40 protein-coding genes are annotated in these 41,305 nt (G+C 54.9%); 14 read left to right on the top strand and 26 right to left on the bottom strand.

Annotated elements, in window-relative coordinates; genetic code table 11:
• From K5E19_RS22045 to K5E19_RS22025, 5 genes are all read left to right on the top strand, one after another.
• Nucleotides 1–621 (top strand): GTPase (locus K5E19_RS22045; protein WP_221553093.1); only part of this gene is annotated, 621 nt, incomplete at its 5' end.
• Nucleotides 622–732: 111 nt separating this feature from the next.
• Nucleotides 733–1,908: an MFS transporter gene (locus K5E19_RS22040; RefSeq protein ID WP_221553092.1), complete on the top strand. Its 1,176-nt coding sequence runs from the start codon at nt 733–735 to the stop codon at nt 1,906–1,908.
• Nucleotides 1,877–2,848: an HTH-type transcriptional regulator YidZ gene (yidZ, locus tag K5E19_RS22035; protein WP_221553090.1), complete on the top strand. Its 972-nt coding sequence runs from the start codon at nt 1,877–1,879 to the stop codon at nt 2,846–2,848. The genes K5E19_RS22040 and yidZ overlap by 32 nt, the downstream gene beginning before the upstream one ends.
• 122 nt (nt 2,849–2,970) lie before the next feature.
• Nucleotides 2,971–3,717 carry a 4'-phosphopantetheinyl transferase superfamily protein gene (locus tag K5E19_RS22030; protein ID WP_221553088.1) on the top strand — a complete coding sequence of 249 codons (747 nt, stop codon included), beginning with the start codon at nt 2,971–2,973 and terminating at the stop codon, nt 3,715–3,717.
• A gap of 36 nt (nt 3,718–3,753) precedes the next feature.
• On the top strand, nt 3,754–4,320 hold the full coding sequence (locus K5E19_RS22025; RefSeq protein ID WP_221553086.1) for an NADPH-dependent FMN reductase: 567 nt from the start codon (nt 3,754–3,756) through the stop codon (nt 4,318–4,320).
• 91 nt (nt 4,321–4,411) lie between these two features.
• On the opposite strand, the gene adeP is transcribed toward K5E19_RS22025, so the two are convergent.
• Nucleotides 4,412–5,749, bottom strand: coding sequence for an adenine permease AdeP (gene adeP, locus K5E19_RS22020; protein ID WP_155019713.1), 1,338 nt, complete (start codon nt 5,747–5,749; stop codon nt 4,412–4,414).
• Between the two features lie 165 nt (nt 5,750–5,914).
• Here adeP and yieH point away from each other — a divergent pair, with 165 nt between their 5' ends.
• Nucleotides 5,915–6,580, top strand: coding sequence for a 6-phosphogluconate phosphatase (gene yieH / locus K5E19_RS22015; RefSeq protein ID WP_221553084.1), 666 nt, complete (start codon nt 5,915–5,917; stop codon nt 6,578–6,580).
• Between the two features lie 44 nt (nt 6,581–6,624).
• Here the strand turns inward: yieH and phoU are convergent, their stop codons facing one another.
• The 20 genes from phoU to asnC form a co-directional block, all read right to left on the bottom strand.
• The gene (phoU, locus tag K5E19_RS22010; protein ID WP_008500182.1) at nt 6,625–7,350 is read right to left on the bottom strand and encodes a phosphate signaling complex protein PhoU; all 726 of its coding nucleotides are present in this window, start codon (nt 7,348–7,350) and stop codon (nt 6,625–6,627) included.
• Nucleotides 7,351–7,376: 26 nt separating this feature from the next.
• Nucleotides 7,377–8,150: a phosphate ABC transporter ATP-binding protein PstB gene (gene pstB / locus K5E19_RS22005; RefSeq protein WP_010426574.1), complete on the bottom strand. Its 774-nt coding sequence runs from the start codon at nt 8,148–8,150 to the stop codon at nt 7,377–7,379.
• 47 nt (nt 8,151–8,197) lie between these two features.
• The gene (gene pstA / locus K5E19_RS22000) at nt 8,198–9,088 is read right to left on the bottom strand and encodes a phosphate ABC transporter permease PstA (RefSeq protein ID WP_221553082.1); all 891 of its coding nucleotides are present in this window, start codon (nt 9,086–9,088) and stop codon (nt 8,198–8,200) included.
• The gene (gene pstC, locus K5E19_RS21995) at nt 9,088–10,047 is read right to left on the bottom strand and encodes a phosphate ABC transporter permease PstC (protein ID WP_221553080.1); all 960 of its coding nucleotides are present in this window, start codon (nt 10,045–10,047) and stop codon (nt 9,088–9,090) included. The genes pstA and pstC overlap by 1 nt, the downstream gene beginning before the upstream one ends.
• Nucleotides 10,048–10,174: 127 nt before the next feature.
• Nucleotides 10,175–11,215 (bottom strand): phosphate ABC transporter substrate-binding protein PstS, encoded by a 1,041-nt coding sequence (gene pstS / locus K5E19_RS21990; protein ID WP_221553078.1) that lies wholly within the window; start codon nt 11,213–11,215, stop codon nt 10,175–10,177.
• 276 nt (nt 11,216–11,491) lie between these two features.
• Nucleotides 11,492–13,321, bottom strand: a complete 1,830-nt coding sequence (glmS, locus tag K5E19_RS21985) for a glutamine--fructose-6-phosphate transaminase (isomerizing) (protein WP_010426581.1) — start codon at nt 13,319–13,321, stop codon at nt 11,492–11,494.
• 225 nt (nt 13,322–13,546) lie between these two features.
• The gene (gene glmU / locus K5E19_RS21980) at nt 13,547–14,917 is read right to left on the bottom strand and encodes a bifunctional UDP-N-acetylglucosamine diphosphorylase/glucosamine-1-phosphate N-acetyltransferase GlmU (RefSeq protein WP_221553076.1); all 1,371 of its coding nucleotides are present in this window, start codon (nt 14,915–14,917) and stop codon (nt 13,547–13,549) included.
• A gap of 136 nt (nt 14,918–15,053) precedes the next feature.
• The gene (locus K5E19_RS21975) at nt 15,054–15,473 is read right to left on the bottom strand and encodes a F0F1 ATP synthase subunit epsilon (RefSeq protein WP_006177560.1); all 420 of its coding nucleotides are present in this window, start codon (nt 15,471–15,473) and stop codon (nt 15,054–15,056) included.
• Nucleotides 15,474–15,493: 20 nt separating this feature from the next.
• Entirely contained in the window at nt 15,494–16,876 is a 1,383-nt protein-coding gene (gene atpD / locus K5E19_RS21970; RefSeq protein WP_003862362.1) for a F0F1 ATP synthase subunit beta, read from the bottom strand.
• 26 nt (nt 16,877–16,902) lie between these two features.
• A complete protein-coding gene (atpG, locus tag K5E19_RS21965) occupies nt 16,903–17,766 on the bottom strand; it encodes a F0F1 ATP synthase subunit gamma (protein WP_221553074.1) in 864 nt (287 codons plus the stop codon).
• 51 nt (nt 17,767–17,817) lie between these two features.
• On the bottom strand, nt 17,818–19,359 hold the full coding sequence (gene atpA, locus K5E19_RS21960; RefSeq protein WP_221553072.1) for a F0F1 ATP synthase subunit alpha: 1,542 nt from the start codon (nt 19,357–19,359) through the stop codon (nt 17,818–17,820).
• A 12-nt stretch (nt 19,360–19,371) separates the two neighbouring features.
• Complete coding sequence (gene atpH, locus K5E19_RS21955) at nt 19,372–19,905, bottom strand: F0F1 ATP synthase subunit delta (protein ID WP_014172281.1); 534 nt, start codon at nt 19,903–19,905, stop codon at nt 19,372–19,374.
• A 14-nt stretch (nt 19,906–19,919) separates the two neighbouring features.
• A complete protein-coding gene (gene atpF, locus K5E19_RS21950; RefSeq protein WP_003862370.1) occupies nt 19,920–20,390 on the bottom strand; it encodes a F0F1 ATP synthase subunit B in 471 nt (156 codons plus the stop codon).
• Nucleotides 20,391–20,438: 48 nt separating this feature from the next.
• The gene (atpE, locus tag K5E19_RS21945; RefSeq protein WP_000429386.1) at nt 20,439–20,678 is read right to left on the bottom strand and encodes a F0F1 ATP synthase subunit C; all 240 of its coding nucleotides are present in this window, start codon (nt 20,676–20,678) and stop codon (nt 20,439–20,441) included.
• A gap of 49 nt (nt 20,679–20,727) precedes the next feature.
• Entirely contained in the window at nt 20,728–21,543 is an 816-nt protein-coding gene (gene atpB / locus K5E19_RS21940) for a F0F1 ATP synthase subunit A (protein WP_023309789.1), read from the bottom strand.
• 8 nt (nt 21,544–21,551) lie between these two features.
• The gene (gene atpI / locus K5E19_RS21935) at nt 21,552–21,932 is read right to left on the bottom strand and encodes a F0F1 ATP synthase subunit I (RefSeq protein ID WP_221553071.1); all 381 of its coding nucleotides are present in this window, start codon (nt 21,930–21,932) and stop codon (nt 21,552–21,554) included.
• Nucleotides 21,933–22,548: 616 nt separating this feature from the next.
• Nucleotides 22,549–23,172: a 16S rRNA (guanine(527)-N(7))-methyltransferase RsmG gene (rsmG, locus tag K5E19_RS21930; protein ID WP_221553096.1), complete on the bottom strand. Its 624-nt coding sequence runs from the start codon at nt 23,170–23,172 to the stop codon at nt 22,549–22,551.
• 107 nt (nt 23,173–23,279) lie between these two features.
• A complete protein-coding gene (gene mnmG, locus K5E19_RS21925) occupies nt 23,280–25,169 on the bottom strand; it encodes a tRNA uridine-5-carboxymethylaminomethyl(34) synthesis enzyme MnmG (protein WP_014072433.1) in 1,890 nt (629 codons plus the stop codon).
• Nucleotides 25,170–25,543: 374 nt separating this feature from the next.
• Nucleotides 25,544–25,993 (bottom strand): FMN-binding protein MioC, encoded by a 450-nt coding sequence (mioC, locus tag K5E19_RS21920; RefSeq protein ID WP_221553070.1) that lies wholly within the window; start codon nt 25,991–25,993, stop codon nt 25,544–25,546.
• Between the two features lie 90 nt (nt 25,994–26,083).
• A complete protein-coding gene (gene asnC, locus K5E19_RS21915; RefSeq protein WP_008500198.1) occupies nt 26,084–26,542 on the bottom strand; it encodes a transcriptional regulator AsnC in 459 nt (152 codons plus the stop codon).
• 151 nt (nt 26,543–26,693) lie between these two features.
• Between asnC and asnA the strand changes: the two genes are divergently transcribed.
• Complete coding sequence (gene asnA, locus K5E19_RS21910; RefSeq protein ID WP_221553069.1) at nt 26,694–27,686, top strand: aspartate--ammonia ligase; 993 nt, start codon at nt 26,694–26,696, stop codon at nt 27,684–27,686.
• On the opposite strand, the gene viaA is transcribed toward asnA, so the two are convergent.
• Both viaA and ravA read right to left on the bottom strand, forming a co-directional pair.
• The gene (gene viaA / locus K5E19_RS21905; RefSeq protein WP_221553068.1) at nt 27,687–29,138 is read right to left on the bottom strand and encodes an ATPase RavA stimulator ViaA; all 1,452 of its coding nucleotides are present in this window, start codon (nt 29,136–29,138) and stop codon (nt 27,687–27,689) included.
• Nucleotides 29,132–30,628, bottom strand: coding sequence for an ATPase RavA (gene ravA, locus K5E19_RS21900; RefSeq protein ID WP_221553067.1), 1,497 nt, complete (start codon nt 30,626–30,628; stop codon nt 29,132–29,134). Before ravA ends, viaA begins: the two co-directional genes overlap by 7 nt.
• Nucleotides 30,629–30,850: 222 nt before the next feature.
• Here ravA and kup point away from each other — a divergent pair, with 222 nt between their 5' ends.
• The 7 genes from kup to rbsR all read left to right on the top strand — a co-directional run bounded on the left by kup (nt 30,851) and on the right by rbsR (nt 38,769).
• Nucleotides 30,851–32,719 (top strand): low affinity potassium transporter Kup, encoded by a 1,869-nt coding sequence (gene kup / locus K5E19_RS21895; RefSeq protein ID WP_108417223.1) that lies wholly within the window; start codon nt 30,851–30,853, stop codon nt 32,717–32,719.
• Between the two features lie 197 nt (nt 32,720–32,916).
• Nucleotides 32,917–33,336, top strand: coding sequence for a D-ribose pyranase (rbsD, locus tag K5E19_RS21890; RefSeq protein ID WP_003862392.1), 420 nt, complete (start codon nt 32,917–32,919; stop codon nt 33,334–33,336).
• A gap of 7 nt (nt 33,337–33,343) precedes the next feature.
• Nucleotides 33,344–34,849 (top strand): ribose ABC transporter ATP-binding protein RbsA, encoded by a 1,506-nt coding sequence (gene rbsA, locus K5E19_RS21885; protein ID WP_221553095.1) that lies wholly within the window; start codon nt 33,344–33,346, stop codon nt 34,847–34,849.
• Nucleotides 34,850–34,853: 4 nt separating this feature from the next.
• A complete protein-coding gene (gene rbsC / locus K5E19_RS21880) occupies nt 34,854–35,819 on the top strand; it encodes a ribose ABC transporter permease (protein ID WP_006808742.1) in 966 nt (321 codons plus the stop codon).
• A 27-nt stretch (nt 35,820–35,846) separates the two neighbouring features.
• Nucleotides 35,847–36,737: a ribose ABC transporter substrate-binding protein RbsB gene (gene rbsB, locus K5E19_RS21875; protein ID WP_010426610.1), complete on the top strand. Its 891-nt coding sequence runs from the start codon at nt 35,847–35,849 to the stop codon at nt 36,735–36,737.
• Nucleotides 36,738–36,843: 106 nt separating this feature from the next.
• Complete coding sequence (gene rbsK, locus K5E19_RS21870) at nt 36,844–37,773, top strand: ribokinase (RefSeq protein WP_221553094.1); 930 nt, start codon at nt 36,844–36,846, stop codon at nt 37,771–37,773.
• A gap of 3 nt (nt 37,774–37,776) precedes the next feature.
• Nucleotides 37,777–38,769, top strand: coding sequence for a ribose operon transcriptional repressor RbsR (gene rbsR, locus K5E19_RS21865; protein ID WP_221553066.1), 993 nt, complete (start codon nt 37,777–37,779; stop codon nt 38,767–38,769).
• On the opposite strand, the gene mdtD is transcribed toward rbsR, so the two are convergent.
• The 3 genes from mdtD to K5E19_RS21850 all read right to left on the bottom strand — a co-directional run.
• Nucleotides 38,735–40,168, bottom strand: coding sequence for a multidrug transporter subunit MdtD (mdtD, locus tag K5E19_RS21860; protein ID WP_221553065.1), 1,434 nt, complete (start codon nt 40,166–40,168; stop codon nt 38,735–38,737). The genes rbsR and mdtD overlap by 35 nt on opposite strands.
• The gene (locus K5E19_RS21855) at nt 40,165–40,872 is read right to left on the bottom strand and encodes a FadR/GntR family transcriptional regulator (RefSeq protein WP_221553064.1); all 708 of its coding nucleotides are present in this window, start codon (nt 40,870–40,872) and stop codon (nt 40,165–40,167) included. The genes mdtD and K5E19_RS21855 overlap by 4 nt, the downstream gene beginning before the upstream one ends.
• 170 nt (nt 40,873–41,042) lie before the next feature.
• Nucleotides 41,043–41,305: hypothetical protein (locus tag K5E19_RS21850; RefSeq protein ID WP_133240909.1), on the bottom strand; the 263-nt coding region annotated here is incomplete at its 5' end.

Below are 41,305 nucleotides of genomic sequence, written 5' to 3'. Positions count from 1 at the left end.
GGAACCACCCGCGACGTGCTGCGCGAGCATATCCACATCGACGGGATGCCGCTGCATATTATCGACACCGCGGGCCTGCGAGATGCCAGCGACGAAGTTGAACGCATCGGTATCGAACGCGCCTGGCAGGAGATTGAGCAGGCCGACCGCGTGCTGTTTATGGTGGACGGCACCACGACCGACGCCGTGGACCCGGCTGAGATCTGGCCAGACTTTATTGCCCGTCTGCCGGCGAAACTGCCAATCACCGTGGTGCGTAACAAAGCGGACGTCACCGGCGAAACGCTGGGCATCAGCGATGTGAACGGTCACTCACTGATTCGCCTGTCGGCGCGAACCGGTGAGGGCGTTGACGACCTGCGTAACCATCTCAAGCAGAGCATGGGCTTTGACACCAGTATGGAAGGCGGCTTCCTGGCGCGTCGCCGTCACCTGCAGGCGCTGGAAGAGGCGGCGAACCACCTTGTTCAGGGTAAAGCGCAGCTGATCGGCGCGTGGGCGGGCGAGCTGCTGGCGGAAGAGCTGCGTCTGGCGCAGCAGAATCTGAGCGAGATCACCGGGGAGTTTACGTCGGACGATCTGCTGGGAAGAATTTTCTCGAGCTTCTGTATCGGTAAGTAATGCCCGCTCATTGATGGTGATTTCCTCATAGGCAATCACCATTGTCCAAATGGCAACTCGCCTAATCCCCTTAATCCCCCTATTCTGCATGCCTGCATCCATGGGGGGTTTATGGCTCGTTTTCTGTTTTGTAGTTTCGCGTTGGTTCTGCTTTATCCGTCCGGCATAGATATGTATCTGGTGGGACTCCCCCACATCGCCCGCGATCTGGGTGCCAGCGAGGCACAGCTTCACATCGCGTTTTCGGCCTACCTCGCGGGGATGGCGTCGTCGATGGTGTTTGCCGGGAAGATCGCGGATAAGGCAGGCCGTCAGCCTGTCGCGATAACGGGTGCCATCATCTTTGCCCTGGCGTCCATTCTCTGCTCACAGGCGCAGAACAGCGCCTTGTTCCTTTCAGGCCGCTTCATTCAGGGCATTGGTGCGGGTGGCTGTTACGTCGTGGCCTTTGCGATTTTGCGCGACACCTTAAGCGCCCAGCGCCGCGCCAAAGTGCTGTCGATGCTGAACGGCATCACCTGCATCATCCCGGTGCTGGCACCCGTTGTGGGCTACCTGATTATGCTGAAATTCCCGTGGCAGAGCCTGTTCTGGACTATGGCGGCGATGGGCGCACTGGTCTTTATTTTGTCTATCACCGTACTGAAAGAGACCCATCCCGGCTCGCAGAATACGGGCCACACCGCGACCCTTCAGCCAGCTGAAAAGCTGCTTAACCGCTTTTTCCTCAGCCGACTGGCCGTGACTACATTAAGCGTGGCGGTGATCCTGACCTATGTAAACGTTTCCCCTGTCCTGCTGATGGAAACCATGGGCTTCGATCGCGGTCAGTATTCAACGGTGATGGCACTGACCGCGATGGTGAGTATGGCGGTCTCATTTTCGACCCCGTTTGCGCTGAATATCTTTCGCCAGCGCACACTGATGCTGGCCTCACAGGCACTGTTCCTCACCGCAGGCGTGATTCTGGCAACCGCGAGTTCGCACGCGGTGATGCTGGTGGGCATCACGCTCATCTGCGCCGGTTTTTCCGTCGGCTTTGGCGTGGCGATGAGCCAGGCGCTTGGGCCATTCTCGCTGCGCGCGGGCGTAGCAAGTTCGGTATTGGGCATAGCGCAGGTCTGCGGTTCATCGCTGTGGATCTGGCTGGCAGCCGTTCTTGGTCTTAACGCGCTGAATATGCTGATCGGGATTCTGATTGGCTGTAGCATGGTCTGCATTACCTTACTTATGGTCATCCAGCCCGCGGCGCATTATGAAGAAGCCCATCAGCAGTCTCGATCTTAATCTCTTGCTTTGCCTGCAGCTTTTGCTGCAGGAGCGCAGCGTCACCAAAGCGGCGAAGCGGATGAACGTGACGCCGTCGGCGGTGAGTAAATCACTGGCCAAGCTGCGCGACTGGTTCGAAGACCCGCTGTTTGTGAAAACGCCGTTAGGGCTGCTGCCCACGCCGCTGACGGTAAGCCTGGAGCAGGATCTGGCCGACTGGATGCAGATTGGTAATCAGATCCTCGATAAATTTCACCATGATTCGCCGGGCGGGCTGACGTTCGAACTGGCTGCCGAAACGCCGTTGATGCTGATCCGCTTTAACGCCCTGCTGGAGCAGGTGAACCAGCGCTATCCGCAGGCAACGGTGAAGATGCGTCACTGGGATTACGACTCGCTGGACGCCATTACGCGTGGAGAGGTGGATCTGGGATTCACCGGGCGCGAGACGCACCCGCGCTCGCGTGAATTGCTGAAGCTAATGCCGTGGTTTATCGACTACGAGATCCTGTTTAGTGACCGTCCGTGCGTGTATCTGCGTGAGGATCATCCGGCGCTACAGGAGGAGTGGAACCTGGAGACCTTTCTGCGCTATCCGCATATCAGCATTTTCTGGGAACGCAGCGACACCTGGGCGCTCGACGAGGTGCTAAGAGAGATGGGCCGCGAGCGTAATATCGCCATGAGCCTGCCGGGGTTTGAGCAGTCGATGTTTATGGCGGCGCAGCCCGGGCATAACTATATCGCCACGGCTCCGCACTACTGCCATCACTACAATCAACTCCACCAGCGGAAGCTGATCGCGCTGCCTATTCCCATTGACGAAGCGCAGGCTGAAAAGCTTACCGTGCCCTTCACGCTGATCTGGCATAAACGGAACAGCCATAATCCGAAAATCCTCTGGCTGCGGGAGACCATCAAGGCGCTGTACGGTGCCAGCGATCCAATTTTTGCCTAAGAAAATGTAAAGTTCGGTCCTAAGGCTTCTCTTACTCCCATTTACTGATTAAAACAGGAGTCAAGTTAAGCGATAATCATGTAACCGTTTAACCGATTACGACCATTATCAAGGAGCGAAAAATGGCAACGCACTTTGCAAGAGGGATACTTACAGACGGACATCTCGTATCGGCCAGAATTTCTTCAGCCTGTCACAGCGAAGCACTCACGCTCCCGGAGCACCGCAGGACGCGGTTTTTAGCCTCCAGAGCACTTCTCGCTGAGCTTATGTTCATGCTCTACGGTACCAGTGAGCTGCCGGACATTATTATCCAGCCAGAAGGCCGTCCGGTCTTTGCTGACCCGGAACTCCCCCGGTTTTCCATCGCCTATACTGGCAACATTATTGGTGTCGCGCTCACTACCGAGGGTGACTGTGGACTGGATATGGAACTTCAGCGCGCGACGCGCAGCTTCCATGGTGCCAACGCGCATAACGACTACCCGCTCTCCAGCAATGAAAAGCTGTGGGTACGCAATCAAAACGATCCTGTTGAAGCCCGAGCCCAACTCATCACCCTGCGTCAGAGCATTCGCAAGCTCTGTGGATGCGCCTCAGACGACGCCAGCCTGCTGCAGCTGCTGCCAGGATCCGGACGTCTGCGTGCCACTCAAGCCACGCTGGTAGAGGCGCTCAGTGACGCAGAGGATGTGCTCATTTGGTCCATTGCGGTTACCCCCGCCATCGAACGCATGAAAATCTGGGAATTTGACAGTCAACAGGGATGGCGTAGCCTTCCTGATGTGCCCGAGCGCGCCAACGAGCCCGCCGCGCGTCTGATGCGTTTAACCAGTTTACCGGCAGAAAAAGCAATCACTCTTAGCTGATCCATTCAGGGTCATCATGATGAAACAGGAGTAATCATGTCTGATACGTTGAAAGTTGTTACGTTACTGGGAAGCCTGCGCAAAGGTTCATTTAACGGGATGGTCGCCCGCACCCTGCCACAGCTGGCACCTGCGGGGATGGAAATTAGCGGCCTGCCGTCCATTGGCGATATTCCGCTGTATGACGCTGACGTCCAGCAGGAAGAGGGGTTCCCGCAGAGCGTTGAGGCGCTGGCGGAGCAAATTCGCCAGGCTGACGGGGTGGTCATCGTCACGCCGGAGTATAACTACTCGGTGCCGGGCGGCCTGAAGAATGCCATTGACTGGCTGTCCCGTTTGCCTGAACAGCCGCTATCAGGCAAACCGGTGCTGATCCAGACCAGCTCAATGGGCGCGATTGGCGGCGCGCGCTGCCAGTATCACCTGCGCCAGATCCTGGTGTTCCTGGATGCGATGGTGATGAACAAGCCGGAGTTTATGGGCGGTGTGATTCAGAACAAGGTCGACCCGCAGACGGGTGAAGTGGTGGATCAGAGCACGCGTGACCATCTTTCTGGTCAGCTGACCGCGTTTGGGGATTATATTAAGCGGGTTAAAGCCTGATAAAAAAGCCCGGTGGCGCTAGCGCTTACCGGGCCTACACTCGTCAGTAGGTCAGGTAAGCGAAGCGCCACCTGACACCACAAACCGCACCTTAGTGCGCGTCGATAAACACAATCTTCAGCACAAACAGCAGCGCCACAACGATCACGCACGGGCTCAGTTCGCGGAAGCGACCCGTACCGACCTTCATTACGCAGTAAGAGATAAAGCCCAGCGCAATACCTTCAGTGATCGAGAAGCTGAACGGCATCATCACGGCGGTGATAAACGCCGGTACTGCTTCGGTTAAATCTTCCCACTTCACGCGCGCCAGGCTGGACGTCATCAGCACGCCAACGTAGATCAGCGCGCCTGCGGCCGCATACGGTGGAACCATCCCCGCCAGCGGGGAAAGGAAGATCACCAGCAGGAACAGAATACCCACGACTACCGCCGTCAAACCCGTACGGCCGCCCACGGACACGCCGGAAGAGGACTCAATGTAAGCGGTCACAGACGAGGTCCCGATGAAAGAACCCGCCACGGAAGAGACGCTATCCACAAACAGCGCCTGCTTCATGCGCGGGAATTTACCTTTCTCATCCGCCAGACCCGCTTTGTCGGTCACGCCGATCAGCGTACCGGAGGAGTCAAACAGGTTCACCAGCATGAAGGAGAAAATCACGCCCGCCAGACCGAGGTTCAGGGAGCCCGCCAGGTCAACGTGACCAATAACGGTAGAGACGCTCGGTGGCGCGGAGACGATTCCGTGATACTGGACATCGCCCAGCATCCAGCCCAGCAGCGTGGTGACCACGATGGACACCAGCACCGCCGCATGAATATTGCGGGAGGCGAGGATCGCGATGATAAAGAAGCCCAGCACGCCCAGCAGCACGCTGTGAGAGGTCAGGTTGCCGATGCTCACCAGCGTTTCCGGGTTCGCCACGATCACACCGGCGTTTTTCAGACCCATCATACCGATGAACAGGCCGATACCGCTGGTGATACCCACGCGCAGGCTCACCGGGATATTGGCAATCATCCAGTAGCGCACGCGGAAAATGGTCAGCAGCAGCAGGCCAACGGCACCCCAGAAGATAGCGCCCATGCCAACCTGCCACGGCAGGCCCATCGCCTGAACGACCACAAACGCGAAGAACGCATTCAGCCCCATTGCCGGTGCCAGCGCAACTGGCAGGTTAGCGAACACGCCCATCAGGATGCTGCCAAGGGCGGCAATCAGACAGGTGGTCACGAAGACGGCGCTGGTATCCATGCCAGCAACGCCCAGAATTTGCGGGTTAACAAAAACGATATACACCATCGTCAGGAAGGTGGTGAAACCGGCGATCACTTCGGTGCGTGCCGTAGTGCCGTGCTCGCGCAGTTTGAACACGCGCTCAAGCAGACCCTGACCAGATGTCTGGGTTGTGTGTTGTTGACTCATCATCAATTTCCGAACAAGGAGGGAAAATTCGTCGCTATCCTATACCAAAATGCGACAATAGTGGCGGTTATGAGATACTTTTTTCATTGATTTTGCTTATACGGCAACGATTGCGTCTCGTTAAACTGCCGTACGTAAACGTTAAACTTGTTAAAAGGGAAAGGCATGTCCGGAATTGAAGCGGTATTTTTCGACTGCGACGGAACGCTGGTCGACAGTGAGGTCATTTGTTCCCGCGCATATGTGGCCATGTTCCAGGAATTTGGCATAACGCTCGATCTCGAAGAGGTGTTCAAACGCTTTAAGGGCGTGAAGCTGTACGAGATCATCGACATTATTAACCAGGAGCACGGTGTGGATCTGGCGAAAGCCGATCTGGAACCGGTGTACCGCGCCGAGGTCGCACGCCTGTTCGACTCCGAGCTGGAGGTTATCGCCGGGGCTAACGCGCTGCTGGATGCGATGACGGTGCCAATCTGCGTGGTCTCTAACGGTCCGGTCAGCAAAATGCAGCACTCGCTGGGCAAGCTTGAGATGTTGCACCATTTCCCGGAAAAACTGTTCAGCGGCTACGATATCCAGCGCTGGAAGCCAGACCCGGCGTTGATGTTCCATGCGGCAAAAGCGATGAACGTTAACGTTGAGAACTGCATTCTGGTGGATGACTCGTCTGCGGGCGCGCAGTCGGGGATTGATGCGGGGATGGAGGTGTTTTACTTCTGCGCCGATCCGCACAACAAGCCGATCGATCATCCAAACGTGACAACCTTTACCGATCTGGCGCAGTTGCCTGAATTGTGGAAAGCACGCGGGTGGAATATTACGCGTTAAGCTAACGTAGGGCGGGTAAGCGCCAGCGCCACCCGCCACAAACATCACTCTTTCGGATCTTTACCCGCCAGCAGCTTGTCCAGCTCGTCGCCGCCCACGTGACGGAAGTCCTGACCTTTCACGAAGTAGAAAATGTATTCGCAAATGTTCTGGCAGCGGTCACCGATACGCTCGATGGAACGCGCGCAGAACAGGGCAGTCAGTACGCTTGGGATGGTTCGTGAATCTTCCATCATGTAGGTCATCAGCTGACGCACGATGCCTTCATACTCCTGGTCGACTTTCTTGTCTTCACGGTAGATACGCACCGCTTCGTCCAGATCCATACGCGCAAAGGCATCCAGCACGTCGTGCAGCATCTGCACGGTGTGGCGGCCCAGCGACTCCAGGCTCACCAGCAGCGGCTGGTGCTGCTGAGAGAACTTCTCCAGCGCGGTGCGGCAGATTTTATCCGCAACGTCACCAATACGCTCCAGCTCGGCGATGGTTTTGATGATCGCCATTACCAGACGCAGGTCGCTCGCCGTCGGCTGGCGTTTCGCGATAATGCGCACGCAGGCTTCGTCGATAGCGACTTCCATCATGTTGACGTTTTTGTCGCCTTCAATAACGCGCTTCGCCAGCTCGCTGTCCTGGTTGTGCATCGCCGTGATCGCATCAGAAAGTTGCTGCTCGACCATGCCGCCCATGGTCATCACCTGGGTGCGAATGCTTTCCAGCTCTGCGTTGAACTGGCCGGAAATGTGTTTATTAAGATTGAGGTTGTCCATGGTTTCTCCACATGCACTAAGGCAAATCAACCGTAGCGGCCAGTAATATAATCTTCGGTTTGTTTCTTCGCGGGCCTGGTGAACAGCGCGTCCGTATCGCTGAACTCAATCAACTCGCCCAGATACATAAACGCCGTATGATCGGAACAACGCGCAGCCTGCTGCATGTTATGGGTCACGATAACCACGGTGTAATCTTGCTTCAGCTCAGTGATCAGCTCTTCAATACGGCCGGTTGAGATCGGGTCCAGCGCTGAACACGGCTCATCCAGCAGCAACACTTCCGGGCGAATGGCGATACCGCGCGCAATGCACAGACGCTGCTGCTGACCACCGGAGAGAGAGTAACCGCTCTGGTGCAACTTATCTTTGGTTTCGTTCCATAATGCGGCCTTGGTCAATGCCCACTGCACGCGCTCATCCATATCGGCACGGGAGAGCTTTTCAAACAGGCGCACGCCAAAAGCGATGTTGTCATAAATGGACATCGGGAACGGCGTTGGTTTCTGGAACACCATGCCCACCTTGGCACGCAGCAGAGCGATATCCTGGGCCTGGGTCAGAATGTTTTCGCCGTCCAGGATGATTTCACCTTCGGCGCGCTGCTCCGGATAGAGCGAATACATTTTGTTAAAGGTACGCAGCAGCGTGGATTTTCCACAGCCGGACGGACCGATAAATGCCGTGACCTGGTTCTTCGCGATATCCAGGTTGATGTTCTTCAGGGCATGGAATTTGCCGTAGTAGAAGTTCAAATCACGAACCTGAATCTTACCCGGGGCAGTATCAACCATACTCATTGACTCATTTCCTCATTCGGCGCCGCGATGTGCCGCGCCGTAAAAATTTAACCGTGTTTCTTCTTCGCGAAAATGACGCGCGCCAGAATGTTCAGCAACAGTACGCAAAGGGTAATAATCAGCACCCCGGCCCAGGCCAGCTGCTGCCACTCCGCGAATGGGCTCATCGCAAATTTAAAGATCGTCACCGGCAGGTTGGCGATCGGCTGCATCATGTCCGTGCTCCAGAACTGGTTGGAGAGGGATGTAAACAGCAGCGGTGCCGTTTCACCTGCAATACGCGCAATCGCCAGCAGGATACCGGTCATGATCCCGGAGATAGAGGCTTTCAGCGTAATCGCGGAGATCATCTTCCATTTCGGCGTACCCAGCGCGTAAGCCGCTTCACGCAGGCTGTCCGGCACCAGTTTCAGCATGTTCTCGGTGGTACGAATAACGATAGGCACCTGCAGCAGCGCCAGCGCGATCACACCCGCCCAGCCGGAGAAGTGTTCCATCTGCGCCACCACGACGGTGTAGACGAACAGACCCACCACGATAGACGGCGCGGACAGCAGAATGTCGTTGATGAAGCGAATCACTTCCGCCAGCCAGGATTTACGACCGTATTCGGCCAGGTAGATGCCTGCCATGATGCCCAGCGGCGTGCCGAAGACCGTCGCCCAGAGAATCAGCAGGCCGCTGCCCGCCAGGGCGTTCGCCAGACCACCACCCGCCGTGTTTGGCGGAGGCGTCATCTCGGTGAACAGCGCCAGCGACATACCGTCAATTCCACGAACGACCGTCGAGAAGAGGATCCACACCAGCCAGAACAGGCCGAATGCCATCGTCGCCATCGAGAGCGTTAACGCAATGCGGTTTTTTATGCGGCGTCTGGCCTGCATTTTGCGGCGGGATTCCGCCAGTTCAGCGGTAGCTTGCATTTCGAGAGTGGCCATTAGCGTGCTCCCTCATTTTTAGCGAGACGCATAATCATCAGCTTGGAAATCGCCAGAACAATGAAGGTGATAACAAACAGAATCAGACCCAGCTCCATCAGCGCCGCAACGTGCAGCCCGGATTCCGCTTCCGCAAATTCGTTTGCCAGCGCAGAGGTAATACTGTTACCCGGCATATAGAGCGACGCGCTGTCGAGCTGGTAGGTATTACCGATGATAAAGGTGACCGCCATGGTTTCACCCAGCGCACGACCTAAGCCCAGCATCACGCCCCCGATCACCCCATTTTTGGTGAACGGAAGGACAATACGCCAGATAACTTCCCAGGTGGTGCAGCCGATGCCGTAGGCCGACTCTTTCATCATCACCGGCGTTTGTTCGAAGACATCGCGCATGACCGCCGCAATGTAAGGAATAATCATGATGGCGAGGATCACACCCGCCGCCAGAATGCCGATACCGAAAGCCGGGCCAGAGAACAGGGCCCCCACAAACGGAATGGCGGAAAGCACGTTACCGACCGGCTCCTGGAAGTACGTGGCGAACAGCGGAGCAAAGATGAACAGACCCCACATGCCGTAAACGATACTTGGAATGGCCGCCAGCAGTTCGATAGCAATACCGAGCGGGCGTCGCAGCCAGCCGGGTGCCAGCTCCGTCAGGAACAGGGCAATACCAAAGCTCACCGGAACCGCAATCAGCAGGGCAATGAACGAGGTCACCAGCGTCCCGTAAATCGGCACCAGGGCACCGTAGACATCGTTCGGCGCGTCCCAATCTTTGGTCCACAGGAAGGAGAACCCAAATTTCTGGATGCTCGGCCAGGAGGAGAAAATCAGAGACACGATAATGCCGCCCAGCAGCAATAGCACAATCAGCGCAGCCAGTTTGACCAGCGCGCTGAAAATCATGTCACCTTTTTTACCCGGAGGGTTAAATGCAGGCTTGGTTGCAGCCATAAATCACTCTTCTGTTGAGACGTTTTTACGAATATGCCCGGTGACGCTGACGCTTACCGGGCCTACAGATTAAACCGTAGGGCGGGTAAGCGCAGCGCCACCCGCCATCTTCGTTAAATATATCCTGTTAGTACAGCGCTTTACCGCTGCTGTCTTTCACGTTGGTTTTCCATGCAGCACGAATCTGCTCAACCACGCTGTCTGGCAGGCTGGCGTAATCCAGATCGTTAGCCTGTTTGCCACCATTTTTGTATGCCCAGTCAAAGAACTTCAGCACTTCGGTGCCCTGCTCTGGTTTCTTCTGATCTTTGTGAATCAGAATGAACGTCGTAGAGGTGATTGGCCACGCGCTGTCGCCTTTCTGGTTAGTCAGGTCCTGCGCGAAGGATTTGCTCCAGTCAGCGCCTTTTGCGGCGTTAGCAAAGTTCTCTTCGGTCGGGCTAACCGGTTTACCGTCAGCTGAAACCAGTTTGGTGTAAGCCAGGTTGTTCTGCTTAGCGTAAGCGTATTCTACGTAACCGATGGAGCCTGGCAGACGCTGTACGAACGCGGCGATACCGTCGTTACCTTTACCGCCCAGACCGGTTGGCCAGTTAACGGTAGAGCCGGAGCCGACTTTAGATTTCCACTCTTCGTTCACTTTCGCCAGATAGCTGGTGAACACGAAGGACGTGCCGGAACCGTCAGCGCGACGAACCACAGCGATATTCTGCGAAGGCAGCTTAATGCCCGGGTTCAGCTTGGTGATGGCTTCGTCATCCCATTTTTTGATTTTGCCCAGGTAGATGTCACCCAGGGTTTTGCCGTCCAGCACCAGCTCGCCTGATTTCAGGCCAGGGATGTTAACGGCCAGCACAACGCCGCCGATCACGGTCGGGAACTGGAACAGGCCTTCCTGATTCAGTTTTTCATCAGACAGTGGGGCATCTGACGCGCCGAAATCAACGGTATTAGCGGTAATTTGTTTTACGCCACCGGAGGAGCCGATACCCTGATAGTTAACCTTGTTACCGGTTTCTTTCTGGTAGGTATCTGCCCATTTGGCATACACCGGCGCAGGGAAGGTTGCACCAGCACCAGTCAGGCTTGCTGCTGCGAATGCAGAGAAAGCGCTCATAGATAAGGTCGCGGCGACAACAGTTGCGACAGTGGTACGCATAACTTTCATAATGTCTCCTGCAAGGATTTCGTAAATCATTGTTTAAGTGGCTACGATGAGCAAAATAGGACAAACAGGTGACAGATAAATGTACGAATTATGACAGTTTTATGACAACGAAAATTTCACTTAAAATTACGTAAAACTTTATATGTTTATCAGGGACTTAAAGAGGAATGTGACATGCTATTTTCAGTAATATTTTCTTTATGTGACACTGAAAAAATAGCTGAAAATGACAGATTGTCATAAAAAAACTCCACCCGAAGGTGGAGTCTGAAGGGATTATTCTACGGTGACGGATTTCGCCAGGTTACGCGGCTGGTCAACGTCGGTGCCTTTGATCAGCGCCACGTGATAAGCCAGAAGCTGCAGCGGAACGGTGTAGAAGATCGGTGCGATCACCTCTTCTACATGCGGCATCTCGATGATGTGCATATTGTCGCTGCTGGCGAAACCGGCATCTTTATCAGCGAAGACGTACAGTACGCCGCCGCGGGCGCGCACTTCTTCGATGTTGGATTTCAGTTTTTCCAGCAGTTCGTTGTTAGGTGCCACAACGATAACCGGCATATCTGCATCAATCAGCGCCAGCGGGCCGTGTTTCAGCTCGCCCGCCGCGTAGGCTTCAGCGTGGATGTACGAGATCTCTTTCAGCTTCAGCGCGCCTTCCAGCGCAATCGGATACTGATCGCCACGCCCCAGGAACAGGGCGTGATGTTTGTCAGAGAAATCTTCCGCCAGCGCTTCAATGCGTTTGTCCTGAGACAGCATCTGCTCAATACGGCTCGGCAGCGCCTGCAGGCCGTGAACGATGTCGTGCTCAACGGAGGCATCTTCGCCTTTCAGACGCGCCAGCTTCGCCACCAGCATCAGCAGAACGGTGAGCTGAGTGGTAAAGGCTTTGGTGGAGGCCACGCCGATTTCGGTACCCGCTTTGGTCATCAGCGCCAGATCGGACTCACGCACCAGCGATGAGCCTGGGACGTTACAGATGGCCAGCGAACCCAGGTAACCGAGCTCTTTAGACAGACGCAGCGCTGCCAGCGTATCCGCCGTTTCGCCGGACTGGGAAAGGGTGATCATCAGGCTGTTACGGCGCACCGCGGATTTGCGGTAGCGGAACTCAGACGCGATTTCCACGTCGCACGGTACGCCCGCCAGGGATTCAAACCAGTAGCGAGAGACCATACCGGAGTTGTAGGAGGTGCCGCAGGCCACGATCTGAATATGCTCAACTTTGCCGAGCAGTTCGTTCGCGTTTGCGCCCAGCTCGCTCAGATCCACTTCACCGTGGCTGATGCGCCCGGTCAGGGTGTTTTTGATGGCGTTTGGCTGCTCGTAGATCTCTTTCTGCATGTAGTGACGGTAAGCGCCTTTGTCGCCCGCGTCGTACTGCAGGTTTGATTCGATCTCCTGACGCTTCACCTGCTCGCCTTTGGTATCGAATACGGTCACGCTGCGACGGGTCACTTCTGCGATATCACCCTCTTCGAGGAAGATAAAGCGACGGGTAACCGGCAGGAGCGCCAGCTGGTCAGAAGCGATGAAGTTTTCGCCCATGCCCAGACCGATAACCATCGGGCTACCGGAACGCGCGGCCAGCAGCGTGGACGGGTCGCGGGAATCCATGATCACCGTACCGTAGGCGCCGCGCAGCTGAGGAATGGTGCGCAGTACCGCTTCGCGCAGCGTGCCGCCCTGCTCCAGCTCCCAGTGCACCAGGTGAGCAATCACTTCGGTATCAGTTTCAGAGACGAAGGTGTAGCCGCGCGCTTTCAGTTCTTCGCGCAGCGGTTCGTGGTTTTCGATAATGCCGTTGTGCACGACCACGATGTGTTCAGACACATGCGGGTGCGCGTTACCTTCAGACGGTTCGCCGTGCGTCGCCCAGCGGGTGTGCGCAATACCGGTACCACCGTGCAGCGGATGTTCTTCCGCGGCCTGGGCCAGCATCTGCACTTTACCGAGACGACGCAGACGGGTCATATGACCTTCTGCATCGACGACAGCCAGACCGGCTGAGTCGTAACCACGGTATTCCAGACGACGTAAACCTTCGAGAAGGATTTCAGCAATATCACGCTGCGCAACTGCGCCAACAATTCCACACATAGTTAGATTTCCTGATTATGGCGTTATGCCATGCGTTGTCGCTGACCTGTATTTGCCCTTTCCGGGCACCCCGAGCCTTGTAGAGAGTGGGGTTATTTTTATGGGTACTGCTTGTGGGGGGAGATATATATTTATCTCCTCTCCCGGGTTTGCCTGATGACGGCTACGCCTTATCAGGCATACTCAATCGTAGGGCGGGTAAGCGTAGCGCCATCCGCCTTGTTGTTACTTTTTCTTCACCGGGCGTTTCCAGCCCTGCTTGCTGACCTGCGGAACGCGGCTTAACACCAGCTCGTTCGCGGCCACATCGCGCGTAACGGTCGTTCCGGCGGCAATGGTCACGCCGTTACCCACGGTAACAGGCGCCACCAGCTGGGTATCAGAGCCCACAAACACGTCATCACCGATGATGGTTTTAAACTTGTTGGCACCGTCATAGTTGCAGGTAATGGTGCCTGCGCCGATGTTCACGTTGTCGCCAATTTCCGCATCGCCCAGATAGGTCAGATGACCGGCTTTCGAGCCTTTACCCAGACGCGCTTTTTTTATTTCCACGAAGTTACCCACGTGAGCGCCTTCCAGCAGTTCTGCTCCCGGACGCAGGCGTGCAAACGGGCCGATGGTACAAGCCACATCCAGACGGGCATCTTCCACCACGCTGTACGGGCTGATTTCGCAGTCGTCACCGATAACGCTGTTTTTAATCACGCAGCCGGTGCCGATTTTGACGCGGTTGCCCAGCGTGACGTTGCCTTCAACAATAACGTTAGTATCAATCTCAACGTCACGCCCGTGCGACAAGGTGCCGCGCAGATCGAAACGTGCCGGATCGCGAAGCATCACGCCCGCAAGAAGCAGCTTTTCAGCCTGCTCGGACTGATAAATACGCTCAAGACGGGAAAGCTGCAGACGGTTGTTCACGCCGTCCGTTTCGCTGATGCGCGCCGGATGAACGGCGGCAATTTCACGCCCTTCGTGATACGCCATCGCAATGATGTCGGTGATGTAGTATTCACCCTGCGCATTGTTGTTGTTGAGCTGAGACAGCCAGCGCTTCAGATCCGCGCCGTTGGCAATCAGGATACCGGTGTTAATTTCCGGGATCTGGCGCTGTTCTTCGCTGGCATCTTTGTGTTCAACGATGCCGGTCACCTTGCCATTTTCACGGGTGATGCGGCCATAGCCGCTCGGGTCGTCCAGTACGACGGTGAGAAGGCCGATACCGCCCTGCGGTTTAGCTTCACGCAGGCGGGTCAGGGTTTCAACGGAGATCAGCGGGACGTCGCCGTACAGCATCAGGATGTCTTCGTCATCGGCAAAGAACGGAGCCGCCTGCTGCATCGCATGACCTGTACCCAACTGTTCAGCCTGAAGCACCCAGTTGAGTTTGTCGTCACACAGCGTCTTTTTCAGCAAATCGCCACCGTGGCCATAGACCAGGTTTACCTGACGAGCGCCCAATTCATTTGCTGCATCAATAACATGCTGCACCATTGGCTTTCCTGCCAGCGTGTGAAGCACTTTAGGCAGATCGGAATACATGCGGGTACCTTTGCCAGCGGCAAGGATCACCACGCTCATCGCACTGTTTGACATACGCATCCTGACGGTAGTTTGAGTGAGAAGTAAAAACGTTTGATGCTTAAAATTCTACATCTTTTTCATCATGAATTAAGGCAAAAAAAAAGCCAGCCTGGTATCCAGACTGGCTTTTGAGCTTTTCAAGCCGGTGTTACATCGCTTTTTTGGTCAACTCGATAACGCGCAGTTTCGCGATCGCTTTGGCCAGCTCCGCAGACGCCTGAGCGTAATCCACGTCACCATGAGAGCTGCTAATGTGCTCTTCAGCCTTACGCTTCGATTCCAGGGCTCGCGCTTCGTCGAGATCCTGGCCACGAATAGCGGTATCGGCCAGAACGGTCACACTGCCTGGCTGCACTTCAAGAATGCCGCCGGACAGATAGATAAACTCTTCATGACCGAACTGTTTAACGATGCGGATCATACCAGGCTTAATGGCGGTGAGCAGCGGTGCGTGACCCGGGAAAATACCCAGTTCACCTTCACTACCCGTTACCTGGATTTTTTCGACCAGACCAGAGAACATTTGTTGCTCTGCGCTGACGACGTCCAGGTGGTAAGTCATTGCCATATCACCCTCCGATTAAGGCGTTAAAGTTTTTTGGCTTTTTCCACGGCTTCTTCGATGGAACCAACCATGTAGAACGCCTGCTCTGGCAGGTGATCGTATTCGCCTTCCATGATGCCTTTAAAGCCACGGATGGTGTCTTTCAGGGAAACGTATTTACCCGGAGAACCGGTGAATACTTCCGCAACGAAGAACGGCTGGGACAGGAAGCGCTGGATCTTACGCGCACGTGCTACCACCAGTTTGTCTTCTTCTGACAGTTCATCCATACCCAGGATGGCGATGATGTCTTTCAGTTCCTGGTAACGCTGCAGCAGGGACTGTACGCCACGCGCGGTGTCGTAGTGTTCCTGACCAACAACCAGTGGATCCAGCTGACGGCTGGTGGAGTCCAGCGGGTCAACGGCTGGGTAGATACCCAGAGACGCGATCTGACGGCTCAGTACCACGGTTGCATCCAGGTGCGCAAAGGTGGTTGCTGGAGATGGGTCAGTCAAGTCATCCGCAGGTACGTATACCGCCTGAACGGAGGTGATAGAACCGGTTTTGGTAGAGGTGATACGTTCCTGAAGAACACCCATCTCTTCAGCCAGCGTTGGCTGATAACCTACCGCTGAAGGCATACGACCCAGCAGTGCAGATACTTCAGTACCGGCCAGGGTGTAACGATAGATGTTATCAACGAACAGCAGAACGTCACGGCCTTCGTCACGGAACTTCTCAGCCATCGTCAGGCCGGTCAGCGCAACGCGCAGACGGTTTCCTGGTGGCTCGTTCATCTGGCCGTAAACGAGGGATACTTTGTCCAGAACGTTGGAGTCGGTCATTTCGTGGTAGAAGTCGTTACCCTCACGAGTACGCTCACCAACGCCCGCAAACACGGAGTAACCGGAGTGCTCGATCGCGATGTTACGGATCAGCTCCATCATGTTTACGGTTTTACCTACACCCGCACCACCGAACAGACCAACTTTACCGCCCTTCGCAAACGGACACATCAGGTCGATAACTTTGATACCGGTTTCCAGCAGTTCCTGAGAGCTTGACAGCTCTTCGTAGGAAGGTGCTGCGCGGTGGATAGCCCAACGCTCTTCTTCACCGATGTCGCCTTTCATGTCGATTGGTTGACCCAATACGTTCATGATACGACCCAGTGTTGCTTTACCTACCGGGACTTCGATCGGGTGCTCAAGGTCTTTGACTTCCAGACCACGACGCAGACCGTCGGAAGAACCCATTGCGATGGTACGCACGATACCACCACCGAGCTGCTGCTGAACTTCCAGCACCAGGCTCTCGTTACCATTCTGTACCTCAAGAGCATCGTACACGCGCGGTACGGCATCCTGAGGGAACTCGACGTCAACCACGGCGCCGATTACCTGGACAATTTTTCCAGTAGCCATCTTGAATCCTCTACGAATTAACCTGGTTATACCGCGGATGCACCACCGACGATCTCGGTGAGTTCCTGAGTAATGCTGGCCTGACGAGCTTTGTTGTATACCAACTGCAGCTCTTTAATCAGGCTGCCGCCATTGTCGGTCGCGGCTTTCATCGCCACCATACGTGCGGCCTGCTCGCTGGCCAGGTTTTCTACAACACCCTGATAAACCTGTGATTCAACGTAACGACGCAGCAGGGTATCCAGCAGCGGTTTCGGATCAGGTTCATACAGGTAATCCCAGGCTTTTTGCTTCAGCTCGTCATCTTCTGATGCCGGTAAAGGCAGCATTTGAGTGAGCGTTGGAACCTGAGACATGGTGTTAATAAATTTGTTGCTGACAACATACAGTCTGTCCAGACGGCCTTCATCGTAGGCCTGCAACATCACTTTAACCGGACCGATCAGTTCGGACAGGGACGGGTTATCACCCATACCGGTCACCTGAGCGACAATATTGCCACCCACGGAGTTAAAGAAAGAAACGCCCTTAGAGCCGATCATTGCGATATCGCACTGAACGCCTTTCTCAGACCATGCTTTCATTTCCGTCAGCAGTTTTTTGAACAGGTTAATGTTCAAGCCGCCACACAGACCACGGTCGGTCGACACCACCAGGTAGCCCACGCGCTTAACGTCGCGTTCTTCCAGGTAAGGGTGCTTATATTCCAGATTCCCGTTCGCAAGGTGACCAATCACTTTGCGCATGGTATCTGCATAAGGACGGCTGGCCGCCATGCGATCCTGCGATTTACGCATTTTGGAAGCGGCGACCATCTCCATCGCTTTAGTGATCTTTTGCGTGTTCTGGACGCTTGCGATCTTACTACGTATCTCTTTTGCGCCGGCCATGAGCTTCTCCTCAATGCCAGGCGGCTTGTCGTGAGACAAGCCGCCGGACGATTACCAGGACTGGGTTGCTTTGAAGGAATCGAGGATAGCTTTCAGCTTGCCTTCGATTTCGTCGTTATAGCCACCGGTCTGGTTGATCTCTTGCATCAGCGGAGCGTGATCACGGTCAACGTAAGCCAGCAGAGCGGCTTCGAAGCTACCGATTTTCGCCAGTTCCACATCTTCGAGGTAACCGCGTTCAGCCGCGAACAGCACCAGGCCCTGCTGAGCAACAGACATTGGCGCGTACTGTTTCTGCTTCAGCAGCTCGGTCACTTTCTGACCGTGGCTCAGCTGTTTACGGGTTGCTTCGTCCAGATCGGATGCGAACTGAGAGAACGCAGCCAGTTCACGATACTGTGCCAGCGCGGTACGGATACCACCGGACAGTTTCTTGATGATCTTGGTCTGAGCAGCACCGCCCACACGGGATACGGAGATACCTGGGTTAACCGCCGGACGAATACCGGAGTTAAACAGGTTGGTTTCCAGGAAGATCTGACCATCGGTAATGGAGATTACGTTGGTCGGAACGAACGCAGAAACGTCACCCGCCTGGGTTTCAATGATCGGCAGAGCGGTCAGAGAACCCGTTTGACCCTTCACTTCACCTTTGGTGAAGTTCTCGACGTATTCCGCGTTAACGCGGGAAGCACGCTCCAGCAGACGAGAGTGGAGGTAGAATACGTCGCCCGGGAATGCTTCACGTCCAGGTGGACGACGGAGCAGCAGGGAAACCTGACGATAAGCAACAGCCTGTTTAGACAGGTCATCGTATACGATCAGCGCATCTTCACCGCGGTCACGGAAGTATTCGCCCATTGCGCAACCGGCGTAAGGCGCCAGGTATTGCAGTGCAGCAGATTCAGACGCGGTTGCTACCACAACGATGGTGTTAGCCAGTGCGCCGTGCTCTTCCAGTTTACGAACCACGTTAGAAATGGTGGACGCTTTCTGGCCGATAGCCACGTACACACATTTGATGCCGGAGTCACGCTGGTTGATGATGGCATCGATTGCCATTGCGGTTTTACCGGTCTGACGGTCACCGATGATCAGTTCACGCTGACCACGACCGATTGGGATCATGGCATCAACGGACTTATAACCAGTCTGCACTGGCTGATCAACGGACTGACGGTCGATAACGCCCGGTGCGATAACTTCGATTGGGGAGAAGCCATCGTGCTCAACCGGACCTTTACCGTCGATTGGCGCACCCAGGGTGTTAACAACGCGACCCAGCAGGCCACGGCCAACCGGCACTTCCAGAATACGGCCAGTACACTTAACCTTCATGCCTTCGGCGAGGTCAGCGTATGGACCCATCACAACTGCACCTACGGAGTCGCGCTCCAGGTTCAGTGCGATAGCGTAACGGTTACCCGGCAGGGAAATCATCTCACCCTGCATACAATCGGCCAGGCCGTGGATGCGGATAACACCGTCACTTACAGAAACAATAGTACCTTCGTTGTGAGCTTCACTCACAACACTGAACTGAGCAATGCGCTGCTTGATCAGTTCGCTGATTTCGGTGGAATTCAGTTGCATGCTCCAGTCCCCTTAAGACTGCAAGACGTCTGCAAGGCGTTCAAGACGGCCGCGTACGCTGCCATCAATGACCATATCACCCGAGCGGATGATTACGCCTGCCATTACAGACTTATCGATTTTGCAATTCAGCTTAACTTTGCGTGACAGACGTTTTTCCATCGCGGCGGTGATTTTCGCAAGCTGTTCATCACTCAGTTCAGTCGCGGAAGTCACTTCGACTTCTGCGGTTGCTTCACTGAGGGCACGTAAGTGCTCAAACTGCTCAAGAACATCCGGGAGCACACGGAGACGACCATTTTCTGCCATCACCTTAATCAGGTTCTGGCCGTTGGCATCCAGTTGCTCTCCGCACACGGCGATAAACGACGCGGCGAGGGTTTCTGGTGCTAATGCACCGGAAAGCAACTCAGCCATTTGTTCGTTTTTCGTCACCTCAGCGGCAAACGCCAGCATATCCTGCCAGCGATCGACATTTTGGTGTTCGACAGCAAAGTCAAAAGCTGCTTTGGCGTAGGGGCGAGCTACCGTAACAAATTCAGACATCAGCCCCTCCCTCCTTACAGTTCAGCGACAAGTTTGTCCACGATGTCGCTGTTAGCAGCTTCATCCACGGAACGTTCGATGATCTTCTCGGCGCCAGCAACAGCCAGAATCGCAACCTGCTTACGCAGTTCTTCACGAGCACGTTTACGCTCAGCTTCAATTTCAGCCTGAGCTTGTGTCACGATCTTAGTACGTTCCTGTTCTGCTTCAGCTTTGGCTTCGTCCAGGATCTGTGAACGGCGTTTGTTAGCCTGTTCAATGATTACCTGAGCTTCAGCTTTCGCTTTTTTCAGCTGGTCTGTCGCGTTGGCCTGTGCAAGGTCCAAATCTTTCTTAGCGCGTTCTGCGGAAGCCAGACCGTCAGCAATTTCTTTCTGACGTTTTTCGATGGCAGCCATTAAAGGCGGCCATACATACTTCATGCAGAACCAGACAAAGAGAATAAACGCGATGGCCTGGCCGAGGATTGTTGCGTTCATGTTCACAGCACAATACCTCTTTAATTTCTGTGGCTTGGGGTTTTAAAACTACTACTACGCGACAGCAAACATCACGTACAGCCCCAGACCTACAGCGATCATTGGGATTGCATCCACCAGACCCATAACGATAAAGAACTGAGTACGCAGCAGAGGAATCAGATCAGGTTGACGCGCTGCGCCTTCCAGGAATTTGCCCCCGAGGATGCCGATACCGATCGCAGCACCGATAGCCGCCAGACCCATCATCACAGCGGCAGCCATGTACAGCAGATCCATATTCAGGTTTTCCATGACAGTCTCCAGTTTGTTTCAATTAAAACGTAGTAGTGTTGGTAAAAAATCAGTGCTCTTCAGACGCCATCGACAGATAGACGATCGTCAGAACCATGAAGATAAAGGCTTGCAGCGTAATGATCAGGATGTGGAAAATGGCCCATGGCACATTAAGAATCCACTGTGACCACCACGGCAGAAGACCCGCGATCAGAATGAAAATCAGCTCACCCGCATACATGTTGCCGAACAGTCGCAGACCCAGTGAAACAGGTTTGGACAGCAGGCTAACGCCTTCCAGGATCAGGTTGACCGGAATAAACGCCCAGTGGTTGAACGGCTGCAAGGTAAGCTCTTTCACAAAGCCGCTTACGCCTTTCATTTTGATGCTGTAGAAAAGAATCAGGATAAACACGCCCAGCGCCATCGACAGGGTGATGTTCACGTCCGCAGACGGTACAACACGCAGCGCAGGCAGGCCGAAGATGTGCTCGCCGATGAACGGCAGCAGGTCAATTGGCAGCAGGTCCATCAGGTTCATCAGGAAAACCCAAACGAACACGGTCAGGGCCAGCGGAGCAATCAGCTTGCTCTTGCCATGGTACATGTCTTTGACGCTGCCATGGACGAAGCCGATGATCATTTCGATGAACGTCTGGAATTTCCCTGGTACACCGCTGGTCGCTCGTTTAGCAACACCGCGGAACATGGCCAGGAACAGAAGACCCAAAACCACCGAGAAGAACATGGAGTCAATGTTGATCGTCCAGAAGGTGGCCGGGGGGTTATGTGGATCCACCAGCGAGAATGTACGCAGGTCCAGCTGAAGGTTATTCAGATGGTGACCTATGTAATCCTGCGGCGTCATATTTTCTGAAGCCATGATGCCTTTTACCCTTTGTTATTGATTACAGCTGGAGCCAGAACTTGTACCACCAGCACCAAAACCCACGTTGCTATCAGCGGCATGAATACCACTTCCAAAACCGCCAGCGCCATCACCAGTAGAGCAAAGGTCAGCAACACCTTACACACTTCGCCGAGGGCGAAGGACCAGGCCACGCGGCCTTTGGCAGGTGTATGCGCCTGATGACGCCAGGCAAAAATCATAAACAACACGTTTGGCAGAACCACCGCCAAACCCCCGCACACGGCGGAGATGCCCCAGAAGGGGTCTTTGAGGCTAAACAGCAGTCCACTTGCTATCACAGCCAGAAACTGAATGAACAGAAGCTTACGAGCAACGTTTCTACTCAAGAGCGACACAGACATCACGTTTTTACTCCTGCTCCCTTCGAGGTATGCCGCGTGTCGTATAAAACGTCCTTTAAGGCTCAGAGTCAAGCATCAAAAAGCGGTCAAATTATACGGTGCGCACCCGTGATTTCAAACATTAAGTAGCGAAAAGGTGAATAAATGTTTAAATATTTTTCCCCGCCGCTGTTTTTCAACTTTTGTCGTCCGCATTGACCTTCTGGCAAAACTGCAAACAGCGCGAAAACGTTGGCGATAAAGCGTGCACGAGATCACAAAATGCACATTTACGATAAGGTTGTATTTATCAAAGACGTAAATCCGATTATTTCATCCTTATGAAATTAAAGACAAAATATCGCAACTATTTTCAAAACAACCCTGTATACAACAAAAACCTTTTATTGACATTCTTAATAAAAATTTAACATTGATTTCTTGTTGCGACTTTTCACTTTTAGCAGCCTGATATTTTCGTAGTTGATTATCTTAACGCTGAACAATAGCCACAACGTTAACTACAAGAAAAACCATGGTAACAACAAGGTTAAATTTAACTCAGAATAATCCCCGGAAATGTGCTGGTTTTTAACACAATAAGAACAGCACAAATTCCCAATTTTTTATTTAATTTTTAAAAATTGTTTGGCTTAAGAATCACCAGATGACGCTCACCTTCAAGGTGCGGTACCTTTAATTTTTCAATTGATTCCACGGCAAAACCTTCCGGGAGCTGCTCAATTTCGTCCTCAGGGACGAGTCCTTTCAGGGCATAAAAACGCCCTTCCTTCGCAGGCAGATGCTTGCACCAGCTCACCATATCGTTGAGCGAGGCGAATGCACGGCTAATCACCCCATCAAACGGTGGCTCTGCAGGGAACGCTTCTACCCTGCTCTGGACCGGCGTGATGTTCTCAAGCTTCAGCTCGTGCTGAACCTGGCGTAGGAAGCGGATACGTTTTCCAAGGCTATCCAGCAGCGTGAAATGGCTCTCAGGCCGAACAATCGACAGCGGAACGCCCGGTAAACCAGGTCCCGTACCCACGTCGATAAAGCGCTCGCCCTTCAGATACGGCGCCACCACGATGCTATCGAGAATATGGCGTATCAGCATCTCGTTGGGATCGCGCACTGACGTGAGGTTGTACGCTTTGTTCCATTTGTTCAGCATATCGACATAGGCCACCAGCTGGTTTTTCTGGTGATCGGTGAGCGAAATACCTGCTTCATCCAGCAGACGAGAGAGTTTATTGAGCACGGTGAATACCTGTTTAGAGATTTTTCGCCCGGTGGCGCTGCCGCTTACCGGGCCTACGAATAAGTAGGGCGGGTCAGCGAAGCGCCACCCGCCAAAGGCAATGCCAATTACGCGCTGCGGCGCAGCATGCCTTGCTTTTTCAGCCACACCAGCAGAATCGAAATCGCGGCAGGTGTGACGCCGGAGATACGGGAAGCCTGGCCGATCGACACAGGTTTGTGATCGTTCAGCTTAGCGATCACTTCGTTGGAAAGGCCCGTCACCTGGCGGTAGTCCAGCATTTCCGGCAGCAGCGTGTTTTCGTTGCGCTGCTGTTTTTCGATCTCATCCTGCTGACGCGCGATGTAACCTTCGTATTTTACCTGGATTTCGACCTGTTCAGCCGCTTCTGCATCCTCCAGGCCCGGCGCGAACGCGGTCAGTTTGACCAGGTTCTCGTAGGTGACTTCAGGACGGCGCAGCAGATCTTCCCCGCTGGCTTCACGCGACAGCGGCGCTGTTAAGTGAGCATTCACTTCGGCAGCGGTTTCCGCCTGCGGATTCACCCAGGTGGTTTTCAGGCGCTGGCGTTCCTGCTCAATGCGTTCCAGCTTCTCGTTAAAGCGCGCCCAGCGTTCATCATCCACCAGACCCAGCTCGCGGCCCATTTCGGTCAGTCGCAGGTCGGCGTTGTCTTCGCGCAGCATCAGGCGGTATTCCGCGCGCGAGGTGAACATACGGTACGGTTCTTTGGTACCCAGCGTGCAGAGATCGTCAACCAGCACGCCCAGATAAGCCTGGGAACGACCCGGCGCCCAGCCCTCTTTCTCGGCAGAGAAGCGGGCGGCGTTCAGACCGGCCAGCAGACCCTGCGCTGCGGCTTCTTCGTAGCCGGTAGTGCCGTTAATCTGGCCCGCGAAGAACAGACCGTGGATGAACTTGCTTTCCAGGGTTGGCTTCAGGTCACGCGGGTCGAAGAAATCGTACTCAATAGCGTAGCCAGGGCGAACGATTTTTGCGTTCTCCATACCCTGCATTGAGCGAACAATTTGCATCTGTACATCGAACGGCAGGCTGGTGGAGATGCCGTTTGGGTAAATTTCGTTCGAGGTCAGCCCTTCCGGCTCCAGGAAGATCTGGTGCTGGTTACGATCGGCAAAGCGCATCACCTTGTCTTCGATCGACGGGCAGTAGCGCGGGCCGATCCCTTCGATCACGCCAGCATACATTGGGCTGCGATCGAGGTTATTGCGGATCACGTCATGGGTTTTCTCGTTGGTATGCGTGATGTAGCACGGTACCTGCTGCGGATGTTGCGCCGCATTGCCCATGAACGAGAAGACCGGCATTGGGTTATCACCGTGCTGTTGCGCCAGCACGCTGAAATCAATGGTACGCGCGTCGATACGCGGCGGCGTACCTGTTTTCAGGCGACTGACGCGCAGCGGCAGCTCACGCAGACGACGTGACAGTGGGATAGACGGAGGATCGCCAGCACGGCCACCGCTGTAGTTATCCAGACCGATATGAATTTTCCCGTCCAGGAATGTCCCGACGGTCAGCACAACCGCTTTTGCGCGGAACTTGAGACCCATCTGGGTCACGGCACCCACGACGCGATCGTTCTCGACGATAAGATCTTCAACAGCCTGCTGGAAGATCATCAGGTTTGGCTGGTTCTCCAGCGCGGTGCGCACAGCCTGACGGTAAAGCACGCGGTCTGCCTGTGCACGGGTCGCCCGAACGGCAGGCCCTTTACTCGCGTTTAGTATCCTAAACTGGATGCCTGCATGATCGATCGCTTTCGCCATCAGGCCGCCAAGTGCATCCACTTCTTTTACCAGGTGTCCTTTCCCAATGCCGCCAATCGCCGGATTACAGGACATTTGTCCCAGCGTGTCGATATTGTGTGTCAAAAGCAGGGTCTGTTGACCCATTCGCGCTGCGGCCATAGCGGCCTCAGTGCCTGCGTGACCCCCGCCAATGATGATGACGTCAAAAGGATCCTGATAAAACATGGTGGTTTGCCTCGCGTAAAGCGGTATGAAAATGGATTGAAGCCCGGGCCGTGGATTCTACTCAACTTTAGTCTTTCGAGAAAGCATTGGGATCCTGGGCTATTAAAAAGAAGATCTTTTTATTTAGAGATCTGTTCTATTGTGATCTCTTATTAGGATCGCGGTCTGTTGTGGATAAGTCCGATCCGACAAATAAGATCATCAGGTTAGGAAGGATCGTTTGCTGTGAATGATCGGTGATCCTGAAACGTATAAGCTGGGATCAGATCGCGACTTTATACACAGGCCAAAAACATCACCAGAGTTGTTCTTTGGATAACTACGGGTTAATACGAGCTTTTAACCAGAGTTATCCACATCTGTTCGCGCGATCTTTAAGCGTTTTTGAGTAAATTTTTCCAATCTGCTAGCCAGATCTCGGCCGGATCTTCCGGAATGTCATGATCGAGGATGTTGATCTTGAGCGTTTCACCCAGCTGTTTTGCTCCACACGCGGTGACAGCGGCTTCAACTTTCTCTATGGCACCGCAGAATGTGTCATATTCACGACTGCCGATCCCCACCGCGCCAAAACGGACGTTTGACAGGTCAGGCTGTTGTTCCAGCAGTTCGTCATATAAAGGTTGCAGATTATCCGGGAGATCCCCCGCGCCATGCGTGGAGGTAATCAGCAGCCAGACCCCGTCAGCCGGGAGATCTTCAAGTAACGGCCCGTGCAAGGTTTCTGTGGAAAAGCCTGCATCTTCCAGCTTCTCAGCCAGATGTTCCGCCACGTATTCCGCACCGCCAAGAGTGCTGCCACTGATAAGGGTAATGTCCGCCATTGATCGCTCACTCAGATAAAGAGGCGATCATTGTACGCTGTGAGCGAGCTGGGATCTACCTGTGGAAAATGTGGGTATGCTTTTGCCCGATCAGGGGCGGATGGTACGCATGATCGGGTTTTGCAGGGAGATCAGCGTCTCGGTGGACTGAATTTCATCGATTGTTTGGATCTTGTTGATAAGTACCTGCTGGAGAGCATCAATCGATCGGCACATCACCTTAATAAAGATGCTGTAGTGCCCGGTGGTGTAGTACGCCTCGGTGACTTCATCCAGCGCGTTCAGTTTCGCCAGCGCGGAAGGATAGTCTTTGGCGCTTTTAAGAATGATGCCGATAAAGCAGCAGACGTCATAACCCAGCTGCTTTGGGCTGACGTCAATGCGTGCGCCGGTAATGATCCCCGCCTGCTTCATTTTCTCTACGCGAACGTGAATGGTCCCTGGGCTGACGCCAAATTGTTTCGCCAGTTCGGCGTAGGCGGTGCGTGCATTGGCCATTAAGGCCTCCAGGATGCCGCGGTCCAGATTGTCGATCTGATAATTTTCCATAGCTTTTTCTTATGAAGATTAATGAATACCTCTATTCTAGCGTCTTATTTTAACGAATCAAAAGTGAACGAGGCTTTTTGTTGATGGGTTATTGAATTAAGTGCCGGTTCTGTTGCTTAATCATTACCAACAGGACGCAGGAGTATAAATAATGAAAACCGCTTACATTGCAAAACAACGCCAGATCAGTTTCGTTAAATCCCATTTTTCCCGCCAGCTGGAAGAGAAACTTGGCCTGATTGAAGTTCAGGCGCCCATTCTCAGCCGCGTGGGTGACGGAACGCAGGATAACTTGTCTGGATGCGAAAAAGCGGTACAGGTGAAAGTGAAAACACTGCCAGACGCCCAGTTCGAAGTGGTTCATTCCCTGGCGAAGTGGAAGCGTCAAACTCTGGGGCAACATGACTTCAGCGCGGGCGAAGGGCTTTACACGCACATGAAAGCCCTTCGTCCCGATGAAGACCGCCTCACTCCAATTCACTCCGTCTACGTTGACCAGTGGGACTGGGAGCGCGTGATGGGTGACGGCGAGCGTCACGTTGGCACGCTGAAATCTACCGTTGAAGCAATCTACGCCGGGATCAAAGCCACCGAAGCGGCAGTGAGCAAAGAGTTTGGTCTGGCACCGTTCCTGCCGGAAACGATCCACTTTGTTCACAGCCAGGAATTGCTGAGCCGCTTCCCGGATCTGGATGCCAAAGGCCGTGAGCGAGCAATTGCCAAAGAGTTAGGTGCCGTTTTCCTGATCGGGATCGGCGGGAAATTGTCTGACGGCAAACGCCACGACGTTCGTGCGCCGGATTATGATGACTGGAGCACTGCGGGGGAGTCCGAATTTGCGGGTCTGAACGGCGACATTCTGGTGTGGAACCCGGTTCTGGAAGATGCGTTCGAACTCTCTTCCATGGGGATCCGCGTGGATGCTGACGCCCTGAAGCGCCAGCTGGCCGTTACCGGTGATGAAGATCGCCTCAAATTAGAGTGGCACCAGGCGCTGCTGCGCGGTGAAATGCCTCAGACGATCGGCGGCGGTATCGGCCAGTCCCGTCTGACCATGTTGCTGCTTCAGTTGCCACATATCGGTCAGGTGCAGTGTGGCGTATGGCCGCAGCAGGTGCGTGAAAGCGTCGGTTCTCTTCTTTAATTAACGCAGCCAGCGTCTGAGCAGACGGCTACGCAACCCGGTATCAAAGCGCCAGATATGATCGAAGATGCGCATGATGCCGGGTTTTCCATGTGCGGACATTGCGACGGCATGGAAACGGTGCTGGTGCACCCGCTGTAACTCCTTCACTTTATTCACCACGTCATCCGGCAGCCGCTGGGCGATGAAATCGGAAATCACCACCGCGTCGGCGTCGTACCAGTCACCGCCCTGCATACGCTCCACAATGCTGCGAAAGCAGCTGGCCAGATCGGTACCACCGCGAAAACGCTGGCTCAAAAAGCGGATCGCCTGCTCGATCCCCTGCTGGTTCGTCAATTCATAGCCCACCACCTCGCTGGAGAACAGCATGATGAAGCAGCGGCGCCGATCGGCAAGCGCGACGCGCATCAGGGCCAGGCAGAACGCCTTCGCGCACTGCTCGTTAAACCCGCCCATCGATCCGGACGTATCCACACAGACAATAAAAGGCCCGCGCGGCTGCTCATCAAAGTCCTGATGAACCACAGGACGCTGGCTTATCTTCTCGCGCCAGGATTCCCCGTGCAGTCGATAGGTGAGGAGCTGTTTTTCCACCAGCCGACGATAAAACTCATATTCCAGCTCGGTCATCCCCAGCGTGCTTAGCTCGGTCGGCAGCAGGCGTAAAATATCGTCGCTTTGCTGCAATCCATCCACCTGCTCCGGCACGGTGGCCGGTTCGCGGACCAGCGTGCGGAAGGTTTCCATCGGCGCGTCTTTCTTTGGGATCGATTTTGCCTCCCGCGAGCGGCCAAGCTGTTCCGCAAGCTTCATCAGCTCGGGTTGCTGCGTTAGAAAATCGCCGTACTTGACGATCAGCTGGTAGTCACCGCGCTTCAACTGCCCGGCGCTCATGTCCCACAGACGTCCGGCGGCGTTTTCATTTTCTACCAGCACTTCTTCAAGCTGGCCGCTCAGCGTCATACGCTCCTGAACTTCGCTGAGCAGCTGTTCACGCTCTTCATCCAGCAGCTGCTGGTTCAGCGTTGTGGCCTGAACGACCAGGCTGAGGCGCCAGCGCTGTAGGAAAAGGGTATGCAGCGCCGGGGTAAAAGTGGCGTTATCCGTGACCAGCGCCCGCGCCTGGCTGGCAAACGGAGAGTGGACTTTATCAAGCAGCGTAAGGGTTTGCGGCAGCTGAACGATAAACTGCGGCGTCGACAGCCGTTGGCACTGCTGATAGCTGGCGACCTCCTCCGTCAATTCAGGCGGGACTTCCGTCTCCTTAAATCGCTGGCGAAGATTATCGCGCCAGCGCGGGAGATCGTCAGTCATCGCCTTTTTGAGCTTGGGGAATTTTTCAAAGAAGGCCGCCAGCTGCGGAGAGGCCAGAAGGGTGATGACCACCTCTTCAATTAACCCCTCCTCGCTGACTGCCAGCATCACGTTGAGCGTGTCCAGCGTTAGCATTGACGCGCCTGTTTGATCTGCGCGCTGACGTCCTGCAGGCTGGCTTCGATGCGACCTAACCAGTCGCTATGAATAAAGAGGCATTTTTGCTGCTCGCTGAAGCGCGTGTGCTGCTGGTGCCATTCCGTATCCAGCGCTTCCAGTTGCTGTTTGATCTCCTCCGGCACGCTGTCCGAAGCGGTGCCCGGCAACGCCAGACGCGATCCTTGTAGGCTGACGTCGCGGATCACCAGATGCTGGCTGCTGTCCACTTCCATCGTCAGCGGCTGGGCAAAACCAATACCGTTGAGCTTGCCGCGGATCTCACCGCCCTTATCCAGCCACTGCGCCAGCGCTTCGCGCTCAATCGTAATGTGGACTACCTGCATGTCATGAAGTTTGAGCGGCTGCTGGAGCAGCAGCGTTAGCGTCGTACCAGTCAGATCGGCAGGAAGCTCATAGTGCGGCTTGCGGGCGAACATGCCCCCAAGGCGATTCACCTTCAGCGCGGTTTTATCACTTTGCTGCTGCTGGAGCTGGATGCGCCGCTGGGCAATCGCCCCCAGCTGGTTGAGCATCGCCTGCTGGCCCCATGCGTGCCCGGTCATCAAAACGTCGAGCTGCTGCTGCATCAGGTTCATCCCTTCGGCATCGTGCCACAGGCAGTCTTTTAGCAGGATGAGGTCGATGGGCGCAACGGCATCACGACCGCTAAACAAGGCGCTGGCCTGCAACAGACGGATCGCTTTTTTCCAACGACGGTCAGAGACGTAAGGTGCTGCAGGGAGTAAATCAAGCTGTTGGCGCAGCATGAAGATCAGCTCAAAGACCGCGTCGGGCAGGGTGATTTTGCCGATATCCTGCTGCCACTGGTGATACTCCTCATCGGTGACCTGCAGCGAAGCAGACACCGGATTTTCGTTCTCGTCCTGCTGGCTTATCAGCAGGGAGCGGAAATTTGATTTATCCTGCACTTTGTCCAGCCACAGGCGGATCAGCATGCGGTCATACAGCGCTTCAAGGCTGCTGTCGGCTTCAGGCAGTTCGTTAGAGGCGGCCACCAGCAGGCGCATCGGGATTTTCTCTTCGCTGGCGCCGTTGCGGAACCGACGTTCGTTAATCGCCGTCAGCAGGGTATTCAGAATCGCCGGGCCGGCTTTCCAGATCTCATCAAGAAAGACAATTTCAGCCTCAGGCAGATACCCGGCCGTCAAACGCTCATAGCGCCCTTCATCTTTCAGCGCCTGAATGGAAAGCGGACCAAACACTTCTTCGGGGGTGGAAAACCGGGTCATGAGATATTCGAAGGCGCGGGCGTTCTGAAAAGCAAATTTGAGCCTGCGGGCAATCAGGCTTTTGGCAATGCCCGGTGGACCCTGCAAAAACACGCTTTCACCGCTCAATGCCGCCAGTAGACAGAGGCGAATGGCGTGGCTACGCTCGTAAAGGCCTTTCTCCAGCGCGCTGCTGAGGCGGGAAATTCTTTCTGCTAATAAATGTGAGTGAGCCATAATAGTTTTGCATCCTTTCGCCGTCGTGGCGGCCAATTGAAGCGAGTATAGACGTTTCGGTCAGGGCTGGTAATAGACTGAAGTGCGGCGCAATTTACTTTGCGCTACATTAATGCGGTTGCATTTAGGGGTACGATTTTGCAGTGAATCGTGCATACTGTGCGCTTTTTGTGGGCCAAGGGACTAGGCACACATTTGTTATTTAAACGAAAAGACTAGTCTATGAGCACTGATAATAAGCAATCATTACCCGCAATTACGCTTGCGGCGATCGGGGTTGTCTATGGTGATATCGGCACCAGCCCGCTGTATACGCTTCGTGAATGTTTGTCCGGCCAGTTTGGGTTTGGTGTTGAACGCGATGCCGTTTTTGGCTTCCTGTCACTCATCTTCTGGCTGCTGATTCTGGTCGTTTCCGTTAAATATCTCTCTTTCGTCATGCGTGCAGATAACGCGGGCGAAGGCGGTATCCTGACGCTGATGTCCCTTGCCGGACGCAATACCTCTGCCAGAATGACGTCGGTGCTCGTGATCATCGGGCTGATTGGCGGCAGCTTCTTCTACGGGGAAGTGGTGATAACGCCCGCTATCTCGGTGCTCTCGGCGATAGAGGGGCTTGAAATTATCGCGCCACAGCTCGAGACATGGGTGGTTCCGCTAGCCATTATCGTTCTGACGCTGCTGTTTGTGATCCAAAAGCACGGTACCGGGCTGGTGGGGAAACTGTTTGCGCCGATTATGCTGGCCTGGTTCCTGGTCCTGGCTGCGCTTGGCTTGCGCAGCATTATCGCCAACCCGGAAGTGCTGCATGCGCTGAACCCTTACTGGGCGGTGCATTTCTTCCTCGAATACAAAGTGGTTTCCTTCGTGGCGCTGGGTGCCGTCGTGCTCTCTATTACCGGTGTGGAAGCGCTGTATGCTGATATGGGCCACTTCGGGAAACTGCCTATCCGCGTGGCATGGTTTATTGTGGTGCTGCCGTCGCTGGTGCTGAACTACTTCGGCCAGGGCGCGCTGCTGCTTACAAACCCAGAGGCGATCAAGAACCCATTCTTCCTGCTGGCGCCGGACTGGGCGCTGGTGCCGATGCTGATCCTGGCGACGCTGGCGACCGTCATTGCCTCTCAGGCGGTGATTTCCGGCGTGTTCTCTCTGACGCGCCAGGCGGTGCGTCTGGGGTATCTCTCGCCGATGCGCATCATCCATACCTCGGAGATGGAGTCCGGCCAGATCTACATTCCTTTCATTAACTGGCTGCTCTATTTCGCTGTTGTCATTGTTATCGTCAGCTTCGAGCACTCCAGTAACCTGGCGGCGGCGTACGGTATTGCCGTGACCGGGACGATGGTGCTGACGTCGATTCTCTCCACCACGGTGGCGTACCGTAACTGGCACTGGAATAAATTCCTCGTGGCGATGATTCTGGTGGGCTTCCTGTGCATCGACGTGCCGCTGTTCTCTGCGAACCTCGACAAAATTGTCTCCGGCGGCTGGCTGCCGCTGACGCTGGGTCTGGTGATGTTCATTGTCATGACCACCTGGAAAAGCGAGCGCTTCCGCCTGCTGCGCCGCATGCACGAGCACGGGAACTCTCTGGAGGCGATGATCGCTTCTCTGGAGAAATCCCCGCCGGTTCGCGTGCCGGGGACCGCGGTATATATGTCTCGCGCGCTGAACGTCATTCCGTTCGCGCTGATGCATAACCTCAAGCACAACAAAGTGTTGCACGAGCGCGTGATCCTGCTGACGCTGCGCACAGAAGATGCGCCGTATGTTCATAACGTCCGTCGCGTGCAGATTGAGCAGCTGTCGCCGACCTTCTGGCGCGTGGTGGCGAGCTACGGCTGGCGTGAAACGCCAAACGTGGAAGAGGTGTTCCACCGCTGCGGCCTGGAAGGGCTGAGCTGTCGGATGATGGAGACGTCGTTCTTTATGTCGCACGAGTCGCTGATCATCGGCAAGCGCCCGTGGTATCTGCGCCTGCGCGGCAAGCTTTATCTCATCCTGCAGCGTAACGCCCTGCGTGCGCCTGACCAGTTTGAGATCCCGCCTAACCGCGTGATTGAGCTGGGAACGCAGGTCGAGATCTAATCCCTTTTGAAAATGCCGGGTGGCGCTTCGCTTACCCGGCCTACCAAACCCCTCGCCAACCCACAATAATTGTCTCCATATTTCACTTAGCGAAACGTTTCGACGTCGATCACAAATCTGTTACGTCATGATGGTTTTCTGAACATTTCTGGGGCTACACTACTTTTAGCGAAACGTTTCGCTAGTGGAGCAAGAAAATGAAGAAAGGCACGGTTCTCAACTCAGAAATCTCATCGGTTATTTCCCGTCTTGGGCATACCGATACGCTGGTGGTTTGCGATGCAGGCTTACCGGTTCCGCGCAGCACAACCCGTATCGACATGGCGTTAACGCAGGGTGTTCCTTCGTTTATGCAGGTACTGGAAGTCGTGACCGCGGAGATGCAGGTTGAGGCGGCCATTCTCGCGGCGGAAATCAAACAACATAATCCGCAACTCCACGAAACGTTGCTCAGCCACATTGAGCAACTGCAACAACACCAGGGAAACACCATAGAAATTCGTTACACGACGCACGAACAGTTCAAACAACAAACCGCAGACAGTCAGGCGGTGATTCGCAGCGGGGAGTGTTCCCCGTATGCGAATATCATTCTCTGTGCTGGCGTCACCTTCTGAGGCCATCATGGACGCATTACTGCAACTCAAAGGGATCGATAAGTCGTTCCCGGGCGTAAAAGCCCTCTCCGGCGCGGCGCTGAACGTCTATCCCGGGCGCGTGATGGCGCTGGTGGGCGAGAACGGTGCCGGCAAATCCACCATGATGAAAGTGCTGACCGGTATCTACCAACGCGATGCCGGTTCACTCGTCTGGCTGGGCAAAGAGACCACCTTCAATGGCCCGAAATCCTCTCAGGAAGCGGGCATCGGTATTATTCACCAGGAGCTGAACCTCATCCCTCAGCTCACCATTGCGGAAAACATCTTCCTCGGCCGCGAGTTTGTTAACCGGTTCGGCAAAATCGACTGGAAAACCATGTATGCCGAAGCGGACAAGCTGCTGGCGAAGCTGAACCTGCGCTTTAAGAGCGACCGTCTGGTCGGCGATCTCTCCATTGGCGATCAGCAGATGGTGGAAATTGCCAAGGTGCTGAGCTTTGAGTCGAAGGTCATCATTATGGACGAACCGACCGACGCCCTGACCGATACCGAAACCGAATCTCTCTTCCGCGTTATCCGCGAGCTGAAATCGCAGGGGCGCGGGGTTGTCTACATCTCTCACCGCATGAAAGAGATCTTCGAAATCTGCGATGACGTCACCGTCTTCCGCGACGGGCAGTTTATTGCCGAGCGCGAAGTGGCCACACTGACCGAAGATACGCTCATCGAAATGATGGTGGGACGTAAGCTCGAAGATCAGTATCCGCATCTGGAGAAAGCGCCGGGTGAGATCCGCCTGAAGGTGGACAACCTCTGCGGTCCGGGCGTGAACGACGTGACCTTTACCCTGCGCCAGGGCGAGATCCTGGGCGTGGCGGGCCTGATGGGGGCAGGACGTACCGAGCTGATGAAAGTGTTGTACGGCGCACTGCCGCGCACCAGCGGTTATGTCACCCTCGACGGTCATGAAGTGGTCACCCGCTCTCCGCAGGATGGCCTGGCGAACGGCATCGTCTATATCTCCGAAGACCGCAAGCGCGACGGCCTGGTGCTGGGGATGTCGGTAAAAGAGAACATGTCCCTGACCGCGCTGCGCTATTTCAGCCACAGCGGCGGTACGCTGAAGCATAAAGACGAGCAGCAGGCGGTGAGCGATTTTATCCGCCTCTTTAACGTTAAAACCCCGTCAATGGAGCAGGCGATTGGCCTGTTGTCCGGCGGGAATCAGCAGAAAGTGGCGATTGCGCGCGGGCTGATGACGCGCCCGAAAGTGCTGATCCTTGACGAGCCGACCCGCGGCGTGGACGTGGGCGCGAAGAAAGAGATCTATCAGCTGATTAACCAGTTCAAAGCCGACGGTCTGAGCATCATTCTGGTCTCTTCCGAGATGCCAGAAGTATTAGGCATGAGCGATCGCATTATCGTCATGCATGAAGGGCATCTCGGCGGTGAATTCACTCGCGAGCAGGCCACCCAGGAAGTTCTGATGGCTGCCGCTGTGGGCAAGCTTAATCGCGTGAATCAGGAGTAAGAAGATGACTACCCAGGCTGTTTCTGGTCGCCGCTATTTCACAAAGGCATGGCTGATGGAACAAAAATCGCTGATTGCCCTGCTGGTGCTGATCGCGATTGTGTCGACCATGAGCCCGAATTTCTTCACCGTTAATAACCTGTTTAACATTCTGCAGCAGACGTCGGTGAACGCCATTATGGCGGTCGGCATGACGCTGGTGATTTTGACCTCGGGTATCGATCTGTCCGTCGGTTCCCTGCTGGCGCTCACCGGTGCGATCGCCGCTTCGATTGTCGGCATTGAAGTCAACGCGCTGGTGGCCGTGGCCGCTGCCCTAGCGGCAGGCGCAGCGATTGGTGCCGTAACCGGCGTTATTGTGGCAAAAGGCCGCGTTCAGGCGTTTATCGCCACGCTGGTGATGATGCTGCTGCTACGCGGTGTGACCATGGTTTACACCAACGGCAGCCCGGTTAATACCGGCTTTACCGATAACGCGGATCTGTTCGGCTGGTTCGGTATTGGTCGCCCGCTGGGTGTCCCAACCCCGGTCTGGATCATGGCTATTGTCTTCCTGGCGGCGTGGTACATGCTGCACCACACCCGTCTGGGCCGTTATATCTACGCGCTGGGCGGTAACGAAGCGGCAACGCGCCTGTCCGGCATCAGCGTCAATAAAGTCAAAATTATCGTTTACTCCCTGTGCGGTTTGCTGGCGTCACTGGCGGGCATTATCGAAGTGGCGCGCCTCTCTTCCGCACAGCCTACGGCAGGTACGGGATATGAGCTGGATGCTATCGCGGCAGTGGTTCTGGGCGGTACGAGTCTTGCGGGCGGTAAAGGTCGCATTGTTGGGACATTGATCGGCGCACTGATTCTTGGTTTCCTGAATAATGGTTTGAATTTGTTAGGTGTTTCCTCCTATTACCAGATGATCGTTAAGGCAGTGGTGATTTTGCTGGCGGTACTGGTAGACAACAAAAAACAGTAACTGACGACACTACAGGACATCTTAGATATGAACATGAAAAAACTGGCTACCCTGGTTTCTGCTGTCGCGCTGAGCGCAACCGTAAGTGCTAACGCCATGGCGAAAGATACCATCGCGCTGGTTGTCTCTACCCTGAACAACCCGTTCTTCGTCTCCCTGAAGGACGGTGCGCAGAAAGAAGCGGACAAGCTGGGCTACAACCTGGTGGTGCTGGATTCACAGAACAACCCGGCGAAAGAGCTGGCTAACGTTCAGGACTTAACCGTTCGTGGCACTAAAATTCTGCTGATCAACCCAACCGATTCCGATGCCGTAGGTAACGCCGTGAAGATGGCAAACCAGGCTAAAATTCCGGTGATCACCCTGGACCGTCAGGCAACGAAAGGCGAAGTTGTGAGCCACATTGCGTCTGATAACGTGCTGGGCGGTAAAATCGCCGGTGATTACATCGCGAAGAAAGCCGGTGAAGGCGCGAAAGTTATCGAACTGCAGGGGATTGCCGGTACGTCCGCAGCGCGCGAGCGTGGCGAAGGCTTCCAGCAGGCTGTGGCTGCACACAAATTCAACGTGCTGGCCAGCCAGCCGGCAGACTTCGACCGTACTAAAGGTCTGAACGTTATGCAGAACCTGCTGACCGCACATCCTGACGTGCAGGCGGTATTCGCGCAGAACGACGAAATGGCGCTCGGCGCGCTGCGTGCTCTGCAGACCGCAGGTAAATCTGATGTGATGGTTGTCGGATTTGACGGCACGCCGGATGGTGAAAAAGCAGTAAACGATGGCAAACTGGCTGCGACCATCGCTCAGCTGCCTGAGCAGATTGGCGCCACTGGCGTTGAAACTGCCGACAAAGTGCTGAAGGGCGAAAAAGTTCAGGCCAAATACCCGGTTGACCTGAAGCTGGTCATCAAGCAGTAAAAGGCGAATCAGGCAGTCGCTGGCTGCCTGAGGGACACCAATAAAGAAAAGTGTGGCATACGCCACCGGGTAACACCGGTGGCGCTCTCAGATGGACAACCCAACCATGAAAACCGCAGGCAACCTCGTCGTCCTTGGCAGTATCAATGCCGATCACATTCTTAACCTTGAAACCTTCCCCACGCCGGGCGAAACCGTCACGGGTAACCAGTACCAGGTAGCCTTTGGTGGTAAAGGCGCAAACCAGGCCGTCGCCGCCGGACGCAGCGGGGCGAATATCGCGTTTATCGCCTGCACGGGTGATGACGATACCGGTGAGCGCGTACGCAAACAGCTGGCGAGCGACAACATTGATGTTGCGCCAGTGAGCGTAGTCGAAGGGGAATCTACTGGCGTGGCGCTGATTTTCGTCAACACGGAAGGTGAGAATGTCATCGGTATTCATGCTGGCGCTAACGCTGCGCTGACGACGGAACGCGTAGAAGCGCAACGAGCAATCATCGGCAGAGCCGAAGCCCTGCTGATGCAGCTGGAGTCACCGGTTGAAAGCGTGCTGGCCGCTGCCAGAATTGCGCATGAAAATCATACTACTGTCGTACTTAACCCGGCCCCAGCCCGTGTATTATCAGACGAGCTGCTGGCGCTGGTGGACATCATTACGCCGAACGAAACCGAAGCCGAAAAGCTGACGGGCATCCGCGTTGAAAATGATGACGATGCCGCGCGAGCCGCGCGTGCGCTGCACGATAAGGGCATCGGCACCGTGATTATCACCCTTGGTAGCCGTGGGGTGTGGGCAAGCGTCAACGGCGAAGGCCGCCGCGTGCCGGGCTTTAAGGTCAAAGCGATTGATACCATCGCAGCGGGAGATACCTTTAACGGGGCGCTGGTGACGGCGCTACTGGAAGGAAGAGCAATGGATGAGGCCATCCGCTTCGCACATGCTGCCGCCGCGATTGCGGTGACGCGTAAGGGTGCCCAGCCTTCCGTTCCGTGGCGTAAAGAGATCGATGAATTCTTAAGTCAGCAGGGGTAACGCTTGGCCACAATGAAAGATGTCGCCCGCATGGCGGGCGTTTCTACCTCGACGGTCTCTCACGTCATCAATAACGATCGCTTCGTCAGCGAGGCGATTCGGGAAAAAGTCGACGCGGCGATAAAAGAACTCAACTATGCGCCGTCGGCGCTGGCGCGCAGCCTTAAGCTCAACCAGACGCGCACCATCGGTATGCTGATCACCGCCAGTACCAACCCTTTTTATTCTGAACTTGTGCGCGGCGTGGAGCGCAGCTGCTTCGAGCGTGGCTACAGCCTGGTGCTGTGCAATACCGAAGGCGACGAGCAGCGCATGAACCGCAACCTGGAGACGCTGATGCAAAAACGCGTCGACGGGCTACTGCTGCTTTGCACCGAAACGCACCAGCCCTCGAAAGAGATCATCCAGCGTTATCCTTCTATTCCCACAGTAATGATGGACTGGGCGCCGTTCGACGGCACCAGCGATCTGATTCAGGATAACTCCCTGTTGGGCGGTGATATGGCGACTCAGCATCTGATTGATAAAGGCCACACTCGTATTGCCTGTATTACGGGGCCGCTGGATAAAACTCCTGCGCGTTTGCGTCTGGAAGGGTATCTCTCTGCCATGGAACGGGCGGGGCTTGCCATTCCTGATGGCTATCGGATCACCGGTGATTTTGAATTTAACGGCGGTTTCGAGGCGATGCAGAAGCTGCTGGCGCAAAAGCCGCGCCCGCAGGCGGTGTTTATTGGTAACGACGCGATGGCGTTTGGTGCCTACCAGGCGTTGTATCAGGCGGGGCTACGCGTGCCGGACGATATGGCGGTGATTGGCTACGACGATATCGAACTGGCCAGCTACATGACGCCGCCGCTGACCACGATCCATCAGCCAAAAGATGAACTGGGCGAGCTGGCCATCGATGTGTTGATCCACCGTATGGCGCAGCCCACGCTGCAACAGCAACGCCTGCAGCTTACTCCTGTTCTGATGGAACGCGGTTCGGTTTAGCTTTCTCTTTGTGACGCTCTTTAATCAGGTTTCGGCCGTCTTTCGGTTTTAACAGCATAAAGACCAGCGCCGATACCACGGTAAGTGCGCCCATGGTGATAAAGGTATAGTGGAACTGCTCAACGGTATTCGCGCTGTCGAAGCCTTCATAAAACCGCAGCACAGCCGCACTCACGGCAACCCCCAGACTTATCGACAATTGCTGTGTGACGGCCAGTACGCTGTTGCCGCTGCTGGCGTTCTCGTCAGTCAGGTCGGCGAGGGTGATGGTGTTCATCGACGTGAACTGCGTCGACATCGCCATGCCCAGCACAAACAGCGGCAGGATCAGCATCCAGACGGGTAACGCGGCGGACTGCAGCGAGAACTGCGCAATCATCAGACCGATTAACACCGTCACGCCAACCAGCGTCTTACGATAGCCAAACCAGCGCAGCACCTGCGTGACGGTTGATTTCGCCAGAATTGAGCCCATCGCCGTGGGCGCCATCATGCAGCCAGCAATCAGGGCCGGGTAGCCGAAGCCCACCTGCAGCATCAATGGCATCAGGAACGGCACACAGCCTGTCCCCAGACGTGACGCTATGTTGCCCGCTATCCCTACGGAAAACGTTCGGGTGTTAAAGAGCCCCAGGGAGATTAACGGTGTCGGGTGACGGCGCGCGTGACGTATATAAAGAAGGAATAACAGAATACCGCCGAGGATAACGGAGAGCGCTAACCACGTCGCGACGATCTTCTCGCCAAACAGCTCCATCCCGCTGGAGAACAGCACCAGGCTCAGGCCAAACAGGAAAAAGCCGCCCATATCGAAGCTGCGCCTTGGCGTGGTGAAGTCCGGCATATATTTGCGGGCATAAAACAGGCCCGCCACACCAATCGGAATATTAATCAGGAAGATCCAGTGCCAGCTCGCCCAGGTGACAAACACCCCGCCGAGTACCGGACCCAGTATCGGGCCGACAAGACCTGGCATGGTGACGAAATTCAACACTGGGAGTAATTCGCTGCGCGGATAGGCTCGCAATAACGCCAGACGCGCGACGGGCATCATCATCGCGCCACCGATCCCCTGAAGCACGCGGAAGATAACCAGCTCCGTGAGGGAGGTTGAGAGCGCGCAGGCCAGAGAGCCGAGCGTGAAAAGCGTCACGGCCAGCATGAATATCTTACGGGTGCCGAAACGGTCAGCCAGCCACCCGCTCACGGGGATCAGCATCGCGACCGTCAGGGTGTAACTGATGATAGCGGACTGCATCGCCAGTGGGGAACGGTTGAGGCTTTGGGCTATCGCGGGAAGTGCGGTGTTAAGGATAGTGGCATCCAGTGCCTGCATAAAAAACGCCATGGCTGCAATCCACGGCAATCCGGCCATGCTGCGCGCTTTTTTCTTTGTCATTTAGTCACCTGCTGGTGGGTGGGTGCGGCCAGCAATGTCTGACACGCGCTCAGGGCCCGCTGCCCGTCGCTCTCCTGAATGGCGTCTACAATTGCCTGGTGCAGCTCCAGCTTCACCACTTCATCCTGGGTAATAGAGGTAAAGTAAGTGTGGTACACCGAATGGAATAATGAAGCAAAGGAGGTCAGGAACGGGTTGGCGCTCATCGTATAAATATGTTCATGCCAGGCCATGTCGACTTCAACCCAGCGTTCGCGGTTAAAGTGTTTTTTCAGGTAGGCCATCTCTGCCATTAAGGTATTAAGCTGGGCTTTTTGTTCGGCAGTTCCGAGCGTGGCGGCGAGCAGACATGCCTGAGGTTCGAGGCTGCTGCGCATCACCAGAAAATGATCGACGACCTGATGGAAATTATCTTCAGTCATCCACCAAGAGAGTAACTCCTGATCGAGAAAGTTCCAGTTAGCCTGGGGCATCACTCGCGTGCCAATGCGTGGACGCGGGAGCACCATGCCTTTTGCCGTTAACGTTTTCACTGCTTCGCGAACGGCTGTGCGGCTAACCCCAAACTGTTCTCCCAGCTCCATTTCGCCCGGCAGGATACTACCCGGGGCATATTTACCCGCTAAAATCAGCTGAGCCAGCTTCTCTGCCAGGACATATGACAGGTTTTTTTGGGCTGCCAGCTGTTGTGCGCTTAAGGGCATCGCTTTTATTCCTTAATGATTCATGCTGATAAGTATGCCACCTCGGGTGTGATTGTGGTTGCAGATACATCAAATAGAACAATTTGTAGCTTGATTTCACCGATGTTGGTGAAAAAAAGCACGGACAGAAACTTTTTTTAAATTTCCCCTTGTCACCTCAGAATAACTCCCTATAATGCGCCTCCACTGACACGGAACAACGGCACACACGCCGCCGGGTCAGCAGAGAAAAGCGAAAATAAACGCTTGACTCTGAAGCGGGAAAGCGTAATATGCACACCCCGCGCCGCTGCGAAAAGCGAAGCGGCACTGCTCTTTAACAATTTATCAGACAATCTGTGTGGGCACTCAAAGTGACATGGATTCTTAACGTCGCAAGACGAAAAATGAATACCAAGTCTCTGAGTGAACATACGTAATTCATTACGAAGTT

The sequence above is a fragment of the Enterobacter sp. RIT637 genome (assembly GCF_019718755.1).
In the GTDB taxonomy this organism is placed as follows: Bacteria; Pseudomonadota; Gammaproteobacteria; order Enterobacterales; family Enterobacteriaceae; genus Enterobacter.
The sequence above is the reverse complement of the archived record's forward strand: the minus strand, read 5'-3'. Positions and strand labels throughout refer to the sequence as shown.

Coding starts and splice junctions, on each gene's coding strand:
- K5E19_RS22040 (WP_221553092.1), top strand. CDS start 733: ATGGCTCGTTTTCTGTTTTGTAGTTTCGCGTTGGTTCTGCTTTATCCG.
- yidZ (WP_221553090.1), top strand. CDS start 1,877: ATGAAGAAGCCCATCAGCAGTCTCGATCTTAATCTCTTGCTTTGCCTG.
- K5E19_RS22030 (WP_221553088.1), top strand. CDS start 2,971: ATGGCAACGCACTTTGCAAGAGGGATACTTACAGACGGACATCTCGTA.
- K5E19_RS22025 (WP_221553086.1), top strand. CDS start 3,754: ATGTCTGATACGTTGAAAGTTGTTACGTTACTGGGAAGCCTGCGCAAA.
- adeP (WP_155019713.1), bottom strand. CDS start 5,749: ATGAGTCAACAACACACAACCCAGACATCTGGTCAGGGTCTGCTTGAG.
- yieH (WP_221553084.1), top strand. CDS start 5,915: ATGTCCGGAATTGAAGCGGTATTTTTCGACTGCGACGGAACGCTGGTC.
- phoU (WP_008500182.1), bottom strand. CDS start 7,350: ATGGACAACCTCAATCTTAATAAACACATTTCCGGCCAGTTCAACGCA.
- pstB (WP_010426574.1), bottom strand. CDS start 8,150: ATGAGTATGGTTGATACTGCCCCGGGTAAGATTCAGGTTCGTGATTTG.
- pstA (WP_221553082.1), bottom strand. CDS start 9,088: ATGGCCACTCTCGAAATGCAAGCTACCGCTGAACTGGCGGAATCCCGC.
- pstC (WP_221553080.1), bottom strand. CDS start 10,047: ATGGCTGCAACCAAGCCTGCATTTAACCCTCCGGGTAAAAAAGGTGAC.
- pstS (WP_221553078.1), bottom strand. CDS start 11,215: ATGAAAGTTATGCGTACCACTGTCGCAACTGTTGTCGCCGCGACCTTA.
- glmS (WP_010426581.1), bottom strand. CDS start 13,321: ATGTGTGGAATTGTTGGCGCAGTTGCGCAGCGTGATATTGCTGAAATC.
- glmU (WP_221553076.1), bottom strand. CDS start 14,917: ATGTCAAACAGTGCGATGAGCGTGGTGATCCTTGCCGCTGGCAAAGGT.
- K5E19_RS21975 (WP_006177560.1), bottom strand. CDS start 15,473: ATGGCAATGACTTACCACCTGGACGTCGTCAGCGCAGAGCAACAAATG.
- atpD (WP_003862362.1), bottom strand. CDS start 16,876: ATGGCTACTGGAAAAATTGTCCAGGTAATCGGCGCCGTGGTTGACGTC.
- atpG (WP_221553074.1), bottom strand. CDS start 17,766: ATGGCCGGCGCAAAAGAGATACGTAGTAAGATCGCAAGCGTCCAGAAC.
- atpA (WP_221553072.1), bottom strand. CDS start 19,359: ATGCAACTGAATTCCACCGAAATCAGCGAACTGATCAAGCAGCGCATT.
- atpH (WP_014172281.1), bottom strand. CDS start 19,905: ATGTCTGAATTTGTTACGGTAGCTCGCCCCTACGCCAAAGCAGCTTTT.
- atpE (WP_000429386.1), bottom strand. CDS start 20,678: ATGGAAAACCTGAATATGGATCTGCTGTACATGGCTGCCGCTGTGATG.
- atpB (WP_023309789.1), bottom strand. CDS start 21,543: ATGGCTTCAGAAAATATGACGCCGCAGGATTACATAGGTCACCATCTG.
- atpI (WP_221553071.1), bottom strand. CDS start 21,932: ATGTCTGTGTCGCTCTTGAGTAGAAACGTTGCTCGTAAGCTTCTGTTC.
- mnmG (WP_014072433.1), bottom strand. CDS start 25,169: ATGTTTTATCAGGATCCTTTTGACGTCATCATCATTGGCGGGGGTCAC.
- mioC (WP_221553070.1), bottom strand. CDS start 25,993: ATGGCGGACATTACCCTTATCAGTGGCAGCACTCTTGGCGGTGCGGAA.
- asnC (WP_008500198.1), bottom strand. CDS start 26,542: ATGGAAAATTATCAGATCGACAATCTGGACCGCGGCATCCTGGAGGCC.
- asnA (WP_221553069.1), top strand. CDS start 26,694: ATGAAAACCGCTTACATTGCAAAACAACGCCAGATCAGTTTCGTTAAA.
- viaA (WP_221553068.1), bottom strand. CDS start 29,138: ATGCTAACGCTGGACACGCTCAACGTGATGCTGGCAGTCAGCGAGGAG.
- ravA (WP_221553067.1), bottom strand. CDS start 30,628: ATGGCTCACTCACATTTATTAGCAGAAAGAATTTCCCGCCTCAGCAGC.
- kup (WP_108417223.1), top strand. CDS start 30,851: ATGAGCACTGATAATAAGCAATCATTACCCGCAATTACGCTTGCGGCG.
- rbsD (WP_003862392.1), top strand. CDS start 32,917: ATGAAGAAAGGCACGGTTCTCAACTCAGAAATCTCATCGGTTATTTCC.
- rbsA (WP_221553095.1), top strand. CDS start 33,344: ATGGACGCATTACTGCAACTCAAAGGGATCGATAAGTCGTTCCCGGGC.
- rbsC (WP_006808742.1), top strand. CDS start 34,854: ATGACTACCCAGGCTGTTTCTGGTCGCCGCTATTTCACAAAGGCATGG.
- rbsB (WP_010426610.1), top strand. CDS start 35,847: ATGAACATGAAAAAACTGGCTACCCTGGTTTCTGCTGTCGCGCTGAGC.
- rbsK (WP_221553094.1), top strand. CDS start 36,844: ATGAAAACCGCAGGCAACCTCGTCGTCCTTGGCAGTATCAATGCCGAT.
- mdtD (WP_221553065.1), bottom strand. CDS start 40,168: ATGACAAAGAAAAAAGCGCGCAGCATGGCCGGATTGCCGTGGATTGCA.
- K5E19_RS21855 (WP_221553064.1), bottom strand. CDS start 40,872: ATGCCCTTAAGCGCACAACAGCTGGCAGCCCAAAAAAACCTGTCATAT.